General features: G+C 28.8%; 36 protein-coding genes (1 of these 36 running past the window's edge). 28 read left to right on the forward strand and 8 right to left on the reverse strand.

The genetic code is table 11. The features are described from left to right. Positions 1–325 precede the first annotated feature (325 nt). The 3 genes from CLPUN_RS07515 (at position 326) to CLPUN_RS07525 (ending at position 3,186) form a co-directional block, all read left to right on the forward strand. Positions 326–1,567 carry a M16 family metallopeptidase gene (locus tag CLPUN_RS07515; protein ID WP_077846690.1) on the forward strand — a complete coding sequence of 414 codons (1,242 nt, stop codon included), beginning with the start codon at positions 326–328 and terminating at the stop codon, positions 1,565–1,567. A gap of 162 nt (positions 1,568–1,729) precedes the next feature. Continuing rightward, the gene (recX, locus tag CLPUN_RS07520) at positions 1,730–2,368 is read left to right on the forward strand and encodes a recombination regulator RecX (protein WP_077846691.1); all 639 of its coding nucleotides are present in this window, start codon (positions 1,730–1,732) and stop codon (positions 2,366–2,368) included. An 80-nt stretch (positions 2,369–2,448) separates the two neighbouring features. Further along, the gene (locus CLPUN_RS07525; protein WP_077846692.1) at positions 2,449–3,186 is read left to right on the forward strand and encodes a transglutaminase-like domain-containing protein; all 738 of its coding nucleotides are present in this window, start codon (positions 2,449–2,451) and stop codon (positions 3,184–3,186) included. 117 nt (positions 3,187–3,303) lie between these two features. On the opposite strand, the gene CLPUN_RS07530 is transcribed toward CLPUN_RS07525, so the two are convergent. Beyond that, positions 3,304–3,663, reverse strand: a complete 360-nt coding sequence (locus tag CLPUN_RS07530) for a tetratricopeptide repeat protein (protein WP_077846693.1) — start codon at positions 3,661–3,663, stop codon at positions 3,304–3,306. 168 nt (positions 3,664–3,831) lie between these two features. Here CLPUN_RS07530 and CLPUN_RS07535 point away from each other — a divergent pair, with 168 nt between their 5' ends. From CLPUN_RS07535 to CLPUN_RS07555, 5 genes are all read left to right on the forward strand, one after another. Next, positions 3,832–8,136 carry a 2-hydroxyacyl-CoA dehydratase gene (locus CLPUN_RS07535; protein ID WP_077846694.1) on the forward strand — a complete coding sequence of 1,435 codons (4,305 nt, stop codon included), beginning with the start codon at positions 3,832–3,834 and terminating at the stop codon, positions 8,134–8,136. Positions 8,137–8,522: 386 nt separating this feature from the next. Further along, the gene (locus CLPUN_RS07540) at positions 8,523–9,551 is read left to right on the forward strand and encodes a phosphodiester glycosidase family protein (protein ID WP_077846695.1); all 1,029 of its coding nucleotides are present in this window, start codon (positions 8,523–8,525) and stop codon (positions 9,549–9,551) included. Between the two features lie 230 nt (positions 9,552–9,781). Further along, positions 9,782–10,846 (forward strand): hypothetical protein, encoded by a 1,065-nt coding sequence (locus CLPUN_RS07545; RefSeq protein ID WP_077846798.1) that lies wholly within the window; start codon positions 9,782–9,784, stop codon positions 10,844–10,846. Positions 10,847–11,389: 543 nt separating this feature from the next. Then, on the forward strand, positions 11,390–12,142 hold the full coding sequence (locus CLPUN_RS07550) for a hypothetical protein (RefSeq protein WP_077846696.1): 753 nt from the start codon (positions 11,390–11,392) through the stop codon (positions 12,140–12,142). Positions 12,143–12,425: 283 nt separating this feature from the next. After that, positions 12,426–12,947 carry an NUDIX hydrolase gene (locus CLPUN_RS07555; RefSeq protein WP_198944304.1) on the forward strand — a complete coding sequence of 174 codons (522 nt, stop codon included), beginning with the start codon at positions 12,426–12,428 and terminating at the stop codon, positions 12,945–12,947. Positions 12,948–13,519: 572 nt separating this feature from the next. On the opposite strand, the gene tyrS is transcribed toward CLPUN_RS07555, so the two are convergent. Further along, entirely contained in the window at positions 13,520–14,731 is a 1,212-nt protein-coding gene (tyrS, locus tag CLPUN_RS07560) for a tyrosine--tRNA ligase (protein WP_077846698.1), read from the reverse strand. A gap of 571 nt (positions 14,732–15,302) precedes the next feature. After that, complete coding sequence (locus CLPUN_RS07565) at positions 15,303–16,484, reverse strand: AI-2E family transporter (protein WP_077846699.1); 1,182 nt, start codon at positions 16,482–16,484, stop codon at positions 15,303–15,305. Between the two features lie 205 nt (positions 16,485–16,689). On the opposite strand from CLPUN_RS07565, the gene CLPUN_RS07570 reads away from it, so the two are divergent. After that, positions 16,690–17,259 carry a hypothetical protein gene (locus CLPUN_RS07570; RefSeq protein ID WP_077846700.1) on the forward strand — a complete coding sequence of 190 codons (570 nt, stop codon included), beginning with the start codon at positions 16,690–16,692 and terminating at the stop codon, positions 17,257–17,259. A 375-nt stretch (positions 17,260–17,634) separates the two neighbouring features. On the opposite strand, the gene ppx is transcribed toward CLPUN_RS07570, so the two are convergent. Further along, the gene (ppx, locus tag CLPUN_RS07575) at positions 17,635–19,143 is read right to left on the reverse strand and encodes an exopolyphosphatase (protein WP_077846701.1); all 1,509 of its coding nucleotides are present in this window, start codon (positions 19,141–19,143) and stop codon (positions 17,635–17,637) included. 204 nt (positions 19,144–19,347) lie between these two features. Here ppx and CLPUN_RS07580 point away from each other — a divergent pair, with 204 nt between their 5' ends. Both CLPUN_RS07580 and CLPUN_RS29150 read left to right on the forward strand, forming a co-directional pair. After that, on the forward strand, positions 19,348–21,411 hold the full coding sequence (locus tag CLPUN_RS07580; protein WP_077846702.1) for an RNA degradosome polyphosphate kinase: 2,064 nt from the start codon (positions 19,348–19,350) through the stop codon (positions 21,409–21,411). A 143-nt stretch (positions 21,412–21,554) separates the two neighbouring features. Further along, positions 21,555–22,130 carry a cell wall-binding protein gene (locus CLPUN_RS29150; protein WP_077846703.1) on the forward strand — a complete coding sequence of 192 codons (576 nt, stop codon included), beginning with the start codon at positions 21,555–21,557 and terminating at the stop codon, positions 22,128–22,130. A 306-nt stretch (positions 22,131–22,436) separates the two neighbouring features. Here CLPUN_RS29150 and CLPUN_RS07590 read toward each other — a convergent pair whose 3' ends face one another. After that, positions 22,437–23,339, reverse strand: coding sequence for an AraC family transcriptional regulator (locus CLPUN_RS07590; protein ID WP_077846704.1), 903 nt, complete (start codon positions 23,337–23,339; stop codon positions 22,437–22,439). A gap of 409 nt (positions 23,340–23,748) precedes the next feature. Between CLPUN_RS07590 and CLPUN_RS07595 the strand changes: the two genes are divergently transcribed. The 11 genes from CLPUN_RS07595 to CLPUN_RS07645 all read left to right on the forward strand — a co-directional run bounded on the left by CLPUN_RS07595 (position 23,749) and on the right by CLPUN_RS07645 (position 47,166). Next, positions 23,749–26,118, forward strand: coding sequence for a glycoside hydrolase family 31 protein (locus tag CLPUN_RS07595; protein ID WP_077846705.1), 2,370 nt, complete (start codon positions 23,749–23,751; stop codon positions 26,116–26,118). 348 nt (positions 26,119–26,466) lie between these two features. Then, positions 26,467–27,630 (forward strand): iron-containing alcohol dehydrogenase, encoded by a 1,164-nt coding sequence (locus CLPUN_RS07600; RefSeq protein ID WP_077846706.1) that lies wholly within the window; start codon positions 26,467–26,469, stop codon positions 27,628–27,630. Between the two features lie 669 nt (positions 27,631–28,299). Further along, positions 28,300–29,304: a right-handed parallel beta-helix repeat-containing protein gene (locus CLPUN_RS07605; protein WP_077846707.1), complete on the forward strand. Its 1,005-nt coding sequence runs from the start codon at positions 28,300–28,302 to the stop codon at positions 29,302–29,304. 545 nt (positions 29,305–29,849) lie between these two features. Then, on the forward strand, positions 29,850–32,402 hold the full coding sequence (locus tag CLPUN_RS07610; RefSeq protein WP_077846708.1) for a dockerin type I domain-containing protein: 2,553 nt from the start codon (positions 29,850–29,852) through the stop codon (positions 32,400–32,402). 451 nt (positions 32,403–32,853) lie between these two features. Then, complete coding sequence (locus CLPUN_RS07615; protein WP_077846709.1) at positions 32,854–35,601, forward strand: X2-like carbohydrate binding domain-containing protein; 2,748 nt, start codon at positions 32,854–32,856, stop codon at positions 35,599–35,601. Positions 35,602–35,784: 183 nt separating this feature from the next. Then, positions 35,785–38,022, forward strand: a complete 2,238-nt coding sequence (locus CLPUN_RS07620) for a glycoside hydrolase family 48 protein (RefSeq protein ID WP_077846710.1) — start codon at positions 35,785–35,787, stop codon at positions 38,020–38,022. A 30-nt stretch (positions 38,023–38,052) separates the two neighbouring features. After that, positions 38,053–40,695, forward strand: coding sequence for a glycoside hydrolase family 9 protein (locus CLPUN_RS07625; protein ID WP_077846711.1), 2,643 nt, complete (start codon positions 38,053–38,055; stop codon positions 40,693–40,695). A 418-nt stretch (positions 40,696–41,113) separates the two neighbouring features. Continuing rightward, positions 41,114–41,254, forward strand: coding sequence for an AgrD family cyclic lactone autoinducer peptide (locus CLPUN_RS07630; protein WP_077846712.1), 141 nt, complete (start codon positions 41,114–41,116; stop codon positions 41,252–41,254). Between the two features lie 358 nt (positions 41,255–41,612). Beyond that, on the forward strand, positions 41,613–43,739 hold the full coding sequence (locus CLPUN_RS07635) for a glycoside hydrolase family 9 protein (protein ID WP_077846713.1): 2,127 nt from the start codon (positions 41,613–41,615) through the stop codon (positions 43,737–43,739). Between the two features lie 29 nt (positions 43,740–43,768). Beyond that, on the forward strand, positions 43,769–45,145 hold the full coding sequence (locus CLPUN_RS07640) for a dockerin type I domain-containing protein (RefSeq protein WP_077846714.1): 1,377 nt from the start codon (positions 43,769–43,771) through the stop codon (positions 45,143–45,145). Between the two features lie 194 nt (positions 45,146–45,339). After that, positions 45,340–47,166: a glycoside hydrolase family 44 protein gene (locus CLPUN_RS07645; protein ID WP_242954072.1), complete on the forward strand. Its 1,827-nt coding sequence runs from the start codon at positions 45,340–45,342 to the stop codon at positions 47,164–47,166. A 49-nt stretch (positions 47,167–47,215) separates the two neighbouring features. On the opposite strand, the gene CLPUN_RS28595 is transcribed toward CLPUN_RS07645, so the two are convergent. From CLPUN_RS28595 to CLPUN_RS07660, 3 genes are all read right to left on the reverse strand, one after another. Beyond that, positions 47,216–47,914: a sensor histidine kinase gene (locus CLPUN_RS28595; protein WP_242954073.1), complete on the reverse strand. Its 699-nt coding sequence runs from the start codon at positions 47,912–47,914 to the stop codon at positions 47,216–47,218. A gap of 608 nt (positions 47,915–48,522) precedes the next feature. Continuing rightward, the gene (locus tag CLPUN_RS07655) at positions 48,523–49,254 is read right to left on the reverse strand and encodes a LytR/AlgR family response regulator transcription factor (RefSeq protein ID WP_077846717.1); all 732 of its coding nucleotides are present in this window, start codon (positions 49,252–49,254) and stop codon (positions 48,523–48,525) included. A gap of 82 nt (positions 49,255–49,336) precedes the next feature. Next, positions 49,337–49,933 (reverse strand): accessory gene regulator ArgB-like protein, encoded by a 597-nt coding sequence (locus CLPUN_RS07660; protein WP_077846718.1) that lies wholly within the window; start codon positions 49,931–49,933, stop codon positions 49,337–49,339. 118 nt (positions 49,934–50,051) lie between these two features. On the opposite strand from CLPUN_RS07660, the gene CLPUN_RS07665 reads away from it, so the two are divergent. The 6 genes from CLPUN_RS07665 to CLPUN_RS07690 all read left to right on the forward strand — a co-directional run. Then, positions 50,052–50,588 carry a CPBP family intramembrane glutamic endopeptidase gene (locus CLPUN_RS07665; protein WP_077846719.1) on the forward strand — a complete coding sequence of 179 codons (537 nt, stop codon included), beginning with the start codon at positions 50,052–50,054 and terminating at the stop codon, positions 50,586–50,588. Between the two features lie 294 nt (positions 50,589–50,882). Next, positions 50,883–52,364, forward strand: a complete 1,482-nt coding sequence (locus CLPUN_RS07670) for a cellulase family glycosylhydrolase (protein WP_077846720.1) — start codon at positions 50,883–50,885, stop codon at positions 52,362–52,364. Between the two features lie 249 nt (positions 52,365–52,613). Further along, entirely contained in the window at positions 52,614–53,477 is an 864-nt protein-coding gene (locus tag CLPUN_RS07675; RefSeq protein ID WP_077846721.1) for a S66 family peptidase, read from the forward strand. Between the two features lie 200 nt (positions 53,478–53,677). Continuing rightward, positions 53,678–55,390 carry a methyl-accepting chemotaxis protein gene (locus tag CLPUN_RS07680; protein WP_077846722.1) on the forward strand — a complete coding sequence of 571 codons (1,713 nt, stop codon included), beginning with the start codon at positions 53,678–53,680 and terminating at the stop codon, positions 55,388–55,390. Positions 55,391–55,593: 203 nt separating this feature from the next. Then, positions 55,594–56,016 carry a hemerythrin domain-containing protein gene (locus CLPUN_RS07685; protein WP_242954074.1) on the forward strand — a complete coding sequence of 141 codons (423 nt, stop codon included), beginning with the start codon at positions 55,594–55,596 and terminating at the stop codon, positions 56,014–56,016. 315 nt (positions 56,017–56,331) lie between these two features. After that, on the forward strand, positions 56,332–57,671 hold the 5' portion of the coding sequence (locus CLPUN_RS07690) for a protein adenylyltransferase SelO (RefSeq protein WP_077846723.1). 136 nt of this gene lie beyond the right edge of the window; the window shows 1,340 of its 1,476 coding nt (coding positions 1–1,340); it begins with the start codon at positions 56,332–56,334; its stop codon lies off the right edge, out of view.

Genomic DNA, 57,671 nt, shown 5'->3' on the forward strand with positions numbered 1-57,671 from the left:
GAGATTACTTATTTGTTATAATAAAATTATACTATCATATTAAATAATATAAAATATAAACTCTAAATTAAATTTTACATTATTTAATTTAAAAATCAATTTGCAAATTTTACGTAAAATTACACAATATTAAATAAGCTTATATATGTTAGGATTTTAATTGTTCATCCAAATTAAGAAAAATAACTAATTTAAATATGTAATATTTTTGAAACACATATTTAATGTATATTTATTTTAGAAATTGTTATTTTTAAACTATAAAGAATGCGCTTCATACGGTATAATAGTATACACATAATATTTAAAATTAGGAGATTAATGAATGATAAAATTAAATTTCGATGTGAAAAGACATACTTTAGCAAATGGGCTGGAAGTAATAACTATAAATAAAGACACTCAAATTGCAGCTATAAATATAGGTGTCAAGGTTGGAGCATTATATGAGAATATAGAAGAAAAAGGTATAAGTCACTTTATTGAGCATACATTATTTAAAGGAACTACATCGAGAAGCGATGAAGAACTTAATGAAGAGTTGGAAGCTTTAGGTGGAGAATATAATGCTTATACAGATTATGACGCAACAGTGTATACAATTAGCTGTTTGATGGAAGAATTTAAAAATGCAGTAGAACTTTTAGGCGATATGATTATAAATCCAGCTTTTGATAAAGAGGAAATTGAAAAAGAAAGAGGAGTAATTTTATCAGAAATACGAATGAGTAAAGATGATATAGAAGATTTTAGTTTCAAAAATGTAAATAAAATTGCATTTACTAATAGTCCACTTAAATATGAAGTGACAGGACTTGAAGAAAATGTATCAAGATTCACTAGGGACGAAATATTGTCTTATTATAATAAGTATTATACACCTGAAAATGCTCTTATTACTATGGTATCATCTTTAAACCATGATGAAGCAATAAAATTAGTAGAGGAACATTTTAAGGAATGGCTAGGCGAAAAAGTTAATCCTATAGAGATTATAAAAGAAAAAAATAAGGAAATAATAGAAATAAGTTATAAAAAAGATATTGAACAAAGCACTATAGTATATTTATTTACCTTTAATGATTTAGAAAAATCTGATGAACTTCCGCTTAGAATATTAAATCATAGACTTGGAGAAAGCTCAAATTCATTGCTTTTCAGAGAAGTTAGAGAAAATAGGGGATTAGCTTATGATATTTATACTCATCTTGAAATAACAAGCAGTATAAAGACTCTTTATATATATACTGCAGTTGGAGAAGAAAATGTTGATGAAACTAAAGATGCAATAGATGAAATTTTAAAAAATTTGGTTGATGGAAATATAAAAATCGTAGATAAGGATTTAAATATAATGAAGAAGGTTCATAAGACAGCAGTAATATCAACTTTAGAGGATTCTTCAGAATTATGTAATTATATGCTTCATCAAGCTTTAGAAGATGAAGACATATTTGAATTTGTTAAGGATATGGACAGGTTAAATAATTTAGATACGATAAAAATAAATGAAGTTGGGGAAAAGGTTTTAAAAAATCCAACTATTCATATATTAAAATCTAATTAAGAATAGATTCAGTAAAAATAATTTTAAATATGAAATATATATTTTCTGAATATTAGACTAGATATATGTTTCATAAAAAAATAATTTGTTCAATTAAAATGTAGAAATTTTAACTAAAATCGATATAAATGTAATTTATAAGCAAAGGTGAAAATTAAAAATATGGCAAAAATAACAAAGATAGAAGTTCAAAAGAAAAATAAAGAAAGAGTTAATTTATTTTTAGATGAGGAATATGCATTTTCTCTTTCAATAGAATTAATTTATAAAGAAGGACTTAAGAAGAATGATGAAGTAGATTCCCAAAAGCTTGAAGCTTTAGCGGAGAAAGAAAGCTTAATAAGATGTAAAAATTCTGCTTTAAGAATTATTGAAAAAAGTCATAAAACCGAAAAAGAAGTTATAGAAAAACTTAAATCAAAAGGATATGGAGATAATGCTATAAATAAGAGTATTGAATTTCTCAAAGAATACAATTTTATAAATGATTTAAATTACGCAAAAGCCTTTATAAATGATAAATTAAATTCAGTAGGAAGCCAGAAGATTAGGTATACTTTACTTCAAAAAGGTATATCTAAGGAACTTGTAGAGGAGCATTTATCTAATTCAAATAAGGAAAATGAAAAAAATGTTGCATTCAATTTAGCAAAGAAGAAAGTTGACCTTTTAAGAAAAAAGGAAAATGATAATTATAAAATTTCAGGCAAATTATATAGATATTTGATTTCTAAGGGGTATGAGTATGATATTACAAATGAAGTTGTTAAGCAAGTTATGTCATTAGATGACTTTGAATAGTTTTATGTTAAATAAAAAATATTAAATTACATAAATTTAATATTTTTGTTATAATAGAATGTAAAGTGTGGGGGAAATTTATGAGGGAGAGAAACTTATTATTAGTAATTTCTGCTGGGTTTATTACAGGATGCATTCAAATAAGTATAATTATTGGGTTGTTAGTAATTCCAAAATTAATATTTAATTCTACAGCTGCTAATTCATTTTTGGAAAATGAAGTTAGAAAAGAAGCTGTAGCCATAAATGATGGACAATATGGAAAAAGTGATGATAATGCTTTTTTTAAGAAGAAACAAGGTGATAAAAATGACTCTTCTAATGAAGTTATTATTTATAATGGAATTACTATAGATGAAGGGATAAAATCTAATGAAAGTATCGTGAGCAAAGCAATCCAATTAACTAAAAATGCTAAGAGTGACAGGGAAAAAGCTAAAATATTATATACGTGGATTGGAAGTAATATAAAATATGATGATAATAAAGCACAAAAAGTATTAAATGGAAAAGATGCAAATGATATGCCTGAAAGTGGAGCTATATGTGCTTTTGAAAATAAATCAGGTATATGTTTTGATAAAGCATGTCTTTATGTAGCTATGTCAAGGGCAGTAGATCTTAAGGTAAGGCTAATAGGTGGACAAATATTAGATGAAAATGGGCAGTATTTAGGTCATGCATGGAATCAAGCTTATATTAAGGAAGAAAACAAATGGATAAATGTAGATTCAACCTTTTATGAAGGCGGAAATTATTATTTTGATTCTGAATTTTTTGATGACCACAAGGCAGAAGATATTGCAGGGGAGTGGTAAAGGATGGGGTGACGATTAATACATTGCATTTAATAATTAAGGAAAACCCATAGCTTTTGGAAAAATAAAATCTAAGAAGGCTATAGGATTTCACCTTTAATTGTATAATGCACATTGTTAATTTGCCTTTTTATGAAGCTTAGAAATAATAAGATTTATAGCTTTTTCACAGTCAGTATCATTAGGATCTATTGACCAAGCTAGATTAAAAAGACGCAAAGCAGTATTAAAACATTCCTTCATAACATAACAATAACCAAGATTAAAGAAATATTTACTTTCATGTTTAAGAGAAATTGCTCTATTAAGCATTATTATTGCATCATCAAAATTTTTTAGTTTAATAAAGCAAACACCACAATTATAATAGGAGCAAGCTTCGTTTAGCTTTTCAGATGCAGATTTTTTATAACAGGATATAGCTCTTTTATAATCTTGTATATTATAAAATTTATTTCCTTCATTAAAATAATTCATAGGTGCCCTCCAAAAAAATAAAATTGTAAATAATATCCTAGATACCTTATAATTATAGACAGCAAGTTAAATTACTATACATACGAACATATAGAATTATTTATAAATAATTTAGAATGAGAAGAAGAAAATATTTGTGAAAAAAACAGAGTAGGTGAATAGAAAAATATGATAAATTATAAAATTGGATTAGACATAGGATCAACAACAGTGAAATTAGCAGTTCTTGGAAATGAGGACAGCTTAATATATAGCAAATATCAAAGACATTTTTCAGATATAAGAAGTACAATTATAGATTTAATAAAAGAATGTTATGAAATACTTGGAGATATTGACTGCAGGATTAATATAACGGGCTCTGGTGGATTATCAGTATCTAAATGGCTGAATCTTGGTTTTGTACAAGAAGTAATTGCATGTTCTAAAACTGTTGAAACATTTATTCCACAAACTGATGTTGTAATAGAGCTTGGAGGAGAAGATGCTAAAATAACATATTTTAGAGGTGGAATAGAACAAAGAATGAATGGAAGTTGTGCTGGTGGTACTGGAGCTTTTATAGATCAAATGGCAGTATTATTAAATACAGATGCTTTAGGGCTTAATGAGTATGCCAAAGAATACAAGGTATTATATCCTATAGCATCAAGATGTGGAGTTTTTGCTAAAACAGATGTACAACCATTAATAAATGAAGGTGCTGAAAAGAGTGATATAGCAGCTTCTATTCTTCAAGCAGTTGTAAATCAAACTATAGGTGGACTTGCATGTGGTAAACCTATTAAAGGAAACGTAGCTTTTCTTGGTGGACCATTATTTTTCTTATCAGAACTTAGACAAAGATTCATTGAAACATTGAATTTAACAGAAGAACAAGTGATAGCACCAGAAAATTCTCAACTTTTTGTTGCTATAGGAGCTGCACTTTTATCAAAAAAAGAAAAAGTGACATCTCTTAATAAGATAGTGGATAAGATTTCACATATTTCTAATATAAAAGAAGATACAGAACCTAGACTTGAACCGTTATTTAAAGATGAAGAAGATTATAAAAATTTTAAAGATAGACATAATAAAAATATATTGAAAAGAGCAGACCTTGATGATTATAAAGGAAAAGCATATTTAGGAATAGATGCAGGTTCAACAACAACTAAGGTTGCACTTATAAGTGAACAATCTGAGCTTTTATATTCTTATTATGGAAGCAATGAAGGAAATCCATTAGACAAAGTCGTATGGATTATGAAGGACTTATACGCAAAACTTCCTAAAGATGTTGAAATCGTAAATTCAACAGTTACAGGTTATGGAGAAGCGTTGATTAAAGCAGCTTTACATATAGATATTGGAGAAATTGAAACAATTGCACATTATAAAGCTGCCGATTTCTTTTTGCCAGGTGTGGACTTCATTTTAGATATAGGTGGACAAGACATGAAGTGTCTAAAAATAAAAAATGGAGCAATAGATAGCATACTTTTAAATGAAGCTTGTTCATCAGGTTGCGGGTCGTTTATTGAAAGCTTTGCTAAATCATTAGGTATGAATATTGAAGATTTCGCAAAAGAAGCATTATTTTCAAAAGCACCAGTAGATCTTGGATCAAGATGTACAGTTTTTATGAATTCTAGAGTTAAGCAGTCACAAAAGGAAGGTGCAGAGATAGCAGATATATCTGCTGGACTTTCATATTCTGTTATAAAAAATGCACTTTTTAAAGTAATAAAATTAAGAGATGAAAAAGACATTGGAGAAAAAGTAATAGTACAAGGTGGAACTTTTTACAATGAAGCTGTACTTAGAAGTTTTGAGCTTATTTCAGGCAGAGAAACTGTTAGGCCAGATATATCAGGATTAATGGGTGCATTTGGATGTGCGATTATTGCAAAAGAAAGATATTTAGAAAGTGAAAAATCTACTTTGCTACCAAGACATAGAATAGATGAGTTTAAAATGACAGCTTCTTTTAGACGTTGTGGTAAATGTGGGAATAATTGTCTTTTAACTGTAAATAGGTTTTCTACAGAGGAAGAATTCATCTCAGGGAATAGATGTGAACGAGGACTAGGCCTAGAAAGACCTAAAGAAGATAAATTGCCAAACTTATATGAGTATAAGTATAAGAGGACTTTTAATTATAAACCACTAAAAAAAGAGGAGGCAAAAAGAGGCGTAATAGGAATTCCAAGAGTTCTTAATATGTATGAAAATTATCCGTTTTGGTTTACATTATTAACAAGTTTAGGGTTTAGCGTTAAATTATCTAAGCCTTCAAGCAAGAAAATATATGAACTTGGGATAGAAACTATACCATCAGAATCAGCATGTTATCCAGCAAAGCTTGCTCATGGACATATAATTGATTTAATAAATAGTGGAGTTAAGAATATTTTTTATCCTTGTATATCTTATGAAAAAACTGAGTTTAAAGACGCTCAAAATAATTATAATTGTCCTATGGTAACTTCTTACCCGGAGGCTATTAAAAACAATATGGATGAATTAAAATTAAATAATGTTAATTTTATGGAACCATTTTTATCTTTAGATAATGAAAAGGAACTTGCCAAAAGAATAGTAGATGAGTTTAATATGTTTAATGTTACTTTAGAGGAGGCAAAAGCAGCAGTTAATAAAGCGAGCATAGAAAGAGATCTTTTTAAAAAGGATATACAAAAAAAAGGTGAAGAAGTTTTAGAATATTTAAGAAAAAACAATAAGAAGGGAATTGTGTTAGGTGGAAGACCTTATCATATTGATCCTGAAATAAATCATGGTATTCCAGATATTATAAGTTCCTTTGATATGGCAGTACTTACAGAAGATAGTGTATCTCATTTAGGAGTATTAAAAGATAAACTGAGGGTTGTAGATCAATGGATGTATCATTCAAGATTATATAGAGCAGCAGCTTTAGTAGCAGATGAACCTTGCATAGATATGATTCAATTAAATTCCTTTGGATGTGGATTAGATGCTGTTACTACAGATCAAGTTTCAGAAATTATATCATCAAAGGGAAAAATTTATACAGTTCTTAAAATAGATGAAGGTAATAATTTAGGAGCAGCAAAAATAAGAATAAGATCATTAAAAGCCGCTATGGATGAAAGAGAAAGAAAAAATTATGTTCCAATTGAAGAGCCAATTGTATATAAAAATCCAGTATTTACAGCTGAAATGAGAAAGAAGCATACAATTTTATGTCCTCAAATGTCTCCAATACATTTTGACTTAATAGAAACAGCCGTAAGGGAAGCAGGATATAATGTAGAAGTTTTACCATCTATGGATATGAAGGCAGTTGATGAAGGGTTAAAATACGTTAATAATGATGCTTGTTATCCTTCAATAATAGTAATTGGTCAAATGATCGAAGCTTTAAAATCAGGAAAATATGATGTGAATAATACTTCAGTTATAATTTCTCAAACAGGCGGAGGCTGTAGAGCAACTAACTATATTGGATTTTTGAAAATGGCATTAAAGCATGCAGGCTTTGAACAAGTTCCAATTATATCATTAAATGCAGTAGGACTTGAGGAACAGCCAGGGTTTAAGGTTACACCAAAACTTCTTCATAGATCAATTATGGCATTAGTTTATGGTGACTTATTTATGAGGGTTTTATATAGGACAAGACCTTATGAAAAAGTAAAAGGATCAGCAGATGAACTTTATAAAAAGTGGAATGAAAAAGCTAGATTAAATTTAATAAATGGAAGCAAGAGAGAATTTAATAAAAATATAAAAGAAATAGTTAATGATTTTGATAATTTACAATTATTAAATGTAAGAAAGCCTAAAGTTGGTGTTGTTGGAGAGATATTAGTTAAATTTCATCCGACAGCTAATAATGATATTGTAGGAATTTTAGAAAATGAAGGTGCAGAAGCAGTAGTGCCAGACCTTTTAGATTTCTTCTTCTATTCAGCTTTAGATGCTGATTTTAAAGCCAAATTCCTTGCAGGAAGTAAAATGTCAAAGCATTTATGTAATTTAGCAATTATGTATATGGAGACTTATAGAAAAACTATGAAAAAGTCCTTAGAAAAGAGTAATAGATTTTCTAGCCCTAAGCATATAAGAGACCTTGCAGATATGGCATCACCAATTCTATCTCTTGGAAATCAAACAGGAGAAGGATGGTTTTTAACAGCTGAAATGATTGAGCTTATAGAAAGTGGGGCAACTAATATTGCGTGCCTTCAACCTTTTGCATGTTTACCTAACCATGTTACAGGAAAAGGTATGATTAAAGCTTTAAAGGAAAGATATCCTAAATCAAACATAGTAGCTATCGATTATGATCCAGGAGCATCAAATGTAAATCAATTAAATAGAATTAAGCTTATGTTATCTGTTGCATTTAAGAATTTAGAAGAAACACCTACAATTCATAAAAAACACGAAGAAAGTACAGGAAAGCAACCATTTGAAAATGAAATAAGTTTAACATTAGAGTAAAATATTCAAACTATGAACATTCCAATTATAAATTTATAGAGAATGAAGTACGCAAGTATAAATTTATGTAAGGATTATTTTGTAACATATATATAATAATAATTTAAGATAGCTTCATCTGAGTTAGATGGAGCTATTGTAATTTATAGTGCGAGAACACAGCATTTTTCAAACAGGAAAACTGATAAAATTTAGTGTTTAGATAATTGACAATGAATAATGTATAGTTGATAATAATGAAAAAGCCAATAACTTTTCTAGAAATATATAATTTAAGAACCAATATGAAAGTTTAAGACTAAATTGTCAAATATCAATTGAAGTGTACTTATTCAGTACTTTTCGTTAATTCAGGCTTTTAGGAATATGCTATTTGGAGGAAATAAATGCAGAGAAAAAATAAGCAACAAGCAAGCAAAAAATCTAAAATATTAGTATTTTTTATAGAATTAATGTACATATTTATTTTTTTAGCAATAACAACACCTATTATTTTATTGTATGGACCATATGAAAACACTAGGAAAGTGCTTATATCAACAATATTAGGAACTAGACATTCCTATTTAATAACTGATTATTTATCTCAAGAAACTATAAATAAAATTTTGGGAATAAATAGTCAAATGCACGAAGAGTCTAAAGATGAAGTTGCTGAAGAAATTGCTACAGATATTAGTAAGATAAATGTTAAATATACGAGTGGAAATGATATAAGCAGGTATGACATTCATACAGAAAGATATAATGGATATGTTCTAGAAATAAAGAATCCACTTGGAGTAAAAGCTGCAATGACAAAACATGTAGGTAAAATGGGACAAAAAACAAGTGAAATGGCGGAAGATCATAATGCTATTGCAGCTATTAACGGTGGTTCTTTTGTGGATCAATCTTCCGATGGAACACTTTATGCAGGAACAGGGGCAGAACCAGGTGGATTTGTAATTTCAGAAGGTAAGGTTATATATCCAAAAACTAATATAAAGAAGAAAAATATTGAGAATGTTATTGCATTTACTAAAAAAGGACAACTTATAGTTGGTGACCATACCCTTGAGGAATTGGAAAAATTAGAGGTAAAAGAGGCAATGTGCTTTAGAAGACCTAACATTATTATTAATGGAAGAGCACAAATAAAAGATAAAACGTCAGATGGACTTAATCCGAGAACTGCAGTTGGACAAAAGGAAGATGGAACAGTGATATTTTTAGTTATTGATGGTAGAAAGATTACATCTCCAGGTGCAAGTTTATATGATGTTCAACAAATAATGCTTGAGAGAGGAGCTATTAATGCAGGTGCTTTAGATGGTGGATATTCATCAACAATGTATTATAAAGGTGAGGTAATAAATTCACCAAATGCTTGGGATGGGGAAAGATCTGTTGCTACAGCTTTTTATGTTGAGTAGAAAATTAGTTTCGTTTGAAGAATTAAATTATATATGCTGCAAAAAGAAATTTTCATTGAGATTACTTATCGGGACTCAATTTTGTTGAATAATCAAAATTATAAAATGTATATTGTAGATATCTTAGTGGGAAACAAAACCAGTGGCAATAAATATTTAAGAAACTTTAATGACTTAATTAAGAAAAGTATATGGTAGATAAAGGTGTTTTAGTAGGAAAGGATTAAGTGATGAAAAACTTTATAAGAATATTAGCATGTACACTTATAGCGTTAGCAATTCAGCAAGGTATATTTTTATATGTAGAAAAGGTTTATTTAGCTTTAGATGTAAAGATAGAAGCTCAAAAGGTTGAAGAAAAAGAAGTTCCCAAGAAGAAAAATTCCAATGAAATTGATATCAAAAACGGACTTGGAGAAGTTTCATTATCATCAGACAGCAGATTTGTTGCATATATAGAGGACAATAAACTTAAAGTATTAGATAGTACTGATGGAAGTGAAAAGGAATTTACAACTGAAAGCAATGGAGAGGTAATATTTTATAAGTGGTTAACAAATGAAAGTAGTATAATTGTTATTCAAAAGGTACAAAAAAATGGAGAAGTATATTTTGAACCAGTATCGTTTAATGCTAAGAAGGGAGAGACAAGACAACTTTCAGATTTTAATTTAAAAGAGGTTAAAATTAATATAGAAAATAAAACTGATAAAATTGATAATGTTGTATTTTCAAATGCGACTCATAGCCTTTATATAAAAATTCTAAAGAAAAATGGGAAAAGCGATCTATATTACGCAAACGTAATGAATCAATTAGCAGAAGTTAGATCTAATAAGAATATAGGAAATATTGTAGTTCCAACTACGAATACAAATGCAGTAATGGAAATGGGCGAGGGGATAACTATATTAAATAGTTCAGGAAATATAGAAATACCTAATGTTGACGTTGCAAAAGTATTAGGTGTTGATATTAATGATAATGTATATTTTGGTGAACAAGTAAATGGTGAAATTAGTAAAATATATTATACTGTTTTAAATGATAAAAAGCCTCAATGGCATACTTTAACTTTGCAAAAACCAGTTGATAAGGCAGATATACTGATTGATTACTTAGGAAAAGTTTATGTTAATAATAAAATTGAAAGCAATGTTTTAGAGCTTGTTAGTAAAAAGACAATTAAATATGAGGGGGAGTTAGTTCAAACATACTCTAAAGGTGTTATTTCTAGAAATGGTAATAAGTTAATAAAAAATGAAATAGAAGAACCTAAAAAAGTCATTAATTAGAAATTACAATTCAATTCACATAAATTTGAATTAAATATAGTAATTTTAATTTATGTGAATTTGAGATATAATACCAATATAAAAATATTCCACTAAAAAAGTATAATATTAAGAGAATAAATAGCATAGTATTTAGATATTACAAATCAATTATTAGATGAATCTGTACAAGTTCCTAATAATTATACAAAAGAAGCAGTTGCAATAAATAAAACAACTGATAATGCAAAGTAAGGTGGAGAGTTTATACAATAAAGCATAGATCTAGTAAATACCACAGAAGATATTTTCAAACAAATTTTAGAATAAGTAAATGAAATAAATATACATGCAAGTGTTGTATCAGAATTAAATTGTAAATGTGAAATTTATGGAACTACAGCAATGGATATATCAGACACATAAACTAAAGCAGTAAATACATTACTAAGATTTTCAAAGAAATTGATTGAGGCTGTAAAATCAATAAGGAATGAAATATAGAAAAATTGACATAATTTATTTGTAATGTGTATAATAATTATGGGAAAGGAGTTGGAATTTATGAGTAAAGGTAAAAAGATTAAATTAATTAATGCGAGTAAAATATTAGGAACTATAGCAGTTGTAGGTGGGTTTTTAGCTATAGGTAAAAAAATTAAAAATAATAGAGTGCAAAAGAGTTTAGAAAATGAAGAATATTCTACAGGTAATACTAGATTTTTTGGAACATTATATTTAGACGATGGAAAAGAAAAGACACCAGTTGATTTTCAAGATTTTAAAGACATTCCAGTATATACAGGGCAAAAAATAGAAATAAGAGATACAGATAAAAATCATAAGAATAAATTATCATGGATAGAAATAAATGATAATAATAAAAAGCTTTTAATTTGTGATAGAAATATATTAAAAGAAGTGACTTGGAATGAATTAAATCAACAAAATTTAATTTTTGGCAGAGTAGTGATAATAGATGGGAAAAAGTATATACTAAGGCTTTTAACAGGATCTAATGAAAAGCAAGATGGAAAAGTAAATGAATGGGATAAATATGTAGTTAATGTAGATAATATTGTAGGACTTCCAGTAAGTGCTGATTATGAAACAGACTATAACTCAAAAGATGATGAAAATAATGATAATTTGTGGCATTGGTATAATTTTGCTAGCTATACACAAAGTGAAGGTTCAAAAGGTAAGAAATTATGTGTAACAAGAGGATTTTCTTTTGTAGAAGATTCTAATGAATCTGATAAGGATTTGAAATATGAAACTGTAGGATATAGACCAGTTTTAGAATTGCTTGAATAAGAATATCAAATATATTTAAAGGTATATAAGTACTTAAATAAGTTTTTATATACCTTTAATTTTTATTGAAGTAAATTCTCCGTTAAAAGATTTATAAAATATCAATTAGAAATTTCTAATATAATTATAGATAGAATGTAGATATTTTCCTTGAAAAGTATTTATACATATACGTAATAATTTTTTTACAATAACATATAATTGCAGTATAATTTATGTTATAAAATTATTGGAAATTATAATAAAAATATTTTAAAATTAATAAGGATGTGAGAATATATTTATGAGATTTAATAAAATTTTTGAAATAGATAAAGTAAATGAATCAATTGGGAATATTAATTTTAGAGAAGCTGTTAGAGGAGTTATAATCAAGGACAATAAGATTTTAATGGTACATTCTAAAAACAGAGATTATAAATTTCCTGGTGGGGGTATTAAAAAAGGTGAAGGATATATAGAAGCGTTAAAACGAGAAGTTGAAGAAGAAACAGGGTATGTTTGCAGTAAAATAAATGAACAGGTTGGAATTATAACTGAAAAGAGTAAGGATAAATATTTTAACGATAGAATTTTTAAGATGATATCATATTATTATTTTGCAGAAGTTTATAATAAAAAAAAATCTCAGAAATTAGATCCTTATGAAGCAAAGTTAGGTTTTAAACCAGAATGGGTTAATATAGATGATGCTATAAAGAATAATAATAAAATAATTAATTTAGGAATTGAACCGATTGCTAATTGGATTTCTAGAGAGACTTATGTGTTAAAAGAAATTAGAAAATATATAGAAGAAAGGTAAAGATAAAGTTATAGTAAATTTAAAAGAAAATGTTTACAAAAGTTGAAAGTGAAGTTATAATGAGTAAGTGATTAATTAAAATTAACCGTATTATTTAAAAATGCTTTAAGTTTATAATTAAATTAAATATTTATCTTAGTGAATTTTCAAATGAAAGCTCATAATCTCTTTTACATACAATTGAACTCTACTTGTGGAGTTCTTTTTCTATGTAGAGTATAAAACAATGAATATTAAATAAATTGTAGCTCTTGAATATAGTATATACGTTGTAATTTTAATTTTTCAACAAAATTAAATGGTAATAACTGCTAGTTTTTAAACTAGATACATGGAGTATTCAATATATAATAAAATTAAATTTTAGTTATTGTTTTTTATTATCTAGAGTTATAGATGATTTTACGCAACTATAACTCTTTATTTCTGTTTAGACTGTTGTCTTATACATTTTATTTTTTATACAATTTAAGCTTATATGGAAATGCTAAAATATAGAAGAATATATTACTCTAGTATCTGGGAAATTGGCTATAAGTATAGAACTGAAAGCCACAAATATATTAAAGTATCTATTTAATTAACTGAACAAATTTTTTCTTTCCAAGCTTTATTATATCTCCATTTTCAACAGGAGTATTATCAAAATCAGTTATTTTTTCTTTATTTATTTTGACTCCGCCTTGAGTTACAAGTCTTTTAAATTCATTATTGGATGATAGGAAATTAGCTTTTACAAGAAAGATTCCTATTTCTTTTAATGAATTACATTCAGAAGGAACACTAATTTGAGGAATTATATCAGGTAAATTACCTTGTCGAAATACATTTTCAAAGTACTCAACTGCTGATTTAGTTTCTTCTTCTGTGTGGTATAAATTTGTAATAATTTTTGCTAATTCAAATTTGACATCTCTTGGATTTTTGCCATTGTCTAATTGCTTTTGAAATTCGGCAATTTTATCTGGATGCTCATCTGTAGCCAATTCAAAGTATTTTATAATAAGATTATCTGGAATTTCCATTACCTTTTTGAAGATTATTTCTGGTGCTTCTTGAATACCAATATAATTTCCTAAGCTTTTACTCATTTTCTCTATTCCATCTAACCCCTCCAAGATAGGCATAAATATTGCTATTTGTTCTTCCATACCAATACTTTTTTGAAGTGTTCTACCCATAAGTATGTTGAAAGTCTGATCAGTCCCACCAAGTTCTATATCAGCCTTTAATGCTATTGAATCATAGCCTTGCATTAGTGGGTAAAAAAATTCATGAATTCCAATAGGGGTATTATTGTTATAACGATTTTTAAAATCATCTCTCTCTAACATTCTTGCAACAGTAGTAGTTGCAGCTAATCTTAATACTTCTTCAAAATTTAACTCTGATAACCATTCGCTATTAAACTTTATTTTAGTTTTATCCTTATCTAATACTTTCAGAATTTGTTTTTGATAAGTTAAAGCATTTTCCATAACTTGTTCATTTGAAAGTGGTTTTCTAGTCTTTGATTTCCCTGTTGGATCACCAATTTTTCCTGTAAAGTCACCAATTACGATAACTGCCTCATGACCTAAATCTTGCATTTGTTTAATTTTCCTTAATACAACAGCATGACCTAAATGAATATCTGGAGCACTTGGATCTAAGCCTAATTTAATTATTAAAGGTTTATTTTCTGTTTCAGATATCATGAGCTTTTTTTTCAATTCCTCAATACTGATAATATTAGCAACACCTTTTCCTATGATTTTGATTTGTTCTTCAATGTTATTTTTCATCTTTTTAACTCCTTACATTTTAAGTTTTAATATAAGCAAGTTCTATAAGATTCAATAGGCAATAAAAAAACTCTTGTCCTTTATAATTATAAAGGACAAGAGTTTAACTCTCGTGTTACCACCTTAATTCATTAACCGCTCACACGATTAACCTCTTCAAGTACGCCAAAATTGGTTATACTTTAGCACTATAACGGGTGCAGGGGGCCGTCATCACCTACTTGAGATACCAACATACATATTCAATGAAAACAAGTCAATATGCTTATTTTTATACTTAAATATATCTAATCTTTTTCAGTTCGAAGCTCTAAGATGTATTCAAAATCAGCTTCCATGCACCTCTCATCAACCGGTAACTTTCTGTTTGGATGATCCAACTTTTACTTATTCTTTTCATTGCTTTTACTATCAAATCCCATACTCTAAAATATAGTAAACTATAAATCTTTGTTATGCGATATATATTAAATTATTACAATTATATTGAAACAATTTACTTTTGTCAAGGAATTTAAAAAGATAGAGTTAAAAATAGTAAAATTCAAAATTTTGATTTTCACTTATCTAATTAAGAATTGTCTTGTTCCTGCATATAATTTTCATACCAATTACTAAATAGAACCTTACAAGCTGCAGCAACTGGTACAGCAAGAAGCATACCTAATAATCCACCTACATTACCACCGATTAAGATTGCCATCATTGTAAAGACGGCATGTAAACCAACGCTTTCACCTACAATTTTTGGAGCTAAAAGATTATTATCAATTTGTTGCACAACTAGCATTGAAATAATCGCATAAAGCACCTTAATTGGACGACCACTTAGTAGCCCCATAATTGCAGCGAGAATAGTACCAACAACTGGACCTACATAAGGAATCATATTGCATATACCTGCAATGATACCAATGACAAAAGCATAATCTATTCCAACGATTGAAAGAGCTATTGCAGATAAAACACCAACAAAAAATGCTTCTAATAATTGTCCACGAAGATATTTTGCAAAAACTTCATGAATAATCTTAAATACATAAGAAAATTTAACACCAGCTTTACTTTTTCTAAAGATTAAGTAATAAAGCTTATTTAATAAGCCTAAAAAATATTCAGAATCCTTTAAAAGATAAATGCTTATCACAAGTGCAATAAAAAATGTTGCAATACTGCTGCCAATAGACATTAGATAAGATGTCATATTTCCAAGGTTATTTTCAATATATTGCTGCAGATAAATGATTCCATTTATAACATAAGGCTTAATAGTATCAACTAAAGAACTATTTAAACTGTCTAAAGTTTGCTTTATAGAATCTGTTGAAAATGAAGTATTACTTAAATATGTAGAAATTGCTTGAGTCATATTTGTTATAGTTGTATTTTTTGATAATTGCCCACCAATCATAAAATAGATTCCACAAAGTAAGCCTAAAAAAATACCTATTATTAAGAGATATGAAAATATAATAGCTAAAATACGTCTTGCTGATGCATTTTGAAGCTTGTATATTCTATTTTCCTTTAGAAAATTTTCAATGGTTCTAGTTATAGGGTATAAAAGATAGGCAATTGCAATTCCTATGAGCAGTGGCTTAATTAAATTAGTTAAATAGTCTAAAATATCAAAGGCACCTGTTAATAATACCCCAATATTATGAATTATTAAAAATGCCATATATATTATGACGGCTGTAATAGTTATGTAGATTGAGTACTTTAATAATTTTTTATCAAATTCGATTTTCATAATGTAACATTTATCTCCTTAATTATTCACTTATTTTATTGCTATAATTTAGTAGTCATGCTAATTTCATATATAATAATTAATATTATATATAAGTTCTAATTAAAATTCTACAATTTAATTAGAAAATTAAATTATGGTTATATAGTATTAATTATTTTAATATATTAAAATAATTAATACTATAAAGGACCGAGATTAAAATATGGGAGGAAGCTTTGAGTATGGAGATAACAAGGATTTAACTTATGATAATTTATATTATAAATATAATAAATTTAAAGATGAATACGAATTTGGAGTGAAAGTTGATGAATTTGATTATTTTGAAAGAGACAACAATAAAATAATATATTCTAAAGAAGAAATAGAAAATATTTTAAAAGAATGTATAGAAAACATGGTTATAGAAATAGAAAATGTAATAGATGAAAAATTTGAACAGCATAATTTTATGGCAACCTACAACAGATATGTTCATGATTGGAATGAGGTATTATGTAGCATTGAGGTTAATGGAAAGTTAGTGGAAGTAAAGCTTACCAATGACTATGTATCTGATGAGGCAAACAGTATAAGTTCAGTTTACATTACCCTATATAATGATGGAAAAGGGATTTTTACAGAGTGTATAGAGCGCATTAATCAAGAATATGAATTTATAGGTTCAGTCTATTCTTATGTACCTATAAATGAAAGGGAATTATGCTTTAAAGAATTAGACGAGAATAAATTCATAGAAAGTATAGTTTCTGAAATAAATAAAATAATATAAGTTTTTTAATAGAATAAGTTGATTAATACAAAAATAATTGTTTTAAAGTAAATGACAATAGAAAAAGTGTTAGGAGAATAATATAAAATTTAAACTCTAACACTTTTTGAACGAATATTTTTAGAATAATATAATTAAACCTGGATTATATATTGAGGGTAAAAAAATAAATTAATGATGAATAGAAAATATTATAAACTTAGTTTTTTGTATCTAAAAAAATTCATAATAACTTATAAATATATTGTGTAAATTATGATAACACCTTAAAAATACCAAAAGAATCATATAAATTTTATGATTTTAACATATATGTTCTGATAAATAAACTAAATATATATGTTTTTATGTGAGAAATTAACTAGAACTCATATATTAAAGTGGTACAATTGATAATTTCTTTGAAAAACATTTCTTAAATAAACTGTCGATTTCAGAAGGTAAACTGTCTTTCATATATTTTACACTGATTTCAGGTAATGCTAATTTAAAATCATCTTTTTCATTTATAACAACAACTTCAGTTAAACTGTTATAAAAATATTTGTCAATTAGATGTGCAAGAGATAATATTACAGAAAGTCTTTTACAAATCATAATATCATCCTTAGATAATAAAGCTCTATATTCCTCAACTAATTTGTAATCAAATTTACCACTTAAGGCAACTGTATAGCCAACCATTAGTAGTTCTTTATGTGTAAGCCCTGCAATAAGTGAATTTATTATAATATAAAATCCATGCTTAGATGCAGATTTTACAGAAATACTTACTCCTATATCATGTAATTTTGCAGAAATATTAAGAAGTTTATTTTCTAAATTCAAATATTTTGAAATAGGATTTTCTAAATATTCGAAAAGTACATGGGATAAATCGCGGATTTTCTCAGCATGAATAATATTTAAATCATTAGTAGTTAAAATGTTATTTAAAGAGAAATCTAAAATATCCTTATTATCAATTTCATTTCCTAAGAGTTTTTCATATAAAACACCTTCACGAATACCATATTGACTAATTTTAAGTATTGGACAATTACAGTAATTCATAAACATTACCAAGGCAGAAAAAGGTGCTGTGAATATATCAGCTCTTTCACTCGGAAGCCCCTTTAATTTAGATTTTTGATTGGCACTAAGATTAAGCACGTAATCATATATAGTTTTAACTTCATCAAAGCCTATTGTATAATTATGAAGTAAATCTAGGGGGTAATTTATAAATTTTTTATGAATTTTACCTATTGAACGAGCAGTACCACCAATACCTATCAGAGGTAAATTTCTACCATTTTTTAACCAAGTTAATTTGTCAAACTCATTAAAAATAAATTTTTTAAATTCTGATAGCTCGTTATTATTTGGAGGATTATCAAAGGAAAAGAGCTTAGTTAGAGGAATTGATCCAATTGGAAGGCTTATTCCATTAACAATCTTTTTATCTTTTACTAAAGTAATTTCCATACTAGATCCACCAATATCAATTAAAAGAGCATCTCTAACATTTATAGTAGACTTAACTGACAAATATCCATAGGCAGATTCTTCAAATCCACTTAAGATTCTAATATCAAGATTTAGCTTCTCTTTTACTAAAGATACGATTTCAGATCTATTTTTTGCGCGTCTAATTGCTTCAGTAGCTACTACAATTATTTCTTCTACATTATTTTTTTCACAAAGAATTTTAAAGAATTCTAAAGTAATTAATAATTTATCAATTCCTTCATTTGTTAAATTGTCTAATTCATTGATAAATTGTCCAAGTCTTGTCATTCTTTTTTCTTCATCGATTATTTTAAAAGAGTTATTTATATATATTTCATATACTAAAACCCGCATGGAATTAGAACCAATATCAATTACCGCAATATTTTTCATTTTTATCCCCCTCTTTATTACATAATATGTCAAAAAAAGTTAACTTATAAATAATAATATGTTAACATAGAATTAACAAAAATATTAGATTATATTAGTGTACATTTAAATATATTACATTATTCATTAAGTATTTTAAATACTATAATTACAAATAATAAAAATAAATTAGAAAATTTAGTTTATTGGGTGAGGAGAATAACAATGAATCAAACATACACATATGATAATCATGAAAATTTTTTTAATAGAGAACTTAGTTGGCTTGAATTTAATCAAAGAGTTTTAGATGAAGCTAAAGATAATACAAATCCGCTTTTAGAACGACTCAAATTTTTAGCTATATCTAGTTCAAATTTGGACGAATTTTTTATGGTGAGAGTTGGTTCTTTATATAGTCAAATTCAAGCAGGATTTGAAGAAAGAGAAGTTTCAGGGCTAACACCTAGTGAACAGGTTGATAAAATATTACATAAAGTTAGGAAGATGGTAAAAGATCAGTATAAAACTTATGACCATTTATACGATCATTTAGGAACGCAAAATATAAGAATTTTTACATATGATATGTTAAATGAAAAACAATTAGATTTTGTAAATGATTATTATAAAAATATTCTTTATCCAGTACTGACACCCATGGTAATAGATTCTGGAAGACCTTTTCCGCTATTATTAAATAAGACATTAAACATAGGGGTGGTATTAAGTGCCAATAAAAGTGAACAAGAAATATTTGCGACTATTCAAGTGCCATCAGTATTAGAAAGATTAGTTCCTATTCCCGGAGATGAAGGCGAAAATTTTGTATTATTAGAAGACATAATAAAAAATCATTTAAGTGAATTGTTTGGATTTAAAGTATTAACCACCGCTTGCTATAGAATAACAAAAAATGCTGACTTGAGTTTAAATGAAGAAGGTGCAGAAGATCTACTTGAAACAATAGAAGAATCTCTTAAGCAAAGAAGATGGGGACTTGCTGTAAGGTTGGAAATTGAAGACACTAATGACAATAGAATTATAAATAAATTAGAGCAAGAATTTGAAATATTAGATAATCAGATATTTTCAATAAAGGGACCAATTGATTTAACATTTATTAATAAATTATATAGCATAAAGGGATTTAATGAACTTAAGTTTGAGTTAATAAAAAGTTTACCTATTAAAGAATTGCAGGAATGCGGTGATATGTTTCAAGCAATAAGTAAAAGAGATATTTTTCTTCATCATCCATATGAAAGTTTTTCTTCAGTAGTTAAGCTTGTAGAAACAGCAGCACAAGATGAAAAGGTCTTAGCTATAAAACAAACCTTATATAGAGTAAGTGGTAATTCACCTATAATTGCAGCTCTTTCAAAAGCTGCCGAAAATGGAAAGCAAGTAACAGTATTAGTTGAACTTAAGGCTAGATTTGATGAAGAAAACAATATTCACTGGGCAAGACAGCTTGAAAAAGCAGGCTGCCATGTTATATATGGGGTAATAGGGCTTAAAACGCATTCAAAAATATTACTAATAGTTAGACAGGAAAAGAAGGGGATAAAAAGATATGTTCATTTAGGAACTGGAAATTATAATGATGTAACTGCCAAATTTTATACAGATATAGGTATTCTTACGTCAAAGCCAGAATACGGAGAAGATGCATCTGTTATATTTAATATGCTTTCAGGATATTTTAAACCGGAAAACATGAGCAAAATAACTATTGCACCATATGGACTTAGAAAAAAATTAGAATATTTAGTAGAAAGGGAAACCGAGTATGCAAAGCATGGTAAGTCGGCGAAAATAATTGCTAAAATGAATTCCTTAATTGATAAAAAGCTTATGATTGCTTTATATAAGGCTTCACAAGCAGGGGTTAAAGTAGAACTTATAGTTAGAGGGATTTGCTCCTTAAGGCCTGGAGTAAAAGGGTTAAGTGATAATATAAAAGTTAAAAGTATAGTTGGAAGATATCTAGAACACAGCAGAATATATTATTTTCATAATGATGGTAAGGAAGAGATTTATATATCAAGTGCTGATTGGATGTATAGAAATTTAGACAAAAGAGTTGAAACAATGACAATAATTGAAGAGCCAATAATAAAAAAGGAACTTAAAGAAATGTTAGAACTTTATTTAAAAGATAATGTCAAAAGTAGAATTTTACTTCCAGATGGCTCTTATAAAAAGCTAGAAGCAGAAGGAAGAACAATAAATGCACAAGAAGATATGTCAGAACTTTGTAAGAAGTTTAATAATAAGTCTTACTAGATTAATTTAGGTTTAATTTAATTAAGTATTAAATTTATAAATAAAAATACTCAAGAACAAAAAAAATAAATCGATAATAAATTAGAATATTATGATTTTAAACAAAAGATGACTTACATTAAATGTTCTAGGAGATGATAATAATGAAAAGTAATAAAATTAGAATTTTAACTTTAGCGATAGTAGCTGTTTTAGTACAAAGCACTTGTGTATATGCAGCAAGTAATAAGGATAAGGATGAGTATTCTAAGGATGAATTAAATAACTTGGAACCTGGCTTTGAATGGGAAGATATTGATAAAAGTAACCAAAAGGTTAACTCATATATCAATAGTTATTCTAGCGCAATAACTCCAAAGGAAGCAGCGGAGAATGAGGATAGTAGTAGCACTTCAACAAAAACAACAACTGCGAGTAATACTACGGATTCAGCAGTGACTAAAAATGTAATCATAAGCACTCAGCCAAGCACAGGAAACAAGGGAGACTATTGGGGGAAAATTTCTGGGGGAAAATGGATGCTTATCGAACAAGGAATTCCAACAACAGGCTGGAAAATGGTAAAAGGCAATTGGTATTACATGGATTTAGAGGGAATCATGCAAACAGGTTGGTTAAATTATGGAGAAAATTGGTACTATTTGAATTCTAGTGGAGCTATGGTATCTAACACATATGTTGATGGATATTATATTGACTGGAATGGAGTTATGCAATAAGCTTTCTTACTAACTTACACAAAATTTATAAAAAATAATTACATTTTAACAATAAAAAGCTATTTAAAATAATAAGTATTTGAGATAGCTTTTTTTATTTATAAAATTATAATTACAATTAATGAAAGGAAATTTAAGATGGTTTTATGAATTTATAAATCATTATATATTTATATAAATAATGTTATTAATAGTATCGCTAATAATTTTTGCACCATTAGTTTTAAACGTTAAAAAGCACATTAAATTCTTTATATTATTAATAAGTATTGAAATATAAAAAATTTTATTTAAATGGAACTTATATTATTGTAATTTATATAAATTTTGATTAATGCCTCTAAATTCTCTTGGAGTAAATTTAAATTTATTTTTAAATAATTTATTAAAATAAGATACATTATTAAAACCAACTTCAAAAGAGATATCCATAATAGATTTATCTGTTGTATCTAGGAGTTTAGATGCAATTTCAAGACGGTAATTATTAATGTATTCAATACAGGTCATACCTATATATTTCTTGAAAAATCTCATAAAATGATATTCACTGAAATTACAAATAGAGCACATGTCTTTTATTGAGATATCTTCCATATAATTTTCTTTAATATAATTTAATATGATTTTCATTTTATTAGTTACATCACTTGATAAAGAATTAACTTTATTTTTTACTATTAAGTCGTATTTATAAAGAAGTACAAAAAAATGATATAGTAAAGATTTTAATTCAATTTCAAAAGCAATTTCTTTAGACTTATAGCATTCAAAAATTTTTATAATTGTATCATATAGCTCATCATAACCTTTTGAATTTTTCTTAATTAATATAGGTAATTGATGTTCATTATTTAGTATTGGAGCAAAATATTTAATTAGACAACCATCTGTGACAGCACTGTTTAACATGTTTAAATTAAATACCATAGTATGCCAATGCATATTTTTATTATTAAGCTGATTTATAGAATGAAGAGAAAATGGTTTTATTAAGATTAAATCACCTTTTTCTAATTTATAAGGGATCAAATCTATTTTATATTCACCTATACCATCATTTACTATTGTAAATTCTATTTCTTCATGCCAATGTATTGGTATTGTATAATATATTTCGGAAAATCCACAAGAATAAGTAGTAAATGGTAAAATAAAATCACCATGAACAGTATTTTCCTTTAGATTTTTTAATTCTAAGTTATTCATATAATCCTCCAGGGTAGCAGTATTGTTCTATTATTAGTTTATATTTTGCAAGAAATTTCAATTATATCGCTATATAATAACATTATAATGATATTAAAAAAATATTTGCAAGTGTTTTTTTATTCATGTGATATTTTTAGGCTCGGTTAAATTTATTTATATCCGAATACCCCTTCGGCTGAGCTTAAAAATAAATACTCATAAAAGTTAGAAAGAATAAAAAATGTTATTTTATATGTATTATACCTTAGTTTTAAATTAAGAATTATTTATAGATTTGCTAAGTATAAAGAAAATATTTCATGTACATATAACTAAATATTATTAAAAAAGTATAAGTATAACCAAAAAATTATTATGTGTAATCAAAATTATTTTTGTATAGTCTTAATTATGGAGGAGGAAATTTATGAATAAGTATGAGAAAGAATTTAAATTTGGTAAATTATTAAATTATGAAGTTGAAGACAACGTTGTGATTATTAAATTTAAACAAGAAAAGGTATTTATGAGAATAATTAATTCTTACATGATTAATTTTTTTGTGCCTTTATATAGAAAGGAAAGAAATTCTAAAGCGGTTGAAAATTTAAAAGATAGTCACTGCGATTTTGAAGTTGAAAATATAGAAAATGGAATTCAAATATCAACAGAAAAATTACTAGTTAAGATATATGATGAATTTAAAGTTGACGTTTATGATAAAAAAGGAATTATATTATGTGAAGATTATAGAGGGGAAAAAGAACATTTTAAAAGAAGAACTGCAGATTTTAAACTTGCAGAGGCCGAAGGTCATGACTTAAAAGAAGTTTTTGAAGAAAAAATATATATTTCTAAAAAAATGGAAGAAGAAATGTACTTTTATGGACTTGGAGAGAAAACAGGTCATCTAAATAAAAAGGGGTATCACTATGTAAACTGGAATACAGATGATCCAAAACCTCATGGAGAAACCTTTGACAGGCTTTATAAATCAATACCATTTTTAATTTGTCTTAATAAACAAAATGCTTTTGGTATATTTTTTGATAATCATTTTGAAACTCACTTTGATATGGGAAGAGACAATCCTAAGTATTACTATTTTTCAGGAGCAGATGGGAATTTAGATTATTACTTTATTTATGGACCGTCAGTTAAAAATGTGGTTGAAGGATATACTAAAATCACAGGAACAATGCCACTTCCACAAATATGGACACTTGGATATCAACAGTGCAGATGGTCATATGATACTAAAGAAAGACTTATGGAAATTGCAAATAACTTTAGAGAAAAAGGAATTCCTTGTGATACATTATATTTAGATATTGATTATATGGATGGATATAGAGTATTTACCTGGAATGATGAAAGATTTGAAAATCCAGAAGCTATGATAAAAAGGTTAAATAGTATGGGGTTTAAATTAGTAACGATTATAGATCCAGGTGTTAAAGTAGATAAAGGCTATAAAATTTATGATGAAGGTCTTAAAAATGGATATTTTGCAACTGACAATCAAGGAATAGTTTATAGAAATGAAGTCTGGCCAGGAGATTCTGTCTATCCAGATTTCTTAAATTCAAATACAAGAAAATGGTGGGCAGAAAATCAAAAGATAATGACAGATACTGGTGTCAGTGGTATTTGGAATGATATGAATGAGCCAGCAAGCTTTAAAGGACCAATTCCAGATGATGTTATGTTTGATAATGATGGAATTCCAGTAAAACACAAGGAAGCACATAATGTTTATGGACATATGATGGCTAAAGCTACTTATGAAGGGGTAAAGAAAGAAACTGGAAAAAGACCATTTATAGTAACCAGAGCTTGTTATGCTGGAACTCAAAAATATTCAACTATATGGACTGGAGATAACCAAAGTACATGGGAACACTTAAGAATGTCACTTCCAATGCTTATGAATCTTGGACTTAGCGGAATGGGCTTTTGTGGAACTGATGTAGGTGGTTTTGGACATGATTGCAGTCCAGAATTATTAAGTAGGTGGGTACAAGTTGGAACTTTTACTCCTTTATTTAGAAATCATTCAGCTATGGGAACTAGAGATCAAGAGCCTTGGGCTTTTGATGAAAATACAGAAGAAATTAATAGAAAATATATAAAATTACGTTATAAATTACTTCCATATATTTATGATGCTATGTGGAATTGCAGCAAGAGTGGAGCACCACTTATAAGACCACTATTATTTAATTATCAAGAGGATAAAAACACTTATGAAATCAATGATGAATTCCTTTGTGGAGATAACATATTAGTTGCACCAGTTGCCCTACAAGGTGCAAAAGCAAGAATGATATATCTTCCAGAAGGAGAAACTTGGATAGATTATTGGACAAAAGAAGAATATAAAGGTGGACAAAATATAATTAAAGAAACTCCATTAGATATATGCCCAATATTTATCAAGGGAGGGAGTATAATTCCAATAGGTGAAGATCAAAATTACGTTGGTGAAAAGCAAATTGATACATTAAAAGTGGAAGTTTATTTATGCAAAGAAAACACAGAAACAAGATATCATCATTATATTGATGATGGAGAAAGTTTTAAATATCAAGCTGGAGAATTTAATGATTATAAAATAAAGGTAGCAAATGGTGATAAAGTTGAAATGAAAGTTAAGATAATAGATCATAATTATGAAGACAAATATAAAAAAATAGAATTTATTATCTATAATTTAAACGGAAAGAGCTTAAATGTAAATGGGGAAAAAGTTAATGTTGTAGATGGAAAAGCTATTATTTCTAATTGGGTAGGATAAAATCACCAAATAAAAAGATTGTTGAATAAATATTTATTCTAATTAACAAATCTATGCATATAAGACTAATATAATAATATTACTTATAAAAGAAGTAATAGAGGTTAGATAAATATATATATCAAAATTTTAATATTATGGTAAAATAGTGTTAGACGTATGTTTAGCACTATTTTATACATTAGAAAAAATATATATTATTGACTTAGAGTAAACTTTAAGGTGTAAGATAAAATATAAAGATGTTTATTACAAAAATAAATAAAAATTAAATTTAAAGTAATACAATATAGATAATTAAATAATTCTGTATTATATACACTAATATTAAAAGGAAGAGGTGCATTTATGGAAAATTTTCTTTATTCAATACCAACAAAGATTTACTTTGGAAAAGGGCAAATTAAAAATCTGGCAACCATAATTAAAGAATATGGTAACAAAGTGCTTATAGCCTATGGTGGAGGAAGTATTAAAAAAATTGGACTATATGATGAAATGGTTAAAAATTTTAAGGATAATGAAATATCTTATGTTGAGATTTCAGGAATAGAGCCAAATCCTAAAATTGAAACTGTTAGAAGAGGAATTGAAATTTGCAAAGATAATAATGTAGAGGTAGTATTAGCTGTAGGTGGAGGAAGCTCAATTGATTGTGCAAAAGTTATTGCAGCAGGAGTAAAATATGATGGTGATCCATGGGATTTAGTAACTAATCCAGAAAAAATACAAGAAGTATTACCTATAATTACAGTATTAACATTATCAGCTACTGGTTCGGAAATGAATAAAAATGCAGTAATTTCTGATATGGCTACTAATCAAAAAATAGGTACAGCTCATGAAAATATGAAACCTAAAGCTTCAATTTTAGATCCAGAGTACACATACTCAGTACCTAAAAAACAGACTGCAGCAGGAACCGCTGATATTATGAGTCATATTTTTGAAAACTATTTCAATCATACAAAAGGTGTAGATATTCAAGATAGTACAGCAGAAGGACTCCTTAGAGCATGTATAAAATATGGGCCAATAGCAATGGAAGAACCTGATAATTATGATGCAAGAGCAAACTTAATGTGGGCATCAAGCTGGGCTATTAATGGATTAATATCTTATGGAAGAAGTGCACCATGGGTTGTACATCCAATGGAACATGAATTAAGTGCATTTTATGATATAACTCATGGAGTAGGGCTTGCAATACTTACACCACATTGGATGAGATTCTCATTAGATGATATTACTGTTAATAAATTTGCTCAATATGGAATAAATGTATGGGGCATAGATAAACACTTAGATAAATTTGAAATTGCTAATATAGCTATAGACAAGACCGCAGAATTTTTCAAGAAGCTAGAAATTCCAAGTACTTTGAGAGAAGTTGGAATTGAAGAAGAAAAATTAGATATAATGGCTAAGAAAGCTATGAATCCATATTTTAAGTATGCCTTTAAACCACTTGATGAAAATGATATTATCAATATTTTTAAGGCTGCTTTTTAACTTTCTTTGTATTGATAACAAAGTTGTAATATTAATTAATTTTATTATTTTGAAGAGTTAAGTAATGAAATTAATGTAAATTCAATATATATGTTTCAATAATAAAATAACATTCAAAAGGTTATAGAGAGAATAAATAACTAAAAATATGATGTAAAGAACTAATTGTAACATATATATGTTCTTATAAATAAACTATACATTAATTGAGTAATGCACAAGGTTTTTTATATTGTGAATTGATTATACTTATATAAATTAAAAATAAATTGCCTTTCTTGTTAAAATGTAAAAAAACAATTTAGCAAGAAAGGTAATTTATTGTCGATAATAAAATTAAAATATGTCATGAAATGATGAAACCTTGTCACAAAATGCAATTGTATGTTTACTTTGTACAATGAGTATAAAAAAGATTGGTTGAAGATATACCTATTTACTGCTGAAAAATAAAATGTTAAAGTGATATTGTAAATTGGTTGTGGAAAAAAGAAACGTGCAAAACCAATTTAAACTGTTTAAGATTTGAATAATTACTTTAAAGTATCGACATAAAAGAATAAAAGTTCCACTAATTGTTCACGTTAACATATGTATTAAGTGGTATATGTAATTAAACATATATTATTAAATAAATAAATTAATTAATATAAAAGGGGGACACATATTATGAAAAATATCAAAAAATTATGTCTAATTGCAGCACTAGGAGTAATGGTTACAGGAGGAAGTTTATTAGCAGGCACAACGGCTTATGCAGCTACGAAGATAGACGTTAGTGCTAATGGAACTTCTTTAGTAGCTGCTTTGAAATCAGCTAAAGCTGGAGACACTATTAATATTATTGGAACTGTAAAATCAGATGCGGTAACTGTGCCAGCAGGAGTAACAATAACAGGAAAATCAGGAAAAGGGAAAATAGATTTTTCTTTAACATCTGGTTCTAAAAGAGGATTAACAATTAATACTAATGGATCTACTATTACTGATTTGGAAATTTGTAATGCTGCAGATAATGGAATCTATATGGAAGGTAAGAAAAACAAACTTATAAACTTAAAGGTCCACAATAACCATGATGCAGGTGTTCAATTATCAAATGGAGCAGCTGACAATACTTTAAATAATGTTTATTCTTATAGTAATGCGGATGCAAAAGGAGAGAATGCTGATGGATTTGCAATTAAATTACATTCAGGTACAGGAAATACATTAACAGATTGTACAGCAGAAGGAAATTCAGATGATGGATATGATTTATATGCTGCTCATGGAGCTGTAACATTTACAAGGTGTAAGGCTATTAAAAATGGAGAATGTAATGGAATAAAAGGTGATGGAAATGGATTTAAAGTTGGAGGAATAGATAATAAAACTCCAGGTGTAAAACCACATGCGGATGCATTAAACCATGTACTTATCGACTGTACAGCAGAAGGAAATACAAATGCTGGATTTGATAGAAATAATCAAACTGGAGTTGTTACAATGAAAGGATGTATTGGGAAAAATAATGCTAAAGGTAATTTTAATTTCCCAGCTAAAGGTAAACCATCTGCATTAGGATATGAAATCAAATTTGGTACTGCTATAATTGATGGTTGTACATCTATAGGTGGAGGGAAAAACAATATTTCAGGAGCTAGAGTAACAAATAGTCAAACTGTAAAATAGGATAGATATATGAAATAGCAAGAGATGATTTTCATTAGCTAAATTAACTAGAAATTGTTAATGTTAAGGAAATTATACTAAAAACACAATTAAATATATTATGTTGCAGTAATAATCTTACAATAAAACCATATTAGCATTAGCATATGGAACTAACTTTATTGAATAAATTTAATTGAAATATATACAATATTAAAAAAATAAGAAGAAGATAAGGAAATATGAATATATTACTCATATTTCCTTATTTTATTATTAAGTATTTGAGATTAGCTACAAAAAGCTTCAATGTCTATAAGTAAAATTAGTCTTTTATATATTATCCTAATAGCTAGCTTTTCACTTTCATTTTCAAATTAAATATTCTATTTCGCAATATATACTAGTTTTCCTCATAAAATATGATAATTCAAACACAAACAATTAAATTCTAATATTTACTACATTTATGACTATGTTTAGTCAATTTACGATAAAGGTCTAAAATTATGGATATAAAGAATGGTAATATAGATATAAAGTTATGTTTTTAAGGAGGAAAGTATATGAGAAAAAGAAAAATAAGTTTAATTGCTACATTATGTTTTGTAACAACATTTGCGGGTTCAATTTCGCTTACTAGTGCAACTGTAAATGCAGCAACTACAACTAGCGCTGCAGCAACTATAAGTACTAAAGAGGAGACTTATGATTGGAACAAGGTCAAGACTGGAGGTGGAGGAGGATTTATTCCAGCAGTTATATTTAATCAAGGAGAAAAGGATTTAATTTATACAAGAACTGATATGGGAGGAGTTTACAGATGGAATCCTTCAAGTAAAACATGGAAAGCTCTTACTGATTGGATAAGTCATGATGATTGGAATCTTCTAGGATGTGAAAGTTTAGCAGCAGATCCAGTAGAAACTAATAGAGTATATTTAGCAGCTGGTACCTACACAAATGAGTGGACAGATGATAATGGAGCTATTCTCCGTTCAACGGATAAAGGGGACACTTGGGAAAGAATTGATTTACCGTTTAAGATAGGAGGAAACATGCCAGGGCGTTCAATGGGAGAACGTTTGGTTATCGATCCTAATGATAACAAGGTGCTTTATCTAGGCACTCATAATGGAAATGGTTTATGGAAAAGTACAGATTATGGAACTACTTGGGCTAAAGTAGATAGCTTTACAGCAACCGGTGATTATTCTGATCCGTATTTTAACGATAAAATTGGAGTTGTGTGGGTAACTTTTGATCCTACTACAGGAAGTAAAGGAAATGCATCGCAAACTATATATGTTGGAGTAGCAGATACTAAACAAAGTATATATAAGAGTACAGATGGTGGGGCCACTTGGTCAGCAGTTGAGGGACAGCCTACTTTAGCTAATCAATCAAGCTGGGTAACATCAACTACAGATTCAACGCCAAAGGCATTTTTACCACATCATGGAGTATTATCGTCTGATGGATATTTATATATTACTTATAGTAATACTTGCGGACCATATGATGGAGCTAAAGGCGATGTGTGGAAATATAACACTAAAACAGGGGAATGGAAAAATATAAGCCCTGTTAAGCCTAGCAGTTCAGATAATTTTTCTGGTTATGCAGGGCTAGCAGTTGATCCTGAAAATCCAAAAGTTATAATGGTAACAAATTTGAATTGGTGGCCAGATGTTCAAATGTATAGAAGTATAGATGGAGGGGAAAACTGGTCTCCAATTTGGTCTTGGGGAAATTATCCTGAACGTAAATTAAATTATACACAGGATATATCGAAAGCACCTTGGCTTGACTGGGGTGAGTATAAGAGTATGCCAGAAACTGCACCAAAGCTTGGTTGGATGGTAGGTGGAATTTCAATTGATCCATTTAATTCTGATCGTATGATGTATGGAACAGGAGCAACACTTTACGGAACTGATGATTTAACTAATTGGGATAAGGGGAAGAAAATTGATATTTCAGTAAAGGCTGATGGGATAGAAGAGGCTTCAGTAAGTTCGGTAATCAGTCCTCCAACAGGTTCTAATTTAATAAGCGGAATGGGAGATATTTGTGGATTTGTTCATGACGATTTGACTAAAGCACCAAAGAAGATGATGATAACTCCAAATTTCAATACTACAAGTATGGATTATGCAGAGCTTCAACCCAATTTTATAGTTCGTTCAGGCAATGTGTCAAAAGATAATAAAGACCGTGTAAAGAGCTGTGGCTTTTCATATGATGGCGGTAAGAATTGGTTCCAAGGAAAAGATGCAGATGGTATGAATCCTGATTCAGGAGGAACAGTTGCAGCAGCAGCAGATGCAAGTGCAGTTGTATGGAGTCCAACATCTGGAAAGATTAGTTACTCTAAGAATAATGGAAGCTCATGGACAGCATGTACTGGAATTCCAAATGGTACTAAGGTAGCCTCAGACCGTGTAAATCCAAAAGTATTTTATGGATTTTTAAATGGAAAATTCTATAGAAGTAATGATGGAGGAGCAACATTTAAAGTGACAAATGCTGATGGACTTCCTAAAATTGGAACAGATAAGTTTAAAGCAGTTCCAGGTAAAGAGGGCGAAATATGGCTTACAAGTGGAAATGCTGATGAAGGCGTATATGGAATGTGGCATTCTAAAGATTATGGTGAAACCTTCACAAAGATTGAAGGTATACAAGAAGCTGATACAATTGGATATGGTAAAGCGGCAGACGGATCAGATTATGTGTCAATATATACAAATGCTAAAATAGACAATGTTCGAGGATTTTTCCGCTCAAATGATGAAGGTAAAACATGGACAAGAATCAATGATGATAAACATCAATATGGATCTGCTAATGCAGATATTAGTGGAGATCCTAGAATTTATGGAAGAGTATATATAGCTACTAATGGACTTGGTGTTGTATATGGAGATGCGACATCAAAACAAAATCAAATACTTGGAGATGCAAATAATGATGGAGTTGTAGATATTTTAGATTATTTAGCAATACAAAAGCATATAATGGATGAGTCAATTGAGATAAATATTAATAATTCTGACCTAAATAAGGATGGAAGAATTAATACAGCAGACCTTTTTGCTTTGAGAAAGATGTTTTAAATTGTCTATTTTTATGAAAAGTTAAAAGAAAAAATAAATTTACGCTAAAAATTATAACTAAGTGTAATTTATGGAAGAGAGTATAAGTTATACGGCTTATTCTCTCTTTCTTTGAATTTAGAGTGAGTAAACGTTTTTTGAAAAATAAATAATTGTCAAGTAAAATGCATAAAGTATCATAATTTTAGCTTAAATGAAAAATTAGAGGAAAGAGCAAATTATATGACATATAAAAGATAAGATATGATATTTTAAGGAAAAACAGTAATATTTATAATATAATGTATATACAATCTCTATTCTGTAAAATTAATTAATATTAAACTAATTTTAGGAATATTGAAGACATATAACAAATAAGGGGTAAATCTTAGGAGGTGAGAATAAGAGGAATTTATTAAGCTTTAAACTTTAACTATTTTATTTTAACAAATTAGAAAGGATGATTTTAATGAAAAGATTAAAAATTTGTACTATTATGGCAGCAGTGGCAGTAGCTTCTAGTTTATATACTGCACCTACATTTGCAGCGGAGGCAACTAATAATATTAACCTAGACTTAGCAGGTGTAGAGACTAACGTATCTACAAATTCAGTAAAAGCTACATTTAAAGTGACTAACAATGGAGATGCAGCAATTAGTTTATCAGATGTAAAAATAAGATATTACTATACAGCAGATAACAAAAAAGAACAAGAATTCCATTGTTATAATGCAGATATACCAACACCATATAGAAGTGTTACAGGAAATGTAACTGGAAAATTTGTTACTATGGAAAAAGCTATGGAAGGTGCTGATACTTATCTTGAAATAGGATTTGATAGTAATGCGGGAACTCTTGAAGCAGGTCAAACAGTAAGCGTTCAATCAAATTTTAACAAAAAAGATTGGTCAAATTTTAATCAAGCTAATGATTACTCATTTGATAATGCTGATAAAACAGTAGTATTAGTTGGTGGAAAAGTAATAAAGGGAGTAGCACCTAGTACAGAAGTTGTGACTCCAACTGATCCAAGTAATCCAAATACTCCAGTTACAAATAATGATGCAAAGGTTGAAGTTAGTGTATCTAATGGAACAAGCGCTAATTCCCTAACTCCTAAATTTACAGTAACTAATAAAAGTGGTGCTGATTTAGATCTTACAACATTAAAATTAAAGTATTATTATACAGCTGATGGAGATGAAGCTCAAACGTTCAATTGCTATTATGCAGGAACAGTGGGAGGAACTTATCAAAATTTCACTGGTAATGTAGTTGGCGAAATAAAAAAATTGGATACAGCAGTAAACAGTGCTGATTCTTATGTTCAAGTAGGCTTTAATGGTGGAACTCTTGCAGCAGGACAATCTATGGAAGTACAAGCATCAGTTAATAAAGATGGATGGAAAAATTATGATCAATCAAATGACTATTCTTACAATGCAGGAAATAAAGTAACAGCATCTGTAAATAACAAAGTTATTTGGGGAACTGCTCCAGTAGAAGGTCCAGTTATTCCAGATTCTAAATTAAGCATTAGCAGTGTAAATGTTGATAAAGAAAACCTATCAGATGTAGTTGTTAGCATGGAATTAAATGGAAATGTTTTCAATGGAATTGAAGGATTAGTAGAGGGAAAAGATTATACAGTTGACGGAAGTAAAGTAACTATAAGCAAGGATTATCTTGGAACTTTACCAACAGGGACTAAAAATCTTACATTTAAATTTAGTCAAGGGGATGCTCAAACTTTAAAAGTTAATGTTAGCGATTCTCACCAAGATGCATTAATAACTCCAACTAGTGGAGAATACAACATAAAAAATAAGGCAGATATAAAAATAGAAATGACACTAAATGGTAATACATTAGTTGACATTAAAAATAATGATGTAGTTTTAAAACAAGGTACAGACTATATTGTTAATGGAAGCACAGTAACATTAACACAAGCATATTTAGATACTCTTAAAGCAGGACAATCTGTAAAACTTACATTTGATTTTAGCAAAGGAAACTCTCAAACATTCACTGTTAATGTTATCAATGGAGTTGAAGAAGGATTAGTATTAAATCTTCCAGATGTTTCGGGTAAGGCTGGAGAAGTAATTACAATACCTTTAACTATCACAGGAATTACTGCTGATGGACTTAATGGATGTAATTTTAAGATAAAATATGATCCGGAATTATTTGAAAATGTAACAATAACACCAGGAGATATATTAGTAAATCCAAATAAAACTTTATTTAAAGTAATTGATAAGAGTACTGGTGTTATCAGCGTAATGTATGCTGATTCTACAGGTAAAGATGCTGAAGCTATAGTAAAAGATGGATTATTTATGAACATCAATCTTAAGATTAAGGATACTGTTAAAAACACAACAAGTAGAATAGAAGTAACTAAACCAGGAACATTTGTTGATAAAGATTCAGATAAATATATAGTAAATTACAAAATTGGAACAATAACAATTGGCGGAGATGTAGTAGTGGATGTAGATCCAGCATTAAGCACAGCACTTGAAAATTTTGAAATAACAAATCCATCAGATGTAAAAGTTGGAGTGTTATTAAATGGCAAAGAATTAACTCAAATACAAAATGGAGAGAAAATTCTAGAAAAAGATAAAGATTATAAATTTGATGGAACAATTGTAACTTTAAGTAAAGACTATTTAGCAACTTTACCAGTTGGAAGTTCTGAGTTTGTTTTCAAATTTAGTAATGGAAAAGAAGCTAAATTAACTGTTAATATTACAAAAGCCGTTGCACCAGCAGATATGTCTGCAGGTATTGGGCAAATAGATGCAAAAGCTGGTGATACAATAACTCTTCCTATTAATTTAACTGGTGTGCCAAAAGCGGGAATAGCAAACTTTGCTTACAGAATCAAATATGATCCAAGTTTAGTTGAAGTTGTTGGTGTAGAAGCAGGTAGTGCAATTACAAATCCAGAAGTGAATTTCTTATCAGATGTATATCCAGATAAAAAAATAATATCAATATTATTTATAGATAATGCAATGAGTGATGAAGAAACAATAAAAACAGCTGGTGGACTAGCAAATATTAAATTAAAAATAAAAGATACTGCACCAAAAGGTATAATGCCTATTGAATTTAATGATGATGATCATTCATTCTATGATATTGATGGAAATGAAATAAAAATTGCATTCACTAATGGAAGCATAAATGTTAAATAATAGTTTAGATAAAATTATTATTTAAAATATCTTAAAAACTTATAAACCATAGATTTATCTTGAATTGATGGAAAGTTAATTTATTTAAGATGCTAAGTATATAAAAAATATTGACTAATCTTCAATAATAATTAAGAAGATTAGTCAATACAAAATAAAAAATTATAGTAAGGGGAAGTTATAATGATAAAAGCAAAATTAAAAATAATAGTTGCATCCATTATGTGTTCAGCAATGTGTTTTACATCTGTATTTAGTAGTGCAGCTATAGCGGCGACTACTGAAAATGCAACAGCTGCTACAACTCAAGCGGATGATGAGTATCAAAAACGTTTTATGAGCTTATGGGGAAAAATTCATGATTCAGACAATGGTTACTTTAGAGAAATTACTGACAATGGTAAAACATTAAAGGTACCATATCATTCAATTGAAACAATGATGTGTGAAGCACCAGACTATGGTCATGAAACAACTAGTGAAGCTTATAGTTACTATATGTGGCTTGAGGCTATGTATGGAAAATTTACAGGTAACTGGTCAGAATTTGAACAAGCATGGGACTCAGCAGATAAATATATTATACCAGGTAGTAAAGATCAACCTGGAATGAATTCATATAATCCTAACAGTCCAGCGACACTTGCAAATGAATATTTATCTACTAATAAATATCCAAGTAAATTGCAATTTGGAGCACCAGTTGGTAGGGATCCAATTAGTGACGAATTAAAAAATGCATATGGAACAGGTGATATGTATGGAATGCATTGGCTTCTTGACGTTGATAACTGGTATGGTTATGGTAATCGTGGAGATGCAAGTAGTACTGCACCATCATATATAAACACATTCCAAAGAGGAGCAGATGAATCAGTTTGGGAAACAGTGCCTCAACCATCTTATGAAATGTTTAAATGGGGAGGTAAAAATGGATATTTAGATTTATTTACTGGTGATAATAATTATTCAAAGCAATGGCGTTATACAAATGCACCTGATGCAGATGCGCGTGCTATCCAAGCAACATATTGGGCTGATGAATGGGCAAAAACTCAAGGTAAGGATGTTACCAAATATGTTAGCAAAGCATCTAAAATGGGCGATTATTTAAGATACTCAATGTTTGATAAATACTTTAAACCTATGGGTATAGGATCAAATAATCAATTAAATACAAGTCAAAGTTATTTGATGTCATGGTATTATGCTTGGGGTGGAAGTGCTAATAGTGATTGGTCTTGGAAAATTGGAGCAAGTCATAATCACTTTGGATATCAAAATCCAATGACAGCATGGATAATGTCGGAAGATAGCGACTTTAAACCTAAATCAGCAAATGGTCAATCTGATTGGGATAAGAGTCTAGATCGTCAATTAGAATTCTATCAATGGCTACAATCTTCAGAAGGTGCTATAGCAGGTGGAGCAACTAACTCACTAACTACAGAAAGTGGAAGTTATAGCAAATATCCAGCAGGAACACCAACATTTTATGGTATGGCATATGATTATGCACCTGTATATCGTGATCCACCAAGTAATGACTGGTTTGGTATGCAAGTTTGGTCAATGCAACGTGTTGCTGAATTATATTATAAGACAGGTGATAAGAGAGCACAAGCTGTACTTGATAAATGGGCAAAATGGATTAAAAGTGTAGTTAAAGTTAATAGTAATGGAACATATTCAATACCAAATACATTAAGTTGGTCAGGACAACCAGATACATGGAATGGAACTTATACTGGAAATCCAGGACTTCATGTTAGTGTAAAAGATTATACAGTAGATGTTGGAATGTCATCGTCATTAGCTAATACATTAATATATTATTCTGCAGGAAAGCATAAACATTCGACTTATGACGAATCTTATACAAAATTAGCAAAAGGTATTTTAGATGGTATGTGGAACAATTCTCAAGATGATAAAGGCTTATCAGTTGCGGAAGAAAAAGACTTTAGTAGATTGTTTGAACAAGAAATATATATACCAGATGGATGGTCTGGAAAAATGCCTAATGGAGATGAAATTAAGCCAGGCGTGAAATTTATAGACATTCGTTCTAAATATAAACAAGATCCTGATTTTGCAAAGGTAGAAAAAGATTATAAAGCAGGAAAAAGTTCAGTATTTAAATATCATCGTTTTTGGCAAGAATCAGAAGCAGCTATAGCAAATGGTACTTACTCAATTCTATCAAAAGAATTACCACCAATAATAGATGAAGACGTAATTCTTGCTGGAGATGCAAATGGTGATGGATCAGTAGATATTCAAGATTATCTTACATTACAAAAATATATATTAGATACAACGGTTCCAATAAGACTTAAAAATGTTGATTTAAATAATGATGGTAGAGTTAATACAGCAGATTTATTTATATTAAGAAAAAATGTACTTGGGAATGAATAAATTGATTAGGGATAAATAGGGGGAGAAGTAATGATAAGAAAAAAAATAGCCTGTTTAATGATTACAGGCGGACTATTAATGTCTTTATGCACACCAGTTACTTTTGCCAGTGCTGCTACAACAAGCACTGGGAAAGTTAGTGTTGGTGATTTAATAAGAAACAATACTTTTGATAATGGAGTGGGATTACCTTGGAACCAAGTTGAAACTTATCCAGCTGATGCTAGTTTTGATATTGATGGTGGTACTTATAATATAAAGATTGTAACACCACCTGATGACAAAAAAGATAAAGAGAATAGATGGGCTGTTCAATTCCGTCATAGAGGATTAACTCTTGAACAAGGACATAATTATACTGTATCATTTACAGTAACAGCTACAGCAGATTGTAAAGTATATCCTAAAATAGGGCAACAAGGAAAAGAATATAAAGAATATTGGAATTACAATCATAAACAATGGCAGCCATTAAGTTTAAAAGCTAACGTTCCTACAACGGTTACTGAAACTTTTACAATGACTGATCCTACAGAAGCAGCATGTGAATTTGCATTCCACCTTGTAGGAGATTGTATAGCAGCTAATCTTCCATATACAGTTTCTTTTGATAATATACATGTTAAAGATCCTCAATTTTTAGGATATGATGCAGATGAACCAGAACCAACAAATGCTATTCGTGTTAATCAAGTAGGATATTTTACAAATCGTGAAAAGAAAGCTACTGTAGTTTCTAGTTCAACTACACCTATAGCATGGAGACTATTGGATGGCAGCAATAATGTTGTAAAATCTGGAAAAACTACAGTGTTTGGAAAAGATGCAGCATCAGGTGATGGAGTTCATACAATTGATTTTTCAGATTATACAACAGAAGGAACTGGCTATAAGTTAGAAGTTGATTCAGCAGATGTTTCACCTAAAAAAAGTATGACATTTAAGATTTCAAATAATCTATATACACAAATGAAATCTGATGCTATAAAATATTTCTACCATAATAGAAGTGGTATTCCTATAACAATGCCTTATGCTGGATCTAATGATTTAACTAGAGCAGCTGGACATACAAATGATCAGTGCACTATTGTTCCTAGTGACGGTTATAACGAAAGTGGTACTGTAGATGTATCAGGTGGATGGTATGATGCAGGAGATCATGGTAAATATGTAGTTAATGGAGGAATATCTACATGGACTATGCTGAATCAATATGAACGTGCATTGTATAATCAAAAAGATGCTCTTTCAAAAGCTCCTTTTGCAGATAAAACCATGAATATTCCTGAAAGTGGAAATGGAATTCCTGATATTTTAGATGAAGCTGGTTATAATTTAAAAACTTTATTAAAATTCCAAATAAAGAGCGGTAATATGGCAGGAATGGTTCACCACAAAGCACATGATGAACGTTGGACAGCGTTAGGAATTGCTCCAGCTGATGATAAGATGAAGCGTTTTATACAACCACCAAGTACAGCAGCTACATTAAATCTTGCAGCTATTGCAGCACAAGGTGCTCGTCTTTACAAAACTTATGATAGTACTTTTGCAAATCAATGTTTAAAGGCAGCTGAAACAGCATGGGATGCAGCAGTAGCTCATCCAAAAGTTTATGCACCAATGACAGGAAGTACTGGTGGTGGAGCTTATGGAGACGATAAGGTTACTGACGAATTCTATTGGGCAGCATGCGAACTTTATGCTACAACTGGAGAAAGTAAATATTTAGATTATATTAAGAGTTCTGAATATTACTTAAAAATGCCTACTACATTAACTGGTGGAGAAGATCATGGATTATCAGGTTCTTTTGACTGGGGTAATGTAGAAGGTTTAGGAACAATAACTTTATCACTTGTTCCTACTAAGTTAGATGCAGCAGAGGTGCAAACTGCAAGAGCTAATATTACAGCAGCAGCAGATAAATTTGTAGCCAATGAAAATGCTGAAGGATATGGTACACCAATGCCACAAGGGCCTGTTGTATCTTCATTTAATGGTACATCAAAGAGCCTAACTGGATATCCTTGGGGGTCAAACGCTTTTGTTGCTAATGAAACTATTGTAATGGCGTATGCTAATGACTTTAATAAAAATACTACTACTAAATATATAGATGGAGCAGCAAGAGCTATGGATTACCTACTAGGAAATAATGCTAATGTTCAATCTTATGTTACAGGATACGGTAGCAACCCACTTGAAAATCCACATCACCGTTTCTGGTCATACCAAGCAGATAACGCGTTCCCTAAAGCACCAGCAGGATGTATGTCAGGTGGACCAAACTCTGGTTTAGAAGATCCATGGGTTCAAGGATCTGGTTGGAAACAAGGTTCAAAACCAGCAGCTAAATGCTTTATGGATAATATAGAATCATGGTCAACAAATGAAATCACAATTAACTGGAATGCACCTTTTGCATGGATTACTTCATATATGGATGATAATGGAGGCGCTACAGGAACAGTTACACCTGGTGAAGGTATAAAGGGTGATGTAAATGGTGATAATGAAGTTGACAGTATGGATTATATAGCATTACAAAAATATATAATGGATCCTTCAAGTAGTAATATAAACACTGCAAATGCTGACTTGAATAGTGATGGAAAAATAAATACAGCGGATCTTTTTGCATTAAGAAAAATTATTACAAGCAATTAGAGGAATATGTTTCCTTTATAGTATAATTATTTTGCGCTAATGGTAACAATGTATTTTTATTAATGATATTCACTATAAATTAAATAGTGTTGGTGAAGTTGGTAGTATGGATTATATAGAATAAAAAAATATAGTCCATACTATAGATGATAAAGTTAATAAAAATGCAGATTTAAATGATGATGGTAAAACAAATACAGCAGAGATTTTGTGTTAATAAAAAAATGTAACAAATAATTAAAAAAAAGTGTTTCATTTATAGGAAAAATGTAGTATAATTAATTTGTGTTAACGATAACAATGTGTTTTAATTAATATTATTCATTATGATTTAAGTTAAAATGTTGGCACACCTAAAAATAACTTGAATTATTATGGATAAATTAAAAAAATAATATAAGTTTTAGGGGGATTTAACATGAAAATTACTAAAATCAAAAGCTTTTTAGCACTATCTCTTTCTGCTGTAGCAATGCTTGTTGCCTCAGTTTCGTCAACTATGTGCTGTACACATTTTGAGGAACCTAAAATGCCAAAATCATTATATAAGGTTGATTAATTACAACTTTATTGTAAAAATTTGGTAGATAAGCTAAAATACGCTTAATGCATAATTTAAAGTTATGTGTTAGGCGTATTTTTATATTAGCGTATATAGGTGGCAATAATAATTTTATAATAAAACCATATTAGCATTTCCATACGAAACTAAGTTTATTAGATAAACCTAATTGCGACATACATATAATAAAAAATCTTAAAATAATAAAATATTGTCGTAAATGTTGATAAAATTGGAAAATGTGAAATGGTGAATAACTGTATGTTATTTAGGATTTCTTGGTGGATAAATGTAACTGCTAGGCGGATAATAAATATATATAAATATAATTTAAGGAGAGGAGATGAAAAAGCTAATGAATAAAAAGAATATAAGTTTAATACTTTCTGTTTTATTAATTATAGGAATTTGCCAGCCATTAACTGCTAGCGGAAGTGTAAATAATAATAATTATTATAACTATGGAGAAGCACTTCAAAAATCAATACTTTTTTATGAATTTCAACGTTCAGGTAAATTACCTGAGGATAAAAGAGATAATTGGAGAAGTGATTCAGGTATGGAGGATGGAAAGGATGTAGGTATAGATCTTACTGGTGGCTGGTATGATGCTGGAGATCATGTGAAATTTAACTTACCAATGTCTTATAGTGCAACTATGCTGTCGTGGTCTTTGTATGAGGATAAAGAGAGTTATGAAAAAAGTGGACAATTAAAATATATTATGGATTCAATAAAATGGGCAAATGACTACTTTATAAAGTGCCACCCAGAAAAAGATGTTTATTATTATCAAGTTGGTGATGGTGGACAAGACCATTCTTTTTGGGGACCTCCTGAAGTAATGCAAATGAAAAGGCCTTCATATAAAGTAGATATAAAGAATCCAGGCTCTACAGTTACAGCAGAAACAGCAGCATCACTTGCAGCAGCAGCACTTGTTTTTAAAGAGGCTGATCCTGAATATTCAAAAACATGTTTAAAACATGCAGAAGAATTATTTGAATTTGCAGATAAAACACAAAGTGATACAGGCTATAAGGCAGCATCAGGCTTTTATAGTACAAGTGGATTCTTTGATGAACTTTCATGGGCTGCCACTTGGCTTTATATGGCAACAGAAGATAAGGATTATTTAGATAAGGCAGAGAGTTATGTTCCTAAATGGAGCGTAGAACAGCAGACTTCAACTATATCGTATACATGGGGGCAATGTTGGGATGATGTGCATTATGGAGCAGAATTGCTATTAGCTAAACTAACTAATAAAGAATTATATAAAGAAAGTATAGAAAGGAATCTTGATTTCTGGACTACAGGGTATAATGGAAGACGTATAGCCTATACGCCTAAAGGATTAGCATGGTTAAGCTCTTGGGGTTCATTACGACATTCTACAACTACTGCATTTTTAGCAGGAGTATATTCAGAGTGGTCAGGATGTACTACTTCAAAAGTATCAACATATAAAGAGTTTTTGGAGAGCCAAGTTAATTATGCACTTGGAAGTACAGGAAGAAGTTTTGAAGTTGGGTTTGGTACAAATTCCCCTGAACATCCTCATCATAGAGGAGCACAAAGCTCTTGGTCAGATAAAAAAGAAATTCCAAATTATCATCGTCATGTTTTATATGGAGCTTTAGTTGGAGGACCAGGCTCAAATGATTCTTATAAGGATGACGTTGAGGACTTCGTTAGTAACGAAGTAGCTTGTGATTATAATGCTGGATTTGTGGGAGCTTTAGCAAAGATGTACAAAAAACATGGAGGAGAACCAGTAGAAAATTTTAAAGCTATAGAAGAAAAAACTAATGATGAATTTTTTGTTGAAGCTGGAGTTAATGCTAAGGATTCTGATTTTATGGAAATAAAGGCATTAATAAATAACAGGTCCGGCTGGCCAGCAAAAGTTGGAGATAAACTTTCCTTTAAATATTTTGTAGATATTAGTGAAATTGTAAAAGCAGGTTATACTGCAAAAGATGTTACAGTTTCAACAAATTATAATCAAGGTGCCAAGGTATCAAATTTAATACCTTGGGATGAAGCAAAAAACATATATTATGTTAATGTTGATTTTTCAGGTACTAAAATATATCCAGGAGGACAACCTTACTTTAAAAAAGAAGTACAGTTTAGAATGGCATCACCACATCTTACTAGTACCTGGGACAATTCTAATGATTTTTCATATGAAGGAATTACAACGGTACCAGGAGAAGCACCAGTGCAAACTGATAAAATACCAGTATATGATGATGGAATTTTAGTATATGGTAATACTCCACAAAAAAGTGCTGAACCATCAAAATTAGGTGATATAAATAGTGATGGTGAAGTTGATAGTATGGATTATATAGCATTACAAAAATATATAATGAATCCGATTGATACTATAGAATTAAAAAATGCAGATTTAAATGGTGATAATAGAGTAAACACTTTAGACCTTTTTATGTTAAGGAAAATTATAATCAATTAAGTAATTTTAATATAGAGGAGTAGATGAAAATGAAGAAAACAAAAAAGGGAGTTGCACTTTTAATAGCTTGTGCAATAACAATTTCAGGTTTACCAATAATAGGGGCAAATGCGGAAGATTCAGTGACTACAACTGCAGCAGTGTCCATGACTAAAACTAATAGTGGATTTGTAACTACTGATGGTAACAAATTTAAAGTAGATGGACATGATTTTTATTTTTCAGGGCAAAATAACTATTATTTACCATATGCACCTCAATACATGGTAGATGATGTATTTGCTGATGCGGAAGCTATGGGATCGAAAGTTATGAGGACATGGGGATTCCTTGATGGAATATCTGCTTGTGACGTAATTTTACAATCTAGCCTTGGTGTATATAGTGAAGAGGGATTTGTACATTTTGACTATGTTGTTAAAAAAGCTCAAGAAGCTGGAATAAAACTTGTAGTTCCATTTGTAAACAATTGGACAGACTTTGGTGGAATGGATCAATATGTAAAATGGACTGGAGCATCTAAGCATGATGATTTTTATACAAATGAAGCATGCAAGACTGCTTATAAAAATTATATAAATCACTTCTTAAACAGAACTAACACATATACTGGAGTAAAATATAAAGATGACCCAACAATTATGACTTGGGAACTTGGAAATGAACCAAGATGTACTACGGATACAACTGGAGTTACTCTTGTTAATTGGACAAAAGAAATGAGCTCTTATATTAAGAGTATAGATTCAAACCATCTTGTTGCACTTGGAGATGAAGGTTTCTTTAAGAGAGATGGAGCAACTTATAATTGGGATTATAATTACTCTGGTGGTGCAGGTGTTGACTGGGAGACAATAGTTGCTATACCTACAATCGATTATGGAACATATCATTTATATCCAGATGGATGGGGTAGAAGTGTTGAATGGGGTACTAAATGGATTTTAGACCATATTGAAGCAGCAAATGTGGCCAATAAACCAGCTGTGCTTGAAGAATATGGAATAAAGAGCAATCAAGTAAATGTATATACAACTTGGGGAAAAACTGTAATAGATAATGGTGGTGCAGGATTAATGCCTTGGATGTTATCAGGTATTGGATTTGATAATAGTACTTTATATCCAGACTATGATGGATTCCGTATATTATATCCTAGTGAGGTTGCTACTGTAATTGCAGCAAATGCAAAAACAATGAATGATAAGTCTACAGGAAATAGTGCTGTTACGTTAGGGGATATAAATGGTGATGGCAAAATTGATGTATTAGATTATACAGCATTACAAAAATATATACTTGACGAATCTTATAGTATAAATAAACAAAATGCAGACATTAATAAAGATACAAAAATCAACACAGCAGATCTTTTTGCATTGAGAAAAATAATCTTAGATCTTTAGATTATAAATATCTATAAGTAATTTTGTGTATTCTGAACCAAATAAAAGAGCATTTTTATGAAGAAGATCGGAATGCACAAAATAATTAATATTTTTTATATAAATTAGAAAGTTTTGCTTAAATAATGAAAAGATAGCTAAAAACATTTGTTATATAAAAAGTAATTTTTAATATAAGGGAGTAGGTAATAATTATGAAAAGAAGAAAAGGAGTAGCGCTTTTAGTAGCTTTAGTGGTAACAATATCATTTATTCCAATAATAAATGTAAATGCTGAAGATACAGGTAAGATTAATGTGACTATTGATACAAGTGCAGACAATGTTAAAATTAGCCCATATATTTATGGGGCTAATTATGATTGTAATGGGAATGAAGGTACAATTCCACAAGTGGCAACTGCAAGCAGGCTTAGTGGAAATAGGCTAACAGGATATAATTGGGAAAACAATGCTTCAAATGCAGGAAGTGATTGGAAGCATTCTAGTGATAATTATTTAACTATGAATAAACCTTATGACGCTCAAAACATTCCGGGTAAAGTAGTTACAGATTTTCAGGATGAAGCTTTAAAAAATGGAGCAACATATTCACTTGCTACTTTACAGATGGCAGGGTATGTAGCGAAAGATAAAAATGGAACTGTAAGTGAAACAGAAACAGCACCTTCAGCAAGATGGGCAGAGGTTAAAGTAAGAAAGGGAAATGCTTTCTCTCAAACACCAGATTTAACCGATAATTATGTATATATGGACGAATTTGTAAATTCACTAATATCTAAATATGGAAAAGCAGATACTAATACAGGTATTAAAGGCTATAGTCTTGATAATGAACCTGGGCTTTGGTATACTACTCATCCTAGAATTCATAAAGATAAAGTAACTTGTGCAGAACTTATATCTAAAAGCACAGAATATTCAAAAATGGTAAAGGATATGGATTCAAATGCAGAAATATTTGGACCAGTATTATTTGGAATGGGTTCATATTTAGATTTAGTCAGTGCACCTGATTGGAATAATGTAAAAGGAAATTATAAATGGTTTCCAGATTATTATCTAGATAATATGAAAAAAGCATCTGAAAAAGAAGGAAAGAGATTATTGGATGTATTTGATATTCACTATTATTCAGAAGCAACAGGGGGAGGTATTAGAGTAACTGAAAGTACGGATACAAATGTTGAATGTAATAAGGCTCGTATACAAGCACCTAGAACCTTATGGGATTCAAACTTTATAGAGGATAGCTGGATTGGTAAATGGGCAAGTTCGTATCTTCCAATTATTCCTAAAATGAAAGCTTCAATTGATACTTATTATCCAGGAACAAAATTAGGAATAACAGAGTATAATTTTGGTGGAAATAATCATATATCAGGCGGAATTGCTCAAGCTGATGCATTTGGTGTATTTGCTAATCAGAATGTATATTTTGCATCATTATGGCCATTTAGCGGTAAAAGTGATTATACACAATCAGCATTTAATTTATATAGAAATTATGATGGTGAAAAGTCAACTTATGGAGATATAAAGGTTAAAGCTGAAACTTCTGATGTTGAAAATTCATCTGTATATTCTGCATTAGACAGTAAGGATTCTTCTAAATTGCATGTAATAATGATTAATAAAAATTATGATAAACCTATGACAATGAGCTTTAACATAGGTGGAAATAAAATTTATGGATCAGGAAAGGTGTGGGCTTTTGATGAAAGTAGTCCACAAATTACAGAAAAAACTCCTATAACAAATATTTCAGATAACAAATTTGAATATACAATTCCCAAATTAACAGTATGCCATATAGTATTAGATCTTAAGGAAAAAGTAAATACTGTAATTGGAGATGTAAATGGGGATAATATAGTTGATATAAGAGATTATACAGCTCTACAAAAATATATAACTGGAGAATCAATTAATATAAATAAAGAAAATGCAGATATAAATAAAGACGCAAGAATTAATACAGCGGATCTTTTTGCATTAAAAAAGATGATATTAGAAGGTTAAGGTATTATAAGACGAATAAAAACTGTAGCAAAGAAATTTGCTACAGTTTTTATTCGTTGCTTATTATTAATTCTTGCTTAAAAATACAATTATCAATTGCAGTATTAAAAAGAACATTATTATAACGTTTATTAATAATATCTTTTATATTATTTAAGCCGATGCCTCTGTTTTCACCCTTGGTAGAAAAGTTTTTTTCATAAAGCTTATGAATAGGAGGAGTTGAACTTAAACATGAATTAGAGATATTTAATATGATTTCAGTATCAGTTTTTATCATAGCAAAATGGATAAATTTATTATCACATAAAATACTAGCTTCCATTGCATTATCAAGCAAAATGCCAGCAATTCTACAAAGGTCAATAGTAGTCATGTTAATATGCTCTATATCATCTATTAATTCTATGGATACATTTATTCCTTGTGAATGGGCAGTGCTAAACTTTGAAGATAATAGAGCTTTTAAAGGGCTTATTTTAATATGAGACAATAAAGATAAAGACATATCTTTACTTATAATTGTATTGCTTTCAGGTAATAGCTCTCTGTAATAAAAGTCTTTTAAACCCTTTATATCCTGTTTTTCAATATACATTTCTAAGGTTGAAAGTATATTCAAATAATCATGTTTAAAGCTTCTTAAATCTGAATACATGCTTTCAATCATATTTGTATAATCTTTTAACTGCAAATATTCATTAGCTTTATGTTTATTTATTAAAAAGGTAAAACTGTAATACAGCATAGCGACAACAAATATAAAAAATATGAGTAAAGTTATTGCATTAAATAAAATCATAGAACTATCCCACGATATTACATAATTATATATGGCTGTTTCATAAATAGCAAATATAATTAATATAATACTAAATAAAAATGCGATGGGAAGTTCTTTAGGAATATCAAAATTAACATCAATTTTATTGAAAAAATTTAATAAAATTAGTCTGATTAATTTACTAAGAATAAAGGTAATAAAAAAAAGAAGAAACTGAGATAGTAAATCTAATATAGAACTATTACTTATATCGGCGTGAGTGTATTTTAAAAAATATATAAATACTGCTCCTGTAATACTATCTGAAATACATATTAATATCCATATAAATCCAGAAAGAACAATAGAAATAAGAACTTTCTTATATATCATTAGTAGATATATAAAAAGAAATATAGGAATTAAAAATAAAATGTTAAAAGTATTATTAATCAATATATAACCATTAAATATATATAATATTAATGAATATATAAATAATACCTTTTTATTTGGCTTAACAAAAAAAGTAAAGTTTAGAACTGGAAGTAAAAAAAGAAGCACTGTAAATAATGGATAAATTATGTTAATTGCTAATGAAGACATTTTTTTAACAACCCCTTTAAGTATCGTAATGATACATAACATATTTCATCATTTACCATTTCTATAACCATATTATTTTTATCTATAGACTTAATCTTTTTAGTATTAACTAAATAAGATCTATGAGTTTTATAAAAATCAGAAGATACTGTTTTTTCAATATTTTTTAACGTTCCATAAAATTCTGATTGTCCATTAAAAGTGTGAACAGAAATTTTATGCTCTTTACCAGCAGTTTCAAAAAATAAAATATCTTCAAAATCTAGTAAAACAACATTGTTACCAACTTCTATTGAGATTTTAGTGTCTACCTTTGCTTTAGCAGCATTTAAAGTAGTATGTACAGCATTTAGACAATCTGCAACTTTTGTTTTTAATATATTAACATCGCCTTTAATTATATAATCAAGAGCTTGTACTTTATATTGAAAAGTAAGTAATGTTAATTCTGCATGACCTGTTAAAAATATAATGTATCCATTAGGGTCATAAGTTCTTATTAATTTTGCTAACTCAAAACCATTAAGGTCGCTATTTAAATCAACATCTAAAAAATATACAAAACTATTTGTACGATTATCGATATGTCTAATAACCTCATGGGGATTATCTGTAGAAAGAGCAATTTTACAATTAAATTTTTTTATTTCAGTAGCCAGAATAGATTCAAGTTGTTTTCTTTGATTCACATCATCTTCACAAATAATAATATTATTCATAATTATTTCCTCTCCTTATAATGATAGTTAAACTAAAATATGCCCTATGATTATATCGTAAAATGGAACACGTGTCCATAATTTATATATATTTATAATTATTAGTTTTTTTACCAAATAGCTTATAAGCCATAGGGGTGATAACTAAAGATGCTTCTAAAATTGAGTAGGTGATTAAATTAGCATATATATTACTTTTAATTAATATAATTGCAATATAAAAAATTATAACAACCACAATAGATTTTATTTTTAAACGTTTTCTTAATTTTTTGCTCACAAGAGGACGTTCTTCAGTATCTCCAGGTGCATATAAAAATATAAGAATTAAACTTATTATAAATATAATAGATTGTATTATTATATTTATAGAGAAATTTAAGCTTAAGTAAACGTTACCTAAGAATAGTATATAATTAACAATTATACATTGTATAGTTGAATTTGCATGAACTCCAGAAGCAGAAACTCTAAGAACTGCGAAAACTATAAACGCAATGAACGTATATTGCAATACTCCTAAAAAATATGCAGTTGTAAGTAAAATAATTGATTTAGATATATCTAGCATAATTACTTGCAGACCGTAGTAAATTTTTTCTAGATTTTCTTCTGGTATTGGAGTGTTATTTTTTATAAAATTTAAACATTTTTCACTTAACTTATTTGTAATAATCATAATTTATATAACAAATCCTTTCTAAAATAATTTAATTTTGTAGACATATATAGTATAAATCAAAAATTTAATTTATACTAGTATTATGTAAAAATGTTTTATGGAGGTATATTTGTATATGGACAGTATAAGTTCTTTTATTTGGGGGATATTAATAAATTTATTTTTATTTGTAATTCCAGTAATCCTTTATTTAAAGCTAAAAGATAAAGTAAATCCATTAGTTTATTTAAAAATAAGAGGTAATTCTAAACAAGGCATATTAATAGCAATAATAGTAAGTTCTACTTTTATAATACTACTTATTACAAAAAATGCAATTACTGGTTTTAATTCATTTCATCTAAATTTAGGAGTATTATGGATAAGTGGCTTACTTGCAGGATTTGTTGAGGAAATTCCATTTAGAGGATTTATATTGCAAAAGCTATGGAATCATATGAAATTTTGGAAAGCTAATTTATTAACTACAATAATATTTGTTTTATCTCATATGCCTGTCTGGATAAATTCTAATACAGATATTATAAGATCTGCTATTAATATTTCTATGGTAAGCCTTGCATTAGGGTATTTGTTTAAAGAATACAAATCTTTATGGATACCTATAATATGTCATTCTGTATTTAATTTATGCATATGGATGGGGTTATAGATATACGGATAAGAATAGATGAGCAATAAGATTTTATACAAAATAAGTCTTATTTAATCATCTATTTTTTTCTTATAGTAATAACAGATTAAAACATTTCATAAAATACTAAATTTGAGTCTAATAATAGGAAAGTTGACGTATATAGTATTTTTAAGTATAAAAATTAAACATTAGCGATTTTTTGCTTGTATTAAGTAATAAAAGATTTATTATTGTAAATAAATAGAATAATTTATACATGAAATTATTCATAAAAATGTATAAAGTTATTAAGAAGAAAGGTGGATGGAAATGAAATTTAAACCAAATTTTTTAGCAATCTTCATGAGTATGGTAATTGCTTTAATGACACCAACTATTGTATTTGCATCAGAAAGTGACAATAATGATGACTATCTTCACACTGATGGTAGTAAAATTTATGATTCTTTAGGAAATGAAGTTAGGTTAACTGGTATTGCTTGGTTTGGGAATGAAACTCCCAATGGTTCTTATCATGGACTATGGGCAAATACATTAGATGATATTTTAGACAAAGTAGCAGACAATGGATTTAATACACTTAGAGTTCCATTATCAGTACAATTGGTAAATGAATGGAGGCAAGGAAATTATCCAATGCCAGATTCAATTAATGATTATGTTAATCCAGACTTAAAGAATAAAAATAGTTTAGAAATACTTGATAAATCAATATTGACTTGCAAGAAAAAGGGTATAAAAGTAATGCTTGATATGCACAGAATTATAAATGGAAGTCAATCCAATTTATGGTATACTGATAAATATAGTGTGGAAGATTATGAAGAATGTTGGAAATGGCTTGCTAATCATTATAAAAATGATGATACTGTAATTGCTATGGATATCTTTAATGAGCCACACGGTAAAGCCTATAGACAAGAACAAGCAGCTAAATGGGATGAATCAACAGATATAGATAATTGGAAATATGAAGCCGAAAAAGTTGGAAAAGAAATTTTAGATATTAATCCTAATCTTTTAATTATGGTAGAAGGAATAGAGACATATCCTAAGGAAGGATTTGATTATAGTACTAAGGCTATAGATAATTATTATGGAACTTGGTGGGGCGGAAATCTTAGAGGAGTTCAAGAGCATCCGGTGAATATTGAAAATCATCCAAATCAAGTGGTATATTCGCCACATGATTATGGTCCAGGGGTATCAATGCAACCATGGTTTGAAAATGGTTTTACTAAAGAAAGCTTATTAAAAGAAGCTTGGGAGCCTAATTGGTTTTACATTCAAGACAAAAACATAGCACCATTATTAGTAGGTGAATGGGGCGGAAATATGGATGGTTCAAATAACCAAAAGTGGATGCAAGCTTTGGCTGACTTTATTACAGAAAAGAATATTAACCACACTTTTTGGTGTTTGAATCCAAATTCAGGCGATACAGGTGGAATACTTGGATATGATTTTAAAACTGTAGATACTGCTAAAATGGCACTTGTTAAGCCAACACTATGGCAAGAAAAGGAAAGTGGCAAATTTATAGGTTTAGATCATAAAGTAAATCTAGGTAAGAATGGTACACATGTAGGCGGAAATACAGTAATAGATCCTGTAATTAATAAAGGTGATATAAATGATGATGGTAAAGTAGATATTACAGATTATATAGTATTGCAAAAATATATAATGGATACATCAAATAAAATAAATACTAAAAATGCAGATATGAATGAAGATGGAAGAATCAATACTTCAGATCTTTTTAACTTGAAAAAATTACTCTTGGAATAAAAAACTTCAATAATATATTAAATTAAAAAGTATCTCCTTTTATGATAAACTTATAAGGAGATACTTTTTAATATTTTAAGTAAGTTATTAAGAAAATTCATATATTTATTTGTTATGTTTATAGATTTTAATTAAGAAAATTCAAAGTTTGCAAAATTAACTTGTTTATATTATTTAAAATATATAGTAAACTTTTTAGAACATATATTTATATAAGATTAATTTATATTTGAGGGGAGGAGATTTATTGTGAAATTATTAAAATGTGGTGATAAAGTAGCTATTGTTGCTTGCTCTAATGGATTAGAGGAAAGTAACATAATAAAGATGAAAGAATTAGAAACTACATTAAATAAGATTGGTCTTAAAATTGAATTTAGTGATAAGATTTATAAAAAAAATTCTGAGTTTAACGGAACTGGAGAAGAAAAAGCAGAGGTTTTAATGCGCTTTTTCAAGGATTCTAGTATAAAAGCTATATTTGATGTATCTGGTGGAGATTTAGCAAATGGAATTTTGGATTATTTAGATTTTGAAATAATAAAAAATAATCCTAAACCTTTCTTTGGATATAGTGATCTATCTGTAATTTTAAATTCTTTATATTCTAAAACAGGAATCAAAACTTATTTGTATCAGATAAGAAATTTAATTGAAAGTAATACAAATAGACAGATCGAAGAATTTAAAAATACATTTATGAGCAGTGGGAATGAACTTCTAACCTTTAAGTATGAATGGATACAAGGGAATTCTATAGAAGGTATTGTAGTTGGAGGGAATTTGCGTTGTTTTTTAAAGCTTGCAGGTACAGAATACATGCCCAATTTTACTGATAAAATTATATTCTTAGAAAGCTTAGGAGGGGATGTACCTAAGATGGTGACATATTTGACTCAATATAAACAAATGGGTGTATTTAAAAAAGTTAAAGGAATATTACTTGGAAGTTACACTGAAATGGAGAGAGAAAAGTATTTTCCGACTATAGTAGAAATAATAAAAGAAATGGTTAATAATCCCAATATGCCAATTGTGAAAACAAGTGAAATTGGTCATGGAAAAGACTCAAAATGCATAATCATTGGGAAAAATATAAAAATTGGAAGGTGAAAAAGCTTTTGTAATTTTACAAATTTTAAGGTTTATAATGGGAAAAAGTCCTAATTTTATCTGTTAAGCTATTATTAAGGTTAATGAAATAAAATAATATGTGTTGAGAGATATTAATATAATAATTAATATTTTACAGCGTATTTAATAATTGAATTTAAAAATATACATTAAAATAATGGCTTACAGGGGGAATAAACATGGATATTATAAGAAATTTATCTATCAAAACAAAATTATTATTAGGATTTATGTGTATTGCTTTATTAATTGCAGTAACAGGATTCTTTGGAAAGTTTGGAATGACAAATATTCAAAAAAATGCACAAAATATCTATTCCAACAATTTGCAAAGTATTGATGAGATACATTTAATTAAAGAAAATTTACTAGATGAATTATCAATAGTTCAAGGTACAATTATAGATAATAATACAGCAAAAACAGATGATGCTATAAAATTGATTGAAGAAAGTCAATCTACTACTGATAAGTACATTGAATCCTTTGAAAAAATAACTATATCAGATGATTCTAAAAAAACATTTAATGATTTTATTTCTCTTTTAGAAAAATACAAAATTGAAAGAAATAGTGTTTTAGAATTACTGGCTAATGAAAATTATAGCGAAGGAATTAATAAAAGAGTTGATATGTTTGAAGCTAGAGATGATATGTTTGAAAAGTTAAATGAGTTGATTGAAACAAATTACAGTTTAGCAAAAGAAGCAAATGAAAGTAATGCAGAAAATTATAAAATTACCACTAATATAATGCATGTGATTTTGGCATTAGGCATTATTTTAGCAATTATTATTGGGTCAATTTTATCATTATACATATCAAAGACAGTAAAAAAGATATTATTATTGGCAGAAGCTTTAGGAAATGGAGATTTAACATATTCCTTAGAGAGTAGAAACAATGACGAATTAGGAAAACTCATTAATGCACTAAACCATGCAAAAGAAAGAATGAGAGGAGCAATTGAAAATATAATAGATCAAGCTCAAGGTGTAACAGCTTCTAGTGAAGAATTATCTGCTACTTTAGAAGAAATGGCAAGTAATTTTGAAAACATAGATAAAAATACCTCTAAGATAGTAAGAAATATAAATGGAATAAATGAAAATACTCAAGAATTATCATCAACTATGGAGGAAGTTAATTCAGGAATAACACAATTAGCTTCAAGCTCAACAGAAAGTAGTGATCAGTCTATATATATAAAAGAAAGAGCTACTGATATAAAAGAAAAAGGTTCTAATTCTAAAAGAATAGCTGATAGGTTATATGAAGAAAAACAACACAATATACTTAAAGCCATTGAGCAAGGAAAAGTAGTTAGTGAAATTGGTATAATTGCAAAATCTATAGCAGCAATAGCAGAACAAACAAATTTACTTGCTTTAAATGCTAATATTGAAGCAGCAAGAGCGGGGGAACAGGGAAAAGGCTTTGCAGTTGTTGCAAATGAAGTAAAAGTACTTGCTGAACAATCAGCAGATTATGTAAAAAGTATTCAAACTGTAGTTTCTAATGTTCAAGTTACTTTTGATAATTTATCTACTAATTCAAAGGATATACTTTATTACATTGATAACAGTGTAAAAGACAATTACGATTTATTGATTGATACAGGTGATAAATATGAAAAAGATGCAGCTTTTATTAGTGATTTATCACAAAATATGGCATCAATGACTGAAGAATTAAATGCTTCAACAGAAGAAATTTCAGCGGTTGTACAAACTATTGCAAATAATATGAAGGATACTAAAAATAATTCAGAAGAGATTTTAATAGGAATAGAAGAAACAAATAAAGCAATTGAACAAGTTGCTGTAGTGGCTCAAAATCAAGCTGCAACTGCAGAAAAGTTAACTCAATTAGTATTAACCTTTAAGATATAAAAAGTTAAATTATTACATTAAAGCAATGCACAATAACTAAATATATGTAGTTTATTTAGTTGAACATATATCTATTATTAAAAAATAAAATTAATAATAGATAATAAAGTTATTACTAATTGTAATTAGTAACATGTGTTACATAAAATTATTAACTATAGAGATATAATGGCATTAGAGTTAATAGTAAGGAGAGATACTGTATGATAAATATAGATAATTTTATGAGACAACACAAGGACATTATGGAAGAGTTAAATTACATTGAAAAAATAATAAATAACAAAGATTACTTAAATCATTTAGATGATTTTGTTCCACATATAAATAATTTAGCTGGAAAGTTGAAAATTCATTTAAATTCTGAAGATAAGTTTTTATATCCTAATCTAATTGAGGGAGAAGATATAGAACTAAAAAATATAGCAAATGATTATATTAATGAAATGGGAAACATTGCTGATGCATTTATAAATTATAAAAATGAATTTAATACTAAAAGTAAAATAAATGAAAAAATAGACACATTTATATCTAAAACAAAACCTATACTTAATGAGATAAAAAATAGGATTTTAAAAGAAGAAAATGAATTATACAAATTAATTACTAAAAAGGGAATATGAAAATTAATTAAAACTTAAGGAGTTAAAAAAGGTCAGCAAATACTAATATTTTGCTGGCTATTTTAATTTAATATATGATTAGAAATATTAATAAAGGCTACGCATTTATCATATAATTGAATTTTTATGTATTCTATAAGGATGATATATACTATAAAATATACAAGGTATAATAAATTATCAAAAGCAAATAATAAAAGAGAAGAATTTTGTTATTATAAGAATGTAGATAAGTAAAAATATTGTTAAGACTGGCTGTTATTTTATGTGAAAGAAGGAATTATTATATAAAAAATAGAAGAAAGGAGTAATATAATGGAAGAGCGAAAAGAAATAATAGAAACAGGATGGAACTTAGATAATAGTTATGCCAAGTTGCCAAAATCATTTTTTAAAATCCAGAGACCAACACCTGTAAGCTCACCCCAATTGATTATTCTTAATCACCCACTTGCAACATCTTTGGGCGTGAATATTCAAGCAATGAAAAGCAATGATGGAGTGGCGGTTTTTGCTGGTAACCAAATACTGGAAGGCGGTTTACCCCTTGCTCAAGCTTATGCAGGACATCAATTTGGATATTTTAATATGTTAGGCGATGGCAGAGCTTTGCTGCTTGGGGAGCAGATCACTCCAACAGGCGATAGAGTTGATATTCAGCTAAAGGGATCGGGGAGAACTCCTTACTCTAGAGGTGGCGATGGCAGAGCTGCTATTGGACCAATGCTACGTGAATATATTATCAGTGAAGCAATGTATGCCCTTGGCATTCCTACTACTCGCAGTCTAGCCGTGGTAACAACCGGTGAGTCAATAATTCGTGAAACCCTTCTGCCAGGTGCAATTCTTACACGTGTAGCCGCTAGTCATCTGCGGGTTGCTACTTTCCAATATGCTGCAGAATGGGGAACAGTTGAAGAACTAAAATCCTTAGCTGATTATACATTAAAGAGACATTTTTCAGATGGTAATGAGGGTCAGAATCCATATCTTTTTCTACTTAAAAACGTAATTAAACGCCAAGCTGAACTTATTTCTAAATGGCAGCTAGTTGGTTTTATTCATGGGGTGATGAATACTGATAACATGTCAATTAGTGGAGAAACAATTGATTACGGACCTTGTGCTTTCATGGATGCTTATGATCCAGCAACTGTATTTAGTTCAATTGATAGAGAAGGGCGTTATGCCTATGGAAATCAGCCATATATTGCGGGATGGAATTTAGCACGATTTGCTGAAACTTTATTGCCACTGCTCCATGATAACCAAGAGGAGGCTGTGAAACTGGCTCAAGATGCAGTTTCAAATTTTACTGAGTTGTATCACGAAAATTGGATGGCTGGAATGAGATCAAAACTAGGAATCTTTAACGAAGAGCAGCAGGATGAATCACTTTTTGAAGATTTGCTAAGTATAATGCAGAAGTATAATGCGGATTATACCAACACTTTTCTTGCACTAACATTTAATAAATTTTCTGATATGGATATGTTTAATAGTGAGTCATTTACTCATTGGTATAAGCTTTGGCAGGAAAGAATAGGGAGACAGCAGCAAACAAAAGCTTCATCGCATCAATTGATGAAAAATTCTAATCCAGCACTAATCCCGCGTAATCATAGGGTGGAAGAAGCATTAGAAGCTGCAGAGAA

Source organism: Clostridium puniceum (assembly GCF_002006345.1).
GTDB classification, from domain to species: domain Bacteria; phylum Bacillota; class Clostridia; order Clostridiales; family Clostridiaceae; genus Clostridium; species Clostridium puniceum.

Excerpts from the sequence above, each read along its gene's own strand:
- CLPUN_RS07515 (WP_077846690.1), top strand. The coding sequence starts at position 326 with ATGATAAAATTAAATTTCGATGTGAAAAGACATACTTTAGCAAATGGG.
- recX (WP_077846691.1), top strand. The coding sequence starts at position 1,730 with ATGGCAAAAATAACAAAGATAGAAGTTCAAAAGAAAAATAAAGAAAGA.
- CLPUN_RS07525 (WP_077846692.1), top strand. The coding sequence starts at position 2,449 with ATGAGGGAGAGAAACTTATTATTAGTAATTTCTGCTGGGTTTATTACA.
- CLPUN_RS07530 (WP_077846693.1), bottom strand. The coding sequence starts at position 3,663 with ATGAATTATTTTAATGAAGGAAATAAATTTTATAATATACAAGATTAT.
- CLPUN_RS07535 (WP_077846694.1), top strand. The coding sequence starts at position 3,832 with ATGATAAATTATAAAATTGGATTAGACATAGGATCAACAACAGTGAAA.
- CLPUN_RS07540 (WP_077846695.1), top strand. The coding sequence starts at position 8,523 with ATGCAGAGAAAAAATAAGCAACAAGCAAGCAAAAAATCTAAAATATTA.
- CLPUN_RS07545 (WP_077846798.1), top strand. The coding sequence starts at position 9,782 with ATGAAAAACTTTATAAGAATATTAGCATGTACACTTATAGCGTTAGCA.
- CLPUN_RS07550 (WP_077846696.1), top strand. The coding sequence starts at position 11,390 with ATGAGTAAAGGTAAAAAGATTAAATTAATTAATGCGAGTAAAATATTA.
- CLPUN_RS07555 (WP_198944304.1), top strand. The coding sequence starts at position 12,426 with ATGAGATTTAATAAAATTTTTGAAATAGATAAAGTAAATGAATCAATT.
- tyrS (WP_077846698.1), bottom strand. The coding sequence starts at position 14,731 with ATGAAAAATAACATTGAAGAACAAATCAAAATCATAGGAAAAGGTGTT.
- CLPUN_RS07565 (WP_077846699.1), bottom strand. The coding sequence starts at position 16,484 with ATGAAAATCGAATTTGATAAAAAATTATTAAAGTACTCAATCTACATA.
- CLPUN_RS07570 (WP_077846700.1), top strand. The coding sequence starts at position 16,690 with ATGGGAGGAAGCTTTGAGTATGGAGATAACAAGGATTTAACTTATGAT.
- ppx (WP_077846701.1), bottom strand. The coding sequence starts at position 19,143 with ATGAAAAATATTGCGGTAATTGATATTGGTTCTAATTCCATGCGGGTT.
- CLPUN_RS07580 (WP_077846702.1), top strand. The coding sequence starts at position 19,348 with ATGAATCAAACATACACATATGATAATCATGAAAATTTTTTTAATAGA.
- CLPUN_RS29150 (WP_077846703.1), top strand. The coding sequence starts at position 21,555 with ATGAAAAGTAATAAAATTAGAATTTTAACTTTAGCGATAGTAGCTGTT.
- CLPUN_RS07590 (WP_077846704.1), bottom strand. The coding sequence starts at position 23,339 with ATGAATAACTTAGAATTAAAAAATCTAAAGGAAAATACTGTTCATGGT.
- CLPUN_RS07595 (WP_077846705.1), top strand. The coding sequence starts at position 23,749 with ATGAATAAGTATGAGAAAGAATTTAAATTTGGTAAATTATTAAATTAT.
- CLPUN_RS07600 (WP_077846706.1), top strand. The coding sequence starts at position 26,467 with ATGGAAAATTTTCTTTATTCAATACCAACAAAGATTTACTTTGGAAAA.
- CLPUN_RS07605 (WP_077846707.1), top strand. The coding sequence starts at position 28,300 with ATGAAAAATATCAAAAAATTATGTCTAATTGCAGCACTAGGAGTAATG.
- CLPUN_RS07610 (WP_077846708.1), top strand. The coding sequence starts at position 29,850 with ATGAGAAAAAGAAAAATAAGTTTAATTGCTACATTATGTTTTGTAACA.
- CLPUN_RS07615 (WP_077846709.1), top strand. The coding sequence starts at position 32,854 with ATGAAAAGATTAAAAATTTGTACTATTATGGCAGCAGTGGCAGTAGCT.
- CLPUN_RS07620 (WP_077846710.1), top strand. The coding sequence starts at position 35,785 with ATGATAAAAGCAAAATTAAAAATAATAGTTGCATCCATTATGTGTTCA.
- CLPUN_RS07625 (WP_077846711.1), top strand. The coding sequence starts at position 38,053 with ATGATAAGAAAAAAAATAGCCTGTTTAATGATTACAGGCGGACTATTA.
- CLPUN_RS07630 (WP_077846712.1), top strand. The coding sequence starts at position 41,114 with ATGAAAATTACTAAAATCAAAAGCTTTTTAGCACTATCTCTTTCTGCT.
- CLPUN_RS07635 (WP_077846713.1), top strand. The coding sequence starts at position 41,613 with ATGAATAAAAAGAATATAAGTTTAATACTTTCTGTTTTATTAATTATA.
- CLPUN_RS07640 (WP_077846714.1), top strand. The coding sequence starts at position 43,769 with ATGAAGAAAACAAAAAAGGGAGTTGCACTTTTAATAGCTTGTGCAATA.
- CLPUN_RS07645 (WP_242954072.1), top strand. The coding sequence starts at position 45,340 with ATGAAAAGAAGAAAAGGAGTAGCGCTTTTAGTAGCTTTAGTGGTAACA.
- CLPUN_RS28595 (WP_242954073.1), bottom strand. The coding sequence starts at position 47,914 with ATGCTGTATTACAGTTTTACCTTTTTAATAAATAAACATAAAGCTAAT.
- CLPUN_RS07655 (WP_077846717.1), bottom strand. The coding sequence starts at position 49,254 with ATGAATAATATTATTATTTGTGAAGATGATGTGAATCAAAGAAAACAA.
- CLPUN_RS07660 (WP_077846718.1), bottom strand. The coding sequence starts at position 49,933 with ATGATTATTACAAATAAGTTAAGTGAAAAATGTTTAAATTTTATAAAA.
- CLPUN_RS07665 (WP_077846719.1), top strand. The coding sequence starts at position 50,052 with ATGGACAGTATAAGTTCTTTTATTTGGGGGATATTAATAAATTTATTT.
- CLPUN_RS07670 (WP_077846720.1), top strand. The coding sequence starts at position 50,883 with ATGAAATTTAAACCAAATTTTTTAGCAATCTTCATGAGTATGGTAATT.
- CLPUN_RS07680 (WP_077846722.1), top strand. The coding sequence starts at position 53,678 with ATGGATATTATAAGAAATTTATCTATCAAAACAAAATTATTATTAGGA.
- CLPUN_RS07685 (WP_242954074.1), top strand. The coding sequence starts at position 55,594 with ATGATAAATATAGATAATTTTATGAGACAACACAAGGACATTATGGAA.